This window comes from Spirochaetota bacterium, from assembly GCA_004297825.1.
Classification (GTDB): Bacteria; Spirochaetota; UBA4802; order UBA4802; family UBA5368; genus FW300-bin19.
Window position 1 is genome coordinate 1 of record SCSX01000012.1, and the last position, 57,671, is coordinate 57,671.

Sequence of the window (57,671 nt, forward strand, 5' to 3'; positions counted from 1 at the left end):
ATCGGTCATGACGGTGCTGCTCATGGCCGCCGGATACATAATCGGTTCGGTGGGCCTGCTCAGGGCGGGGGGGATCATGGCGGGGGTGCTCGTGGTGGGGGCGTACCTGGCGGGCCAGAGGTATCCCCAGTTCATGCAATTCCTGGCGATCCAGGCGAAGAGGAGGCGGTATGAGCGCTCGCTGCTCGACGGCATGGATTTCGAGGCGGTAAGCGCGCGCCTTTCGGGACTCATGGAAGAGGGAAGGCTCTATACCCGCGAAGACCTCACGCTCAAGGCGCTTTCCGACTCGCTTGCAATCACGCCGCACCAGCTTTCACAGCTGCTGAACGAACGCTTCAAAATGAATTTCAAATCCTACGTGAACTCCTACAGGGTAAACGACGCCCGTCGCATCCTCGTGGAAGAACCGGAAAGCTCCGTTATCTCGGTCGCCTACGTGGTAGGATTCAATTCCAAGTCGTCCTTTTACCGCGCTTTTTTGCGCGAGACGGGCACGACACCGCATGAGTATCGCGCCGCCGCGCTCGACGCCCTCCCGCACAAGGATAGTCCCGGATTATAGTCCGGTACTCCGGACCGCACGCGCGGGCGTATTCCTTGTTGACAATATTACAATATTAACATCATAATGTGCAGTGTTGTTGAATAGACCAGAGGCCGGTGCGCGGATTTTACGGCTTACTTCAGAGGATCGGTGCAGGGTGACATCGGGGACGCCCCCGGGACATGCCGCGAATTATTTGTAAAAGGGTTTTAGTGATCAATTCTCCCTCAAGGCACAAAATATATACCTGAGTCGGTTAAATAAAAAATTTCGGAGGTGATATGAAGTATCCAAACGTCAAGTTTGAACCGTTATTTTCTTGGGTAAACAGACCAAGAATCATGTATGCGCCCGGGCTGCGGTCCGAGCTGGGATTCGAGATGGAGCAGCTGGGCGGCAAAAAGGCCGCGATCTTCACCGACAAAGGACTGGTGGCTGCCGGGGTTGCCGGTATGGTAGCCGACGCGGTGAAGAATTCGGGCCTTGAGCTTGCGGGTATCTTCGATTCCATCATCCAGGACGCGAGGATCGACATCATCAACCAGGGGGCGGCCTTTTACCGTCAATCCGGCGCCGATTGCATGGTCGCCGTCGGGGGCGGAAGCGTCATGGATACCGCCAAGGCTATCAATATCATGATTGGCGGGGGGAATGACGATTTTCAACCGCTGGCGGACCAGGCCGGACTCTGGGAGGGCGCCAAGCCCCTTCCCCCGCATATCGCTTTCCCCACCACGGCCGGGACGGGATGCGAGGTAACGAGTGCCATGGTGGTGATGGACTCCAAAGCCCATGCCAAGCTGCAGGTCACCCATCCATACTGCAACGCCGACCTTGCCATGCTGGATCCGGAACTGACGGCGAAGCTGCCTGCGAAGATCACCGCGTTTACCGGAATGGATGCCCTGACCCATGCTATCGAAGGAATGACCTCCACCGGGGCAGAGCCCATTTCCGACGCGCTGGGGCTGCATGCCATACGTCTCATCTTCAAGTATCTTCCTGTCGCCGTCAAAAGCCCGGAAGACATTGATGCAAGGGGACACATGCTCATCGCGAGTACCCTGGCGGGGATGTGCTTTGGAAATACCATGACCGGCGGGGTCCATGCGACGGCGCACGCCCTGGGCGCGCTTTACGGAATTCCACACGGGCTCGCCAATTCAATAATGCTTCCCATCGTGATGGATTTTAACGTGCCGGAGGCGGCGGATCGATACATGATGATAGCGGACGCCATGGGGCTCGACGTGACCGGTAAGAAGCCGGCCGAAGCGGCGAAAATGGCGGTTAAGGCCGTTGTGGCTCTCAAGAAGAAGATCGGGCTTACAGAAACGCTCAAGGATTTCAAGGTTCCCAAAGACCAGGAGAAGCTGATGCCGTTGGTCGAACTGGCAGGCGCGGACGGCCAGGTCAGTTATAATCCGCGCTACCTCGAAGAAGCGGATATCTTAAAGCTTTATTTGAAAGCAATTTAAATAAAATTAATAGGAGAATAATATGGAATTCTGGAAAGACTCGCAGGAAGCCGTAACCGCGATTAAGAAGATGTGGGAAGAAATTGGCAATGATGCAGAACTCCGCGCGGCTGCGGGAAAGGTTAATCAGCTTATTGTATTCGATTATACCGAAAGCGGACCCGGCTGTGCCGTATGGGTGGACTGCCGCAATGGCGGTTTTACTGTTGGAGCCGGGATACCCGAAGGCAATCCCGACCTGACCATGAGCCTTTCCGCCGACGATGCGCACCGCTCCTGGTCGGATAAGCTCAATCCGGTCATGGCCATAACGCGCAAGAAGATACGCGTTAAGGGTTCTGCAACAGGGCTCCTCAAGCTGGTTCCAAAACTTAAAAAAGTTGCGGTTATTTACAGGCAGGTGCTCACCGATCTGGGGATGGCCGATAAAATTATGAAATAGTACCACTAAAGCCACCCGTTCTAAGAATAATTCTGACCGGCGCTGAACACCGGGGAAAGCAGCCGGAATTCGTCTCGTGTGAATTTGGCAGGGAAAACCCTGCTCAGACAAACGGAGTTTTAATCAAAACAAAAATCATGGAGGAAAGAATCCATTGAAAAGGGTAACATTAAAAATTAATTCAGTTCAGAACGAATTCATTGTCGATGAAAAGCTTGTTCTCATCGATTTGCTCCGCAGGGACCTTCACCTGACCGGAACGAAACAATCCTGCGATCGAAAAGGACAATGCGGCGCCTGTACCGTGATCGTGAACGGGAAAACCGCTCATTCCTGTTTGAAAAAGGTCGTGGACCTGGAAGGCGCCGATGTCATTACGGTGGAAGGGTTGGGAACGCCGGACAACCCTCATCTGATACAGGAAGCCTTCGTTCTTGCGGGAGGAATCCAGTGCGGATATTGTACGCCCGGAATGATAATGGCCGCCAAGGCGCTGCTGGACGTGAATAAGAATCCGAGCGCGGATGACATCAAGAAAGCCCTGCGCCGCAACCTGTGCAGGTGCACGGGCTATAAAAGCATTATCGAGGCCATCCAGCTTGCCGGCCGCTTCCTGAGGGGCGAGACAACGCCCGATAAGGTGAGGCCCGCAGCTTCTGCAAAGGCACTCGGGGTATCTCACCCGCGTCCCTGGTCCATGATGAAGGCATGCGGCGTCACCAAGTACAGTGATGATATCGTCGTTCCGGGTGCGCTCGAGGCCGCGGCCGTAAGAAGTCCGCACCACAATGCGAGAATCAAGTCTATCGACTTTTCGGAAGCAGAGAAAATGCCCGGCGTAATCGGTGTCATGACCGCGGAGGATATCAAGGGATCGAACAGCGTCGCCATTATCACCCCGGATGAGCCCATCCTGTGCGCCGAATTCGCAACGGTCATGGGATCGCCGGTTGCAGCCGTGGTAGCCCTGACCAGGGAACAGGCCCGGGCCGCGGCAGCAGTGGTACGAGTTGACTATGAAGTGCTCCCGCGGGTAGCCACTGCGGCGGAAGCCCTTGCAGAGGGGGCGCCCAAGGTTAACCCGGATCCCGATTATCCCAATGAGGTCTATACGGTTGCGCAGATTAAAGGGGACGTGAAAAAGGCCATTTCCTCCTCAAAACACGTTATCAAAGAAAAATTCTCAACACAACTGGTCCATCAGGCCTGTCTGGAGCCCGAAGCGGCGGTTGCTTATATGGATGGCGAAGGGGATGACGCGCAACTGGTGGTCATCGGCCGTTCCATCAGCATTCATATGCACGCGGGGGTTATCTCGACCGCTCTTGGCTGGGACAATGTGCGCTACATTGAGGCTTTTGCCGGGGGACAGTTCGGGATAAAGATGGATATTACCACGGAGGCCATTGCGGCTGCTGCCGCCCTTCATTTCAAGCGGCCGGTACGCTACGCAGCCACCCTGGAAGAATCCATGATGATGACCACGAAGAGACACCCATACAGCATGGACGTGCAGTTAGGGGCCGATGCGGAGGGAAAGATCACGGGATTCGAAATCGATTTTACCGTCGAGAACGGAGCCCATACATCGATTGGTATAGTGATCATGGACCGATCCATAGAAATGCTGAGTGGCGCCTATAACCTGCCACATGTAAAGGCGGATGGAAGACTCGTCTACACCAATGATGCCTGGGGCGGCGCGGCCCGGGGCGCTGGTCCACCGCAGATAAATTTTGCCCTGGAATCGGCCGTTGATATGATGGCCTCGAAACTGAAGATGGATCCCTGGGAATTCCGGATGAAGAATTCTCTTCACCCGGGGGAGCCTACTTCCTCCGGACATGTGGTCGATGAATGGGCTTTCCTTGGCTGTATGGAGCGCATGAAGCCTTTATACGAGGCGGCGTGCAAGAAGGCTAAAGGCGAAACCAAAGGGGACACCGTCAGGGGTGTTGGCCTGGCGGGATCCAGCTTTGGGGTTGGGTCGGCCGGCGACGTATCCTATGTGGCAATCGAGCTGGACGCCGACGACGGTCTGACCGTCTATGGATCGGTTGAGGACCCGGGCGAAGGCAATGACGCCATGCTGAGCCAGATCGCCGCGCATTGCATGGGGGTGCCGCTCAATAAAGTCAGGCTGGTGACCCGCGACACCGATCTTACACCCGACTCGGGCGTATCGGCGTCGTCGCGGCAGACCTATATGTCGGGGGGCGCACTGGTTAAGGCATGTGATGAGCTCAAGGCCGCCATGAAGGAGGCGGGGGCAAAGACGCATGCCGACCTGGTCAAGGCGGGTAAACCCACCAAGTACATGGGAAGAAATATTCTTACCGATGTGGACGGCCTTAACAAGGAAACCGGTCAAGGCCAGGCATGGTCTTCCTTCATACATGGGGCCCAGATGGCCGAGGTTGAGGTCAATACCAAAACCGGCGAAGTGAAGGTCCTGAAAATGACCACCGTGGTCGACCCCGGCACAATCATCAATCCGCAGGCAGTCACCGGCCAGGTTGAAGGCGGGGCGGATATGGGCGCGGGGTATGCACTCAGGGAACACTTTGTTCTTGGGAAATCAAAGGACTGGATGACCTACAAATTTCCCACCATCGGGATGTCATTTGACCAGGAGACGGTTCTGCTGGAGTCTCCACGGGCCAAGGGGCCGTTAGGTGCTACCGGTATAGGTGAGTTTACCCTGATGGCCACGCATCCGGCGATCGCCAATGCGGTATACAACGCTACCGGCACGCGTATCTGCGATCTGCCCATCACTCCGGATAAGGTAGTGGCGGCCCTGGGGAAGAAATAAAAGGGCCGGCAGGATTTTTAATGAGTGAAGACGGATCAACAACGATCAGGCGGCCGCATACCCGCACGATCGCCGGTGTTGATATTTTGTTCAACGGGGAGGGGTTTTTTATATACCCCTCCCAGTGGACAGAAGAGGTGTTCGAGGTTCTGGCGCATGAAGCGGGCGTGGTGGAGATAAGCGATACGCAGCGCACGGTCGTTCGCTTTATTCATAAATTTTACGACGAACAAGGCAAATCCCCCCTTAACCATCACCTGAAAGTCGGGACTACTATGAGCATGGCGGAACTCGAAGCGTTGTTCCCCGGCGGCATCAAGTACGGGCTGCGCCGGCTGGCAGGGCTGCCGGACCCCAAGGGTTGCAGGAAAGCCGTAGGATGGAACGTAAAGAACGATGATATACCTGGATAACGCCGCTACCGTCTTTCCAAAGCCCGAAGCTGTTTTAAAAAAAATGATGGATACCTACCAGGCCGTAGGCGTTTCACCCGGCCGCGGCGATTACGACCTGGCGATGACGGCCTCGGATCTTGTCATGGACATAAGGGGGCATCTCTGCCGGTTTTTCGGGGGCGATGATCCCGAACGCGTGGTATTCGCTTCGAATGCGTCGGATGCGCTCAATTTAATTATCCAGGGAATGATTGAGCCGGGATGTCACGTAGTGAGCTCACGGCTGGAACACAATTCGGTGCTCCGACCCCTGCATCATTTCCAGAAGCAGGGAATCATTACCTATGACCTGGTAGAATTTGACGGACAAGGGCGTATCGATCCCGAGGACATCGCCCGTGCCATAAAGCCGGCAACCAGAATGGTGATCATCAACCACGCGTCCAATATCATCGGAACGATTCAGAATGTGGAAGCGATCGGACGGGTCTGCCAAAATCATGATGTGCCTTTCATCCTCGATGCAGCTCAAAGCGCGGGGCTGGCGCCGATACGCATGCGGGAGTGGGGGATAAGCGCATTGGCCTTCACAGGACACAAGTCGCTGATGGGACCGTCGGGAATCGGCGGGCTTGTGTTTGCCGGTGATGTCGATATCCGGACGACCCGGTTTGGCGGCACCGGTATCGATTCTGAAAGCCTGGAGCACACGCAGACATATCCCCACCGTCTGGAGACCGGGACGCCCAACCTTCTGGGAATCATCGGCCTGGGAGCCGGTTTGGAATTCGTGGAACAGGCCGGCATCGATACCACCCGGATCCGGGAAGCCGCTCTGGCGCAAAGATTGGCCCAGGGTCTATCGGAAATCCCCGCCGTCCGAATACACGGTCCCTCCGGGTGGGACGACCGGTTGGGGGTGCTCATGATAAATGTCAACAGGATGGTGCCTGAGGATGTGGGCGCCATTCTTGACGGCGACTACGGCATTGCCGTCCGGACCGGGCTGCAATGCGCACCATTGGTGCATCGGGACCTGAATACATTCCCGTATGGAGGGGTCCGGTTTAGCGTAGGTCCGTTCAATACAGTCAGCGATATTGATGCAGCCATTTCTGCATTAGCCGAAATCGGCAAGAACAAATAGGCGCAGGTATTCTCATCCTGCCGTGGCTGACTTTACCGGCGATCGGAAAAATACTATTGCCTCGTGTGAAGCCGCTCATTTGATACTAGTGGGAGCCGTACGTTACTAATGAAAGATCTATTCCTGGCATGTGCGAATTTATTGGAGGCAGGGGAAGATGTTGTTATGATCACGATAATAGATCGTGAAGGGTCGGGGCCGCGTACCGCCGGAAGTAAAATGCTGGTGCGCCGCGACGGCGCCATAGTCGGCACTATCGGAGGAGGCATTTTTGAAGCCCAGGCGACCCGAATGGCGCAGGAAGTTTTCCAGAGCGGACAGGCGATGACGCGGGAGTTTCGGTTTTCAGGCAGTGAGATAAGCGGCATGGACATGGTTTGCGGGGGCAGGGCCGAGATATTTGTCGACGTGCTGCGGTCCTGTTGCCCCGAGAATGCTGCGGTATGCAGGGCGATTGGCGAATTGACGTGCAATGATTTGAATGCCTGCCTGATCACCAGAATCGTTACGGGTTCGGGAAGCGAGGACTGTGTAAAACTGGCTTTCATTGCCGGGAATGAAAAACCCGTGGGAATGTCGCTGACCGAAGCGGACCGGGAAGCGCTCGAGCCTGCGTGTAAAGGACGTTTTCCCCTGCGGGTGAAGCGGGAAGAAGCATCGTATCTGATCGAGCCCGTTCGCCTTCCCGGAACGGTCTATATATTTGGGGCAGGGCACGTATCACAAAAGCTTGCGTATCTGACCCCTTTCCTTGATTTTCAAACGGTTATAGTGGATGATCGGAAGGAATACGCCAACGAGAAGCGTTTTCCGCGCGCGGATCGAATTGTCGTTCCCGAGACCATGGAAAATTGTATGAAGGACCTGCGCATTTCCAGGAACAGCTACCTTGTCATTGTAACCCGCGGACATGCGTATGATGCGGCTGTTCTTGCCCAGGCCCTTGAGACCGACGCCGGTTATATCGGAATGATCGGCAGCAAGAGAAAACGCGAGACCATATATAATCACCTGCGCCGGTCGGGAGTACAGGAAGCTGCGCTGGCAAGGGTCCATTCCCCGATCGGGATCGATATCGAAGCGGAAACCCCGGAAGAAATTGCGGTCAGCATTGCGGGAGAATTAATTCAGAAAAGGGCGGGACTGATCGATGGCCGGGTTTGACGATCATGTGGCTGCGATCGTTCTCGCGGCAGGATACTCGAGCAGGATGGGAGGAGCCTTCAAGCCGTTATTGAAGCTCGGTGATTATACGGTCGTAGAGCGTGCTGTCATGGCGCACCTCGATGCGGGTATCCGGGACGTCAGGGTAGTAACGGGTTATCGGGCGGATGAAGTCGCAGCGGCGGTTAAACACCTGGATATCGGCGTAGTAGTTAATCGCAATTTTGAAAAGGGAATGTTTTCGTCCATACAGGCAGGTGTTGCGACCCTGGCATCCACGGTACAGGCTTTTTTTATCATGCCGGTTGATATCCCCTTTATCGAACCGGCTACAATTCGAACTATTCTTGATGCCCATGAAAAGCATGGCTGCGGCATCACCGTTCCGATATACAGGGAGAGGAAGGGGCATCCGCCGCTAATCGCCGGCAGATACGCAGCAGAAATAATGAAATCTTCGGCACCGGATGGTTTAAGGGGAATACTAAACAGCCATGAAACCGAGGCACGAAACGTTGAAGTGGACGATGAGGCAATACTTTTAGATATTGACACCCCGGAAGACTATCGACGGCTCGCGGGTTTCAGGGAAAGGAGGAATATTCAAAATGAAGAAGAGTTGAAAGAATCATTGGGTCCAATCTGGAAGAAATACCCTCGATGAAATTGATCGATACATCGGCCGGCGTATCTGACCCCGGGTAATGTAAGAATTTGTCAATAATTAGCAGTATCGGTAATATTTAAACTGTTTTTTCCTTGGGTCCGACTATGATATTTTGACTTCAACAATAAACAGCGCGGAGTAAATCCGAAATAACAAATATGTTGTAATACATATTAAATAAAAATTGACAGGAGCCCAAGTATTTCCATTACATTTATTAATACGTAACGACCGCAGGGAGGCAAGCTCCTGCATTGTGAAGTAGTTATCGTTGCGGCTTCGCATCCGGATAAATATTTCCGCTGTTTCGAAGGGGATGATTCTGTGAGGGTTCACCTAAACGAGGTATATTAAAGACGATTCGCGCCGGAAGTGATTCATCAAAGGATATAATAGACCCGTTTAACGCGGATAAGATATTGAAATTAAAATAACGCACCGAGGGATATCATGAAAGCAAATACGGGAAAAATAATAAGGGCGGACCTCACCTCCGGAAAAGTAACAATAGAAACGCTGCCGGAAGACTATTACCTGAAATTTATCGGCGGAAGCGGGCTCGCGGCGAAGTATTTCTGGGAAAAAGGGGACTTCAAGGCGGACGCCCTTTCCTCGGAGGCGATGCTTATTTTTATGAACGGGCCCTTCGCGGGGCTCAAGCTCTCCGGTGCCAGCAGGAACAGCGTCGCGGGCCGCTCGCCCCTTACGGGGCACTGGGCGGATTCCTCCTGCGGCGGGTATTTCGCGCCGGAGCTCCGCTTCGCGGGTTATGACGGTCTCGTCATTACCGGCAAGGCCTCCACGCCCTCGATCCTTCTCATCGAGGACGATACAATATCGATACTGGACGGCTCCGCCTACTGGGGCAAGGGAATCGATCAGGTCAACAGGGATTTGAAGGAAAAATACGGAAAGACCTACCGGACGCTGGTAATAGGTCCCGCGGGCGAGAACCTTGTCAAATACGCCGCCATCCTGAACGAGGGTCACCATGCCTTTGGACGGGCCGGTTTTGGCGCCCTCATGGGCTCCAAGAATCTCAAGGCGATCGTGCTTAAGGCCTCGAAGAAGGAGATGAGCATCGCCGACCCGGAAAAATACGAAGCGCTCCGGAAGGAGCTCAACCCGAAGTTGAAGGAGGCCCTCGCGGCGAGCGTGCTGGGCGAGAACGGCACCGCCGCCAACCTCGAGGGGGGAATGTATGCAGGCGATGTGCCGATCAAAAACTGGACCTCGAACTTCTGGGAGGAGATGGGAGACGCCCTGGGCGGCCCCACGCTTTCCGAGAAGTACCTGACGAAGCATGGGGCGTGCGCGTTCTGCGCGATCGCGTGTAAGCGCGTCGTCGAGGTGAAGGAAGGACCGTACGCGGTCGACGAGGGACCCGGACCCGAGTATGAAACGATCGTTGCATACGGCGCGCTCATGGGCTCCATGGACCTCGCGGCCACGTGCAAGGCGAACAGGGTGTGCAACGACCTGGGAATGGACACCATCTCCTCGGGTGTGACGATCGCGTGGGCGATGGAAGCGTTCGAGAAGGGTGACCTGACAAAGGATGACTGCGACGGGATCGAACTGAAATGGGGCGACCTTGCGACCGTTATCGACAAGGTGCTTCCGGCCCTGGCGAAAAGGGAGGGAAAACTCGGCGCGCTTCTTGCCGAGGGAAGCGTGGCGGCGGCGGAGAAAACGGGCAAGGGCTCCATCGATTATACGACGCAGAGCAAGGGCATGGAGGCGCCCATGCATGATCCCCGAGGGGGCGGGCACGGGATGGCGCTTACCTACGCCGTGGGCGCGCGCGGGGCGTGCCACGTGGCAGATCCCATGCTCTTCGTGGAGATGGGGGCCTGTTACTGGCCCGAGATCGGCTTCGAGTTCAACCTGGAACCCAAGACCGATGAAAACAAGCCGGAGTCCGCGGTTATATCGATCGCGATGGGGGCGCTGGAAAACAGCGCGTGCTTCTGCCAGTTCGCGGACAGGGAGATGTCGATCGGTGACTGGCTAGACCTCTTTAACCTCGTACCGGGCTACAATTGGGAAATTGCGGATATGATGTCGGCGGGGCGCAGGATTTATTACCTGAAAAGGCTCCTGAACTTCAAGTTCGGGCTCACGGCCGCGGACGACGCATTGACGCCCAGGATGCTCGAACCCGCGCGGGACGGAGAGCCCGAAGGGATAGAGATGAATTTCACGGGCATGAAGGAGAAATTCTACGCGCTCATGGATATGGACCCTGAGAAGGGAATACCCTCCAGGTCGGCGCTCGAGGAATATGGACTGAACGAAGAGGCAGCCGGGGTCTGGTAGGGATGCGCGCATGAGGATCAGGGTGAAGCCTGTCGGGGTTATCAGGCAGTTCGTGACCGCCCAGGAACTGGAGGCGGTGGAAGGCCTGACCTCCGAGAGGCTCATTCATGATCTGAAGATTCCGAAAAAGCTGAAGATGGTTTCGTTCGTCAACGGCAAGAGCATCTCCCTGGGGGAGAAGCTGAAGGACGGAGACGAGGTCATCCTGGCGACACTCCTGGGCGGGGGATAGTACTCACCCGGTTATATTTTTGATAAAGTATGTGTTCCGATACACCCGTATTTAATGGCAGCGCCTGACAGTACAACCTGCATGTCATTTCCCCCAACGGAAGTGCCAGTTTATAATCCGGAACTGCGCAGTAAGACCGTTCCCCGATTCAGCGTTGACATTAGTGCTATAGTATAGAAGAAATGTGCTTCGCTGCCGTCTGTCGCTGCGGAGTATGCGCGGATAAAATCCTTCGACCCCGGGGAGTGCATGAGACGGGAAATCAACATTACGATAAAGTACTATTCCGGAATTGCCCGCGAGCTTGGTCTCGAGGGATACGATTCGGCGAAGGGAGTCGTGCTCACCGTGCGCGCGGGAACCAGGTTAAGGACGGTGCTCCGGCGCGCGGGACTGCGGCGGCTCGCACGCTATAGTTATTTCCGCGGGGGCGAGCGTATCAGCGCCTGGCGGGTTTTGAAAGACCGGGACGAGGTGAGCTGCCTCAAGCCGTCGGGCGGGGGCTGACACCGGCAGGGAATTCAAGGGCGGGGCGGAAGCACGTTCCGCCGGCCGTTAATATCGGTACATAAAAAACAGGGGTGAAGAATATGCAGGAGATCACGGGAACGAGCAACAGGCTTCTGGAGGTGGACCTCACGGCGGGAAAATTCCAGGTATCGGAGATTTCCACCGGGGACCGGGAGATGTACCTGGGCGGCAAGGGCCTGGGACTCAAGCTCCTGTACGACAGGATGCCCGCGGGAATCGATCCGCTGGGCGGCGACAACATGATCGCGTTCATGACGGGGGTGCTCATGGGAACGGGGGCTCCCTGCTCGGGAAGGTTCGAGGCGGTGACCAAGTCCCCGCTCACCGGCGTCATGGTGACGGCGTCGTGCGGGGGGCCGTTCGGGATGGCGCTCAAGTCGAGCGGCTGGGACGGGCTCATCGTGAAGGGCATGTCCGCGAAACCGGTCTATCTCGTGATCGATTCCAAAGGCGCCCATTTCAAGGACGCCGCGAAGCTGTGGGGAACGGACACGCACGCGGCGCAGGAAGCCGTGAAGGCGGACGGAACGGGCAGCGTCGTGATAGGGCCGGCGGGGGAAAATCTTGTGCGCTACGCCAACGTCTGTTCGGGGCACCGCTTCCTGGGGCGCGGCGGCATAGGCGCGGTCATGGGCTCCAAGAATCTGAAGGCGGTCGTCGCGAAGGGCGGCGAGTTCAAGGTCGTGCCGAAAAACCCGGCGAAGTTCGAAAAGGCCAGGAAGAAGCTCAACAGGCAGATCAACGCGAACAAGGTAACCGCGGGCTCCTACCGTAGCTTTGGGACCAACGCGAACGTGAACCTGTGCAACGCGGCGGGACTCCTGCCCGTGCGGAATTTCACGCTGGGCGCGCACGGCGAGGCGCACAAGATTTCGGGCGAGACCATGGACGAGCGCTTCGCCTACAAGTACAACACCTGCAAGCCCTGTTCCATTCTCTGCGGGCACAAGGGCACGATTGGCGGGAAGGAGCGCCCGATACCGGAATACGAAACGATCGGCCTCATGGGATCGAACCTCGAAATATTCGATCCCGTGCAGATCGCCGAGTGGAACGACATTTGCAGTCTCATGGGAATGGACACGATATCGGCCGGTGGGACGATCGCGTGGGTCATGGAGGCCGCCGAGAAGGGCCTGTACACGTCGAGCCTCAAGTTCGGGAATCCCGCGGGCGTTGCCGAGGCGCTCAACGAAATCGCGCGCATGCGCGGCGCGGGAAAGGAGCTTGCAATGGGTTCGCGCTGGCTTTCGGAAAAATACGGGGGAAAGGAATTCGCCATCCACGTGAAGGGCATGGAGATGGCGGCGTACGATCCGCGCGGGGCGTTTGGTCACGGCCTTTCGTACGCGGTCGCCAACCGCGGCGCGTGCCACCTCTCGACCTCGCTGTTTACGATCGAGGCGTTTTTCGGCATGGCCAGCCCCAAGGCGGCGCGGGGGAAGGCGACCATGGTGAAATTTTTCGAGAACGCGTATTCGGCGATGAACTCGCTGCATATCTGCCACTTCACCGCCTTCGCGGTGTTCCTGGAGCCCCCGCTCATCAAGTACACGCCCGTCCCCGCGCTCAAGCTCATGACGCAGAACCTCACGCCCATCGCGCTGGCGGTCATGGATATCCGCGTGTGGCCGGCGCTCTGGTCCTCCATCACGGGAATCAGGAAGGGACAGCAGGGCTTCAAGAAGTGCGGGGAGCGGATACACGTTCTGGAGCGCTACATGAACACGCGCGAGGGAATATCGAAAAAGGACGACACCCTGCCCGGGCGTTTCCTGCACGAGGGAAGGAAGTGCGATCCCCGCGGCCGTACGGTGCCGCTGGAAAAGATGCTCAAGAGGTACTACAAGACGCGCGGCTACGACAAAAACGGCATTCCTACGGACCGTACGCTCAGGCGCCTGGGGATCGAGAAGAAACAGGAGGCGCTCATTAAATGAGAAGGACAAGAGCCGGGGCAACGACCGGGGGGGGCGCAGATATTTACAAGTTCCTGGGACACACCAAGTTCATCTCGGGCGCGCGCGCGATGGAGCACATACCCTACGAGCTCGCGGGTTTCGACGCCGGAAGGCCGCTTGTGATCGCGGAGCCGGGCATCGCGAAGAAGGGGCTTGCGAAGAAGTTTCTCTCCGCGCTCGCCGATTCGAACATGACCGTGGGCGCGCTCTTCGACGATGCGCCCCCCTATGCGAGCGTCGCCGTTATCGGGGACCTCGGCGCGCTCTTCCGTGACCGGGGCTGCGATTCGCTTGTGGCGCTGGGGGACGGGCCCGCGGTCGATATCGCGAAGGGCGTGAACATGCTCGTCACCACGGGCGTCGATTCTATCATGGAATTTGAAGGGGAGAACCTGCTTTCGAAACGGCTGAAACCGTCGGTCGTTGTTCCCGCATGCGGCGCGACGGGCCTCGAGGCGGCCAACCGCGCAACGATCGAGGGGAGGACTTTCGTATCGGATTTCCTCTTTCCCGACCTGGTGTGCATCGATGCGCGGATGGTGAAATCGGCTTCCCCCGAAGCGATCGCCGGGGCGTCCCTGGCCGCATTCGCGCACTGTGTGGAGGCCGCCGCATTTCCGCACAACAATCCCATGACGGACATGTACGCGCACGCGGCCATCCAGTTCCTCTACGAGCACATGAGAAGGCTTCCGCGGTCCCCGGGAACGAAGGGATGCGTCGCCCTCGCAAACGCGTTCGCGATGGCGGGCGTGGTCTTTTCGAACGCCCCCGCGGGCATCGTGCACCTTCTCGCCACGGCGCTCGCGGACGAGACCGGCGTTCCCGCCGGGATCGCCATGGGAATACTGCTGCCCTGTTATCTTGATTATAAGACCGGCGTCATGAAGGAGGATGTTCGCGAGGAACTCCTGCTCGCGATGGCGGGTATCGACGAGTACTGCGCAACGCCCGAGAAGGAGCGCGCACTAAAGTCGATTGCGCTGCTCAAGGGACTACTTCGGGGGATGAAGGAAAGCCTTCCGCGAACCCTCGCGGATTTACGCATTCCCCCGTACAAGCTCAAGGCGGCGGCAGAGCTCGCCGCCGCGCGCGGCGACGGCCGCGTGGACCTGAAAAGCTGTACCGCGATACTCGATCGCGCCTGCAGCGCGGCGTCGACAGGACAGGAGGGGTTCCCGCAATGATATCGTATAACGATTACCCCGAGATGAAGCCGGGGAAGAAGCTCGTAAAGAAAATTTACGTCTGGATCATCATGCTCGTGTTCGGAAGGGCCTTCCAAGCGGCCTCCCGCGTGGACAAGGGCGCGAAGGCGGAATTCGACGCGATGCCGAAGGATTTCATGCTGGATTTCTACGTGATGCCGAACGGCCCGCACATGATCGTAGGCAAGGACGAGAAGGGGCGCATCAGGTATTACGGATGGAACCCGGCTGGGAAGAAGATCACGCTCTACATGGGGATCAAGCACCTGGAGGCGGGCATCAAGATGTTCACCTTCCAGGAGTCGTCCTGCACGGCGACCGCCCGCGACCGGATCGAGGTGGACGGCGACCTTCCGGTGGCGTGCGGTGTTTTAAGAATAATGGACCTTCTCGAGGTGCTCCTGCTTCCGAAGATCGTGGCGAAGCTGGGCGTGAAGCGTTATCCCAAGTGGTCGCAGATGTCGCCCCTGCGCAAGTGGACGAGTCGCCTGCTCGTCTATGTCCGCCTGACGACGGGCTGAGGCGAAGTGCGCGCGTCAATGAAAACGACCACAAGGAGATAATTCCATGCATTTACCCGGATATTATGAATTCTGCTGCCGCGTGAAAACGATTTCGGGGCACAGCGCCCTGGAGAAAATCCCCGGGGCGCTCGAGACGCTGGGGGCGAAAAAGCCCATGATCATCACCGACAAGGGGGTCCAGGGTGCCGGCCTCATCAAGGTGCTGAACGGCGCGATGAAGGGCTCCAGGGTTAAGGTGGGCGCGGTCTACGACAGCGTCCCGCCCGATTCCGACATCAAGGTGGTGCATACCCTCGCGAAGCTCTACCGCGACAAGGGCTGCGACGCCCTGATCGCGGTCGGGGGCGGCTCGGTGCTCGACACGGCCAAGGGAACGAACATCCTGGTTTCCCTGGGCGGGGACGACCTCATGCACTACGCGGGAGCCGGCGCCGTTAAGCGCAAGCTCAAGCCGATGATCGCGGTTCCCACGACGTCGGGCACCGGTTCCGAGATGACGCTCGTCGCCGTGATCGCGGACTACGAGCGCAACCTCAAGCTCCCCTTCGTATCGTACTTCCTGCTTCCCGATATCGCGATACTCGATCCGCGCATGACGAAGACGCTCCCGCCCGCGATCACGGCGTTCACCGCGATGGACGCGATGACGCACGCGATCGAGGCGTATACCTGCCTCGCGAAGAACCCGCTCTCGGACTCGGCGGCGCTCATCGCCATCCAGCTTATCAGCCAGAACGTGCTGAACGTGATCAAAAACCCCGGCGACATGGAGGGAAGGCTCGCGCTCGCGAACGCATCGGCGCTCGGGGGAATCGCGTTTTCGAACTCGATGGTGGGCATGGTGCACGCGATAGGCCACGCGACCGGCGGGGCCTGCCACGTGCCGCACGGCGTGTGCATGAGCATCTACCTTCCCTACGGGCTCGAGTACAACATGCACCGCAACGGTCACCTCACCGCTGAGTTACTCTACCCGCTCGCCGGGGCGCGCGTGTACCAGGCGACGCCGCGGCGCGAGCGCGCGGAAAAGGCCGTGGCGATAATCCGCCGGCTCAACCAGGACCTGCACGACGCGACGAACAAGCGTCACGCCCGCAGTCTCAAGGAGGTCTTCGACCGCGACGGGAAGCAGATGGTCACGAAGGATAAGCTTCCGCTCATCGCGGAGAAGGCCACGGGGGACGCCTCGCAGTTCTACAACCCGGAGGACCTGGACTTCAAGGACTTCATGTTTGTGCTCGAGGCGGCCTACGAGGGCGTGCCCCTGGACCGGCGCAAGGTGAAGAAGGGATAAATGATGCAAACACGAATAATTGCAGTATCAATTTTCTTTATGCTTGGGGCAGCTTTTACTGGTTGTTCAACTCTTGAGGAAGTCCTTCAGGCAGTGGATGATAACGCACACAAGAACGCTTTTACCAGTGAAAAGCAATCAAGCGAGGAAGTGTTCTCATATGAAACCCCGAACATGAAGACACGACGGGCGAACTGGATGATCTTCCGCTCGCTTAACATCCGTAAATAAAATCCATCCAATCACATAAACTGGCTGCCCACTCCCGGTTATGACACGGGAGACCACTTCGTGAGCATCGTCTCCGGCCTCAAGGGAAGGGCTGTAGAAGAGGTACATGCCACATCACCGAAAGCCCCCCTGCTTTTTCCGGGGGAGGCTTTGGGGGGATTAATTATTCTTCGACGATCTGGGTCGTCTCGTGCAACTCGCGCACCATGGAGTCCAGATCGTGAGATTTTACTGACAGCGTCCTGCCTCCCTCGGAGTAAACCTGCGTTATCTCATTCAGGCTTGTGATGGACTTCACAATTTCGTTCATAAACGTTTTCTGATCCTGCATTGAAAGCTGTATCTCATCTGTCTTTAACATGACCGAGCCGGCCTTGACGTTGACTGTGTGGTTGATCTTTTTCTGGTCCTCCATTGCGCTCGACACATCGTCTATGCCCGCGCTGATGGTATTCACTCCCTGGATGATTCGCATGATCGTGGTCACCGTGGTCTCAATGTTGACCATGCCGTAGTTGATCTCCTCTACATTGGCTTTTATAAGCCCTTCAATTTCTTTGATACTCGTGGCGGTCTGGTCGGCCAGCTTGGATATTTCGTCCGCAACCACCGCAAAACCGCGACCTGCCCCGCCCGCGCGGGCCGCCTCGATTGCCGCATTCAACGAAAGAAGATGCGTCTTGTCCGAAATATCGACAATCATCCCAACAATACCGGTCATCTTGCGTGAGCTTTCCTTGACCATGGTGAAGCTGCTGCTCAGGGAATCGAGGATTTCTCCGCCGCGGCTCGCCACTTCGGAAACCTCGACCGCCATGGAACGAGTGCTCTGTATTCGGTTTGCCACTCGCTCGATCGATCCCGACAATGCATTTATGTCTTCCATGAGGGACCGCATGCTGTCGTACTGGTTCGTAACGTTGTCCGTAGCCAAATCCATGCCGCTGGAGATCTCCTCTACGGTGGCGGCTATCTCCTCAACGGCCGACACCTGGCTCTGGGATTGGAGCGAATAGGTTTCCGATTCCCTGAAAAGCTCGTTTGAGTGACCGGTCAACTTTCCCGACACTTTCTTGATAGAGTCATACAGGCCCTTGATGACGATATACTGCGACTCGTTTTTCCTTGCCTCATCCTCGGATCGATCGAGGGCGATCCTGTTGATCCTGAATATATGGAAACACATGATTCCGACGAAAACTATACCGATACCGGAATCCATCAGGTAATCGACAAAGGCAGCCTCGCCCAGATTAAACCCGTCCGATTTTAAAAGGAGGAATAAAACGAATATGAACAGGTTAGCCGCAGTGTAGAGGAGAATGGCCGATTTTTTTCTGGTCGTTACTATAGGCGTCAGAGCCATGAGACCCGGTATGAGCACGATGGTATCCAGAACAGCTATCGTATTTTTGCTATCATCGAAAAACATCGTCATCCATACGGCGAGCAGCGAAATGATCTGGATCATATGCGCCGCGACGCTGAACCTGCCAGATTTAAGAAACTTGACTGCAATAATAATACTGATTATGAAAATAATAATGATGTGAGGTATGTAGCTCCCCGGGGTCAATAGACCAGCGACAGGCAATGTCACCATGAAAACAAGTCCTATGATGAAAAGGACAATACAGATATTCAGAATTATTCTGGATTTCTGCCGCATGATATATCCCTGATCTTTATATGCGCCAAGAATGTAACCGGTAACCCGCGCGAACATACGCCCTCCCTTTAAAACAACGCTAATGATTTAGGCGGCGACGAGTATTACGAAGTTGTCCCATTTTCCCATCGAAACATATCCCGCGTATTCATTCACTACTCCCTTCACCCTCCAGTGACGATCGAAAAGAAAAGTACGCTATCGCTTTGGGTAAGCTTCGCCCTTGTAAAATCTTTGGGGGGAAGCACTTCGCCGTTACGCTGCATGACGAACCATTTTCTATTATGATGTATCTGCGTATACAGCGAAGGGGAGATAATCCCCGCGTCGCGTGACGAGCACAACAGGGCGGCGGGGCTGTCGCCCTCGGCCATTGTAACCCTTGTCACGACGCTCACGTATTCTCCCGCGATAAAGCCGATGATCTTCATCTCGACCTCGATTTCAGCGGGCGGGTCCTTGTGCCGAAGATTCATCGCGAACCGATCTCGTCGGCGATCTCATGAAGCCCCAGCTCGCGGAGTTTCCTCCCGCTGGGAGCGCCGGTTTCCCTATCCCAGCCCATTTCACGGAGAAATCCGTCCTGGAGCGTCCCGACGTCGAGCGTGATTCCCTTCATGGGACCCGCGTCCAGTGGCGGATTCCCGGCGGCTCGGGCGGGCAGGGCGAAATCCCGACGCGGAACGATCCCGTGCTTTACGTTGAACGCCTGACGTATGTTCTGGATGCGTTCCCCGATCGAGAGGTACTCCTCGGGAGAAAACGACCACCCGGTCGCGGCGTTCGCGTACGCGGGGATGTCCAGTTTTCCCCCCATCTGTACGCCGAAGAGACATATGCCTGCACCGTTGATGAACTGCATATAGCTGCTTCCCGCGGCCAGAAGCACGTCCTTGTCTTTTGTATTTCTGTACTTGCTTTTCACTGTGAAGAGCGTGGGCGTCTTCGGGAGCTTTTTAAATATGCGGTGAAGCGCGAACATTTCTATCCATTGATAGCCGTGATTCGTATGCCTGCCCGGCGTGGGTTCCAGCGAATAGGACACCGCGAAACCCGGGTCAAACCGGGTATCGTGCATGGGCAGTTCCTGTCCGCCCGAATGAATCGCGAAACGTTCGCTTCCCCTGCCGATGCGCTCCGCCGCCTTCCGTGCCCCGTCCGCCAGCACGTCGCCGATCCCTTCACGCCGCGCCATCTTCTCGAGAAGGGCGAGCGCCGCCCCGGCGTTGCCCCACGTGAGATCTAACCCCTCCGTATCCGCCTTCGTGAGAATGCCGTGCTCGTAGCATTCCATCGCAAAGGCTATCGTGCCGCCGGCGGAGATAGTATCGAAGCCCACCCGATTGCAAAATTCGTTCAGCCGATAAATGGCGTTCATGTCGCTGTTCAGCTGGAGCGCGCCGAAAGCGCAGCAGGTTTCGTATTCGGGCTTGTGGGTCTCGGGAAGTCCTGCTTCATCCACGCGCAGGATGCTGCCGCACCCCAGCGGGCAATTGTAGCAATGGTATTTCTTCACCTGGTGGTCGATGATTCGCTGCGGATTAAGCATATTTGCGTGAGTGGCAATGGGGAAGTCCCGAAACCCGGCCCCTCTCCAGTTCATGACCGGCGAGTCTCCGTTTTCGGAGGAGAGTACGTTGGCGGAGATGGTACCAAAGCGCCCCATGGCCATCTTAATGAGATCGCCGCTCTGCGCCATGGCGATCGGCGACACCCGCATGAATCTCCCCATGAAACTCAGCCCTCCGGATGAAATGATATTGGGGCCGCTCTTGAGCCATTTCAAAAACCTGGTGTTCAGGTCCTTTACGCGCTCAGGGTCATGTACTTCGATCTTCATTTTCCCGGCCACGGCGACCGCCTTGAGGTTCTTCGATCCCATGACCGCCCCGAGACCGGAACGGGCAGCATATCGCCCACGATCGTTCGATATGCCGGTGATGAGCGATTTCTTTTCGGCCGCCGGGCCGATAACGGCGACGCGAACACCCGGAACGGCCAATTCCGCCGTAATTTTCTTTTCAGCTTCGATGGCGTCAGCTCCCCAAAGGTGGGACGCGTCCCTGAGCTCCGCCTTACCGTCAATGACGGTCAGATAGACCGGACCGGGCGAGATGCCGCGTATAAGAATCCCGTCATAACCGCAGCGCTTGATCGCGGGGGAGAAGGTGCCGCCGCAGTTGGCGTCGCCCCATCCTCCCGTGAGCGGGGATTTTCCCGCGACCATCCATCGGCCGCTGAACCATGTGCCCGTCCCGGTGAGCATACCCGACATGAACGCCAGTATATTGTCCGGTCCCAGAGGGTCCGCCCCCGCGGGAATGCGCCGGTAGAGTAACCACGCTGCGAGACCGATCCCGGAGGTTACGCTACGGTACACCTCGTCCGGAATAATTTCTTCGTCGATTGAACCATTAGTTAGATCAACGTTCAGTATTTTTCCCATGTATGCCTTTTTCATATATTCCATCATATCCTTTTATTTTGTATCTTCGTACTCCGAGACTCGCAAGTACCAGTCAATTTCCGTCCCGATATAAAATGGAGCAAACATAGTACGAATGCATCATTATTTCAATATTGTTCCTCCTCGACCGGGACCATCCAAAATTCCGTTTTTCAGGACCTGTATGCCGTTCATAAATACCGCTTCAATGCCTGTCGGCTTCACGTTGCCGCGTTCTCTGGTGTTGTTGTCCCTGATTTTTGACGGATCGAACACCACGATGTCTGCGGCCTTTTTTTCCTGAAGTACGCCCCTGTCATGCAACCGCATGCGTTTGGCCGCAGCGCCGGTCATTTTGCAAACCGCCTCTTCAATGGAGATGCATTTTTCCTCCCTGGCAATCTGCAGAAAGCGGGGAAAGCACCCATATGCGGCCGAGTTCTGATGCTCGGCCGGTTCTACCCAAGCATCTGTCATAAAAAGCGAGGCTCGGTGTTTCATCAGCTTCTTTATTATCTCATGCGTGCTGTATTTGTGGACAATCATGGCGGCCCTGCCGCCGCTTTTTTCCGAAAAGTCAATAAAGTTATCGATCTCGCTCATGCCCCGTTCGCGGGCGATGTCGTTCATGAACATGCCGTTGAAGCGATCCAGGTCCTCGTTATTCGAGCGGATCACCTGCATGTCCTCGAAGCCGATGCCCAATATCGTCTTGAGTATTTTCAGCTCGAACTTGAGGCGCATCAAAGCCTTCCGGCTACGATAGTTTTTTTCCGTGTTCGAAATAAACCACGACGGCATGAAGCTATTGATTAATGGCGCACCATGGCTATATGCAAAGGTATCGAATTGCACATCGATGCCGTCGTCTATTGCACGGTCTATCATTTCCAGGGCGTCGTCGCAGGAGGACCATGTCTTCGTGCCCACGAAAATAAGGTGGGATAACTGCAAGCGGACTCCCGTGCGCCGTGCCAGCCTGAGAATCTCCTTCAGTGCGATGAGATTATGAGGCGTTCCGAACGGTATCAAGGGATACGCTGCGGACACGGCTGAGTATGCACGGCTATGCACTGCCAGCATCTTGTCGTGCTTTTTCACAAGCTTCGCAACATTCTCCAGTTCATCACTGGGTGCAAACTGCCCCGGCTCGTATTGAAGTCCGAGAGAGACGCCCTTCGCTCCCTCGTCCATCGCTGCTTCCATAAGAGACAGCATCATTTTTTTTTCATCTGATGAGAGAGGAGAAGGATCCAGACCCTTTATAGACGCGCGTATGCTGCCATGGCCGGCGAACATGGCAAGATTGTGGGATATCCCCGCGCTCGAAAGCGATTGAAAAAACTCCGCCATCGATCGCCACGGAAGTCTATCGATCCCCCTGAAGCCTTCCTTGAAGAGGTTGTCGACCACGGCCTTTTCGTTCGAGGTGCTCATTTCTTTGTTAAGGGCCGCAGGTGAAAAACCGCAGTTGCCGCCCACAAAAGAAGTGATTCCCTGTTCAATGAAAGGGCTGGTGAAACGCTCTCCGTTTTTCATTGCCACGAACCAGTCAAGATGGGAATGGCAGTCAATGAATCCCGGCGCAATGGCAAGCCCGCTGCAGTCGATCACGCGCCCTTTGTCGTTGGTTATTCCATAAATTACCTTTTCGATTGATGGTCCGTTTACGAGCACGCTCCCCCTCACTCCCCTGTTTCCGAGACCATCGATAATGATTCCGTCCTTTAACAACGTATACTCACCTTTTTTAGCCGATTTCATTATTAACTCCTTGTCTCATATGAGTTGTTCAAACACTTAAATATGCATTTACATGCTTCCACGACTGCGGGCGGCAACCATTCTCGCAAGGGACTATCTTCCATAAATCTATCGGAAATCCCGAGGGAAAAACATTTCTCATGCCAGGTGGGATTATTAGGCAGTAGCCGGATTTCCTTTACCTGATAGGACTTGAGGAAACGAGCGATTGCAGCGAGGTTCTCCTCCGTATCCGTAATGCCGGGAATGAGGGGCGTTCGTGGTACTATCTCGAAGCCGCCCTGGATGGAAAGCTCATGGAGCCTAATGAAATTTTCCAGGATGACCGCGTTGTCGACGCCGCAGTAGCGCTTATGCTGCTTCGGGTTAAAGAGCTTGATGTCCATGTATATCATGTTAATATGAGGGAGAACGGCTTCCCTGAACTCATCGAAATTAAAATAACCGCATGTTTCTATAAGCGTATGAACGCCGGAATTTTTCAATGCCATGGCAAGCCCCGAGAGAAAATCCATGTGCAACGTGGGCTCCCCCCCTGAGAACGTAACTCCTCCTCCCGATGAATCTAAAAACGGCTTGTCTTTGAGCACTTTTTCGATTATCTCCTCCCGCGACATTTCGCTTCCAATCCGGCTGAGTGCGACGGCCGGGCACTCCCCAACACAGGCGAAGCAGCGCGTACATCTGTTCCTGTCGACAAAAAAGGGGTTATCCCGGGAAAGAGCGCCGGATGGGCACTTCTCGATGCAGCTATCGCAGGCGATGCATTTCTGCCGATCAAAAGATATCTCGCCAAAGGGACGTTTGCTCTCCGGATTGTGACACCACGCACAGGAGAGGGGGCACCCCTTGAAGAAGACAACAGACCGGATACCCGGTCCGTCGTCCAGTGAATTTCCCTTGATGTCGATGATCAGCGGAGTTCTCATAATGCTTATATCCTGTATTCGGCCCGACGGATGACTTCAAGCTGGAGATCACGCTGGAGCTTGGTGAAATAGGCCACATACCCCGAGATTCTCACCATGAGATCCTGATATAATTCGGGATTTGCCAGTGCGTCTTTCAGCGTATCCGTCGTGACCACGTTGAACTGCGTCTGCATGCCCCCCATATCGAAATACGCCTTCGCGTAATGCGACATGGTATCGACTATCTGCTCGTGAGTGTCCGAAGATCCGGGAACAAGCTTTACGTTGAAGGCTATATTGTTGTCCAGGTTCCTGGGGTCCAACCGCGCCACATCGCGCAGGTTGTCCAGCAGGTTGACCGAAGCGCTCGGATGCGGCGTAAGCCCCGGGGTAAAGGGCTCGCCGGCGAGCCTTCCGGAGGGGAGCGCTCCGGTAACGCGGCCGTATACCGCATGGTTCGCCATAGACCACCATCCGCTGGTGTAAATTCCGCCTCGATAATTCCTTTGACTGTTGTAGTAATTGTGCACGAATCCGGTAACCCGGTTGGCCATCTCTACGGCCTCATCACTACCTGAACCAAACCGCGGGACTCTTGATTTCACAATCGCGTGCAATTTCCGATTAGAGTTAAAATTATCATCAATTGCCTCTTTCAATTCCTTAAAAGAAACGGAAGTTTCATCGAAAACCAGCTTTTTAATTGACATGAGAGAATCTACAACATCCGCAAGTCCGATCATGGAAACGCCGGTTGAGTTGTATTGTGCACCTCCCCTGGTGACGCCTCTGCCTTTTTGAATGCAGTTATCAACCAGAACCGATAGAAGTGGTGCCGGTTGATGTTTCTGATACACTTCACCGAGCTGGTTGTTTCCGATAACGGACAGATCAAGTAGAAACCTGCATTGTTCAGCAAAGGCGTCCCAAAATTGTTCAAAGGTGCTGAAATCTCCGTTTTCAATCCTGCCTGTTTTTGGCCCAATATCCCAATTCATGAGAGGATGTTTTCCGTTGTTCATTGCCATTTCGAGCGGTGCAACGAGATTGATTTCAAGGCTTGAGGTTGCACTTGAATGCTTTCCGGGTATAGATGGTTCCACACATCCGTTTGCCACCCAGTCCCTTACATCTTCAAGCCGCCAGCCATGATTTACCAGCGCAGTGATAACAGCATCATCTCCATGAATGCACGGCGTCGCGCCGGTGATATAGTTCACGTCGCACGCGCGCTTTAAAAAATGTACGCTGTTCTTATCGTGCTTATACCGGACATGCATGTTGGGATCGTTCAATCCAAGAAGCTCGGTTACCTTAAGAATGACATAGGTCATGTCGTTAACGGCGTCTTCGCCTTCGGCGGTGACGCCACCAAGCGTGATGGTCACATTGGGAGCAGATCCTGAGTTCTGCCAGTTGCCGATATCGGGTATGAGAAGCTGGTGGCTGGCTTCCTTCATAAACAGGCATCCTAAAAGATCGATGACGTGTTTTATGTACTCCTCCCTTTCCTTACCCGTCATGAGCTTTTCGATATCGGATATGAAGTAAGGCTGCAGCATTTGGTCGAGCCTGCCGAACATCGGGCCGTCATCGGAGTTCTCCATATCGAGACAGAGATGCATGATAGCAAGCGACTGAACCGCCTCATCCATGGTCGCGGCGGGATTTTCCGGCACTTTTAAAAGTATTTTTTCCATGTGCTCAAGCTCGGCCTTTCTTTGAGGCTTTTGTTCTGCCATGGCCTCCTGCGCCGCCTGACCGGCGAGGTTACGAGCGTATATATTAGCCGCCTCAAGGCTGATAATCATCGCATTCAAAGTATTTTTCTTTTCATCATCCGCGTCATGATCGCTTTTCAATTCATCCTTGATCATCTTTATCAATCCGCGTGTGCCGTGTTTCAAAATTTTATCGTGCCCAGGCGTGATTTCCGACATCGATACGGTCTTCCAGTAATAAATGGAAAAAAACCTGTCATGGACGCGGACAGGCAGCGCATTACCTGTCTCCTTTCGCCATAATTCGTGAATGTTCTTTCGCGCCCAGAATGGGAACACGTGCCTGTGTAAAATCCGGATGGTTTCTTCGCTGATGTCATACGGCATGAGTTCGCGGTTTGCGAAGGATCTGAGTTCCCCCCAACTATAAAGCCCCACGGAAAATGGATGGCAGATACAGCCGGATACGGGGTCCGTGGTGAATGTTCCGGCGAGAAGATCACCTTCTCTGATGATAGGCTTTCTTCTTTCGAGAATATATTTCAGGCTCTTCGCCTTACGGAGATTCGGGTCCCAGGGTTTGCCATTATTATCAACTTCATAACCGTGTTTAAGGTGGAAGTCGGTAATGAGTTTTCCGTACTCATGGCAGACCACCGCTTCTTTTTTCCTGTTAAAATACTCGGTGCGAAAACGTTCGAGCCGCGGGAAATCCTCAAGCCCGTAATCAGCCAGGTGCGGATCTTCGAGATGAAGGACCCCGGGATCCACCCTGCTCCCGCGGATACGTGAAATTCTTCTGACGGATCGCTCATTTCTGCAAAGAGTCGAGTCTTTAACGTCCATCCCCGCGATTTTATTCGCTTCCCTGTGTTTATTGATCTGCCTGTCCACTGATTTCTGCTGGTCCTTCCCGATAACCAGATTCACGTAGTAATTAAACAACCCGACAAGCATGAGGTTTCCTTCTGTCCTCACTCTGCCTGTGAGAATCATCCGGTATGCCTCATCAGGGCTCGCGTCCATTTGTTCAATAAGATCCTTTGGGGTGGAAAAAATAAGGGTGCAATCGACATTATCCGGTATGTCGTCAAGAACGCGGACTTTCCCGTCATTGAAAATGATGGCTCCTTTCGCGGAATCATCATCAGCTTTCATTCCGATGGAAAGGTTTATCCATCCCCGGGTCCCCATCATCTCACACCGCAGAGCGGAATTCGTGTTAAACATTGACGCGATGTATCCGAGAAAGCCGCTAAGAATCATCTGCTGTTTATGAAGCAGTTTCCCGGTGAGAAATCGTGATGAGCTCGTCAGAAGATTAGCGTATCCGCGTACTCGATCATGTAGTGAAGATTGAACTTGCATGATTACCCCCCATAATGCATTAATAAACATACAGAGGCAATAATCGTGCCAATTTGAATCATTGCACAATTATTGTTCGAATTAAGTGATTAAACAGCCAACAATTCTCATTGTAGTTAATGGGAATAGTCCAAGGTGAGAGAATAAAGTAAATAGGGACTTGACAATTCAAGCAATAATAGCTAATGATTCAACATAATTGCAACATTGTTGAAACATAATAAGTGATATATTTGACTTAAACACAGAAAATTAAAAGGGATACCCTTGAAACTTGATAACGAAATCATAAATCTGTTGAACACGCTGAACATTGGCTTTATCCATTTGGACATGGATTTCGGCATACTTGAGGTAAACGAAAAAATAATCGAATGGTATGGCGGCACACGCAGAGATTTAGTGGGACATAACTGCAGGGAGTTCTTCACTCCTGAAGACTTTAACCGTTTGAGGACTATTGATCTTGAATACCTCCATAAAGGATTTCAACACTATCAATACGAATTCGAACTTCCCACAAGCAAAGGAGGGCGCACCCCGTTTCTCATCAATCTGTCGGTGAACAAGGACGCGGGAGGAGCCCCTGACTCAACCAATGTTTTATTAACGGACATCAGCGAACAGAAACGCATGCAGGAGGAGCTGACGAGGACAAATATCGCGCTGGCCGCAAGTCAAGAAGCGCTGGGAAACGAGAAGAAAATGATCGAAGCGATTCTTTTCGGCATTGGCGACTGTGTTACCATTTTCGATCATGAGGGAAACCTTCTACTGAGCAACCCGATGGGAAAGGAAATCAGGGGGGACCGTATCACGCCACTCATTGACCTTGATTCGACTATTGAAAAGATCATTAACTTTGAAATTTCCGGAGAGCACCGCCAGTTCGCGGGACGAATAGAGAATATCCATGACAATTTTGGGCGGGTAAAAGCCTATGCAGAGATACTCAAAGAAATAACCGACCAGATCAAGCTGGAAGAGCGGGAAAACGAACTTCGACTAATCAAGCGTAGGATGCAGCGGGGCGAGATCGAATCAGAAATGATTGGGGTAAGCCCTGCAATGGGGAAAGTGTTCGATCTTATCCTGCGGTGCGCCGAAGTGGATTCATCCATTTTGATCTTAGGTGAAACGGGAGTGGGGAAAGAGCTCGCCGCCCGGGCAATGCATACCCGCAGCAAGCGAAAGGGAAGCAAGTTTGTTGCCGTAAACTGCGGCTCAATACCGGAGGCCCTACTGGAGTCAGAGCTTTTCGGCCATGAGAAAGGAGCGTTCACGGGCGCGGTGACTTCTCGAATTGGCCTGTTCAGGGAGGCCGATGGAGGAACGCTGTTTCTTGACGAGGTCGGGGACCTTAACGTCGCACTACAGGTAAAACTCCTGAGGGCTCTTCAGGAAAAGGAAATACGGCCGGTTGGCGGCAACCGCACGTTTCCGATAAACGTACGCATTATTTCCGCCACAAATCGTAACCTGACGGATCTTATTTCCAGGGGACTTTTCCGCGAGGACCTGTATTACCGTATCGCGGTGATTCCCATTGTCATTCCGCCCCTAAGGGAGCGCCGCGAGGATATTCTATATCTTGCCGATCACTTCATAAAAAAGCACTGTAAGAAGGACGAAAAAACGTGTAAGCGGCTTGAAGCCGATGCCCGACAGCTCCTGTTGAGCCATCAGTGGCCGGGCAATATCCGCGAACTGGAAAATGCGATTGAGTACGCCATCGCGATGAGCGCCGATACCATTATTAAACCGAATGACTTTCCGCTCCAGATTATCGCAAGCCGGACTTTACCGGAAAGCTCCAATGGGACTATTCAAACTGCTCTAACACCACTTCATCAAGCGCCCTCTCTGGATCGATTTGAAATAGCACATCTCAGATCTTGGGAACAGGATGATCGGAGGCTAATTGCAGAGACACTGGAAAATTGTAGGGGAAACAGGAAAGAGGCGGCCGAAAAGCTGTCAATATCCCGGAGCACACTCTGGAGAAAGATAAAGACGTATCATATTACATGATGGATTACGACGCCTCATCGCCTATAGCCTGATCGAGGGAGACAGGACCGAACTGGTGCTCAAGGCGCGGGCAGAGACGCCGGACGGTTGGAATAATCGAACACGTTGAAAACATCCAGGCATTAGCTCTTAATGCGTCAGCCGGGATAAAATTGTAAAGCCCGTGCAGGACAAACGAAAGTTTCTTGACATATATGTTTAGAAGCTAAACATTGTTCATATGAACACGCGCGAAGGTAAAATCGCCGAAACGATCGGGCGCTTTTTCAGGATCATCAACAAGGTCAACAGCCGGGACCGTATCCCCACGGACTTCGGGACGGGGGAGCTCCTTTGTATGGGGGAGATCCACATGATCGAGGCGATCGGGAGTAAGCCGGGCGCAAACGTCACCGCGGTCGCCCAGGGGCTGGGCGTGACGAAGGGGGCTGTCTCGCAGATGGTGTCCCGGCTCGCAAAGAAAGGCTATGTGCGCGGCGAAACAATGAGGGGGGGAGGGAACGAGGTTTCCCTGGGTCTCACGGCAAAGGGAAAAACGGTGTACGCGGGTCACGCGAAGTACCATGCCGTAATGTATGCGAGTGTATTCAAGGGCATGACCGACGAAGAACTTGCAGTGTTGGACAAGGTGCTCGGAAAAACCGAATTCCAGCTCGACGCGACAAACCCCCGGGCGGGAAGAAAACGGGCCGGGGTGTGAATTTTTTTACCGCGGTGTTTAGTTGCTAAACTAAGTCGCATGAAGCGAGGCGGCGCACGGGGCGCCGCACCATCAACTAAAAGGAGGAGGATCATGACTCTTAAGAAAAAGGTTTTATGGGGAGCGTGCGTAGCGGCGGTTATCGTGTTTCTTTACATGCTGCTTGCGCCGGCAGGGACGGGGACGTCGCGCTTCTATGCGGACCAGCCGTACCATTTCCAGGTAATGCGCGCCATGGGGGACATTCCCTTCGGGGCGGGCGAGGCGGGGGAGATTCTTTCGACGATCAAGAACATTCCTGAGGGGGATGACGAAGCCTGGTTCCGGGAATGGGATAAGACGGCCGTGCGCGTGGAAAAGGCGGCGCGCGGTTATCGTAACGCGACGAGCAAGGGTTACGGGCTGCTGCGCGCGCACAGCTATTATCGAACGGCTGAGTTTTTCATGGGTCCCGGCGACGACAGGAGGCTCGCGTCCTTCGACAGGAACAGGAGGGCGTTCTATGATGGACTGGACGCGCTCGGTGTGCGGTATACGGTCGTATCGGTCCCCTATGGAAATAATACCCTGAAGGCGATCTATTATCCGGGGGACGCACGCGCCGTGGGAAAGCCGCTCATCCTCATGTGCGGGGGCTACGATTCCACGCTCGAGGAGCTCTATTTCATGCTTGCACGCGGGGCGCTCGATCGCGGGTATTCATGCCTCACCTTCGAAGGCCCGGGGCAGGGTTCGATTATCCGCGAGCAGGGACTGCAGTTCACGCACGAATGGGAGAAACCCACCGGCGCGGTTCTTGACGCATTCCTTGCACGGTATCCGAAGCCTCCAAAAATCGTATATGTAGGTGGAAGCCTGGGAGGGTACCTCGCTCCGCGCGCGGCCGCGTTCGATGCGAGGATCGACGGGGTCGTCGCATTCGACGTGTGTTACGATTTCCAGGAGGCCGCGCTCCGGCAGGTGCCGTGGGTCATACGCTCGATGTACGGGATGGGCATGACGGGCCTGGTGAACGGCCTGATAAAATTGAAGATGAAAAACACCCCGGGTGTACGCTGGGGAGTGCAGAACGCGCAATGGACGATGGGGGCGAAAGACCCGGTCGACCTGCTTTCCATTTTTTCAAAGTATTCCCTGAAGGATGTCTCCGATAAAATTCGCGGCGACGTGCTCATCCTCGCGGGCGAGAAGGATCACTTTTTCCCTGTCACGCAAGTGGAAGAATTCAGGAAGGCGCTCGTCAACGCCCGCAGCGTCACCACGCGTGTGTTCACCGAGCAGGAGGGCGGGCACGAGCACTGCCAGCTGGGCGCGCTGAGCCTCATGCACGCGGTGCTTTTTGAATGGGTGGAGGAGAAGTTCGGAAGGTAGAAGGGACCATAGCGCTGAATAAATCCGGATGGATTCTTTCAGACGGGTCGATTGGTGAGGTGAAAATGATTCATCGATGAATCACAGTTTTCTGACATCCGGATTTCCAATGAAATGAAACGGCTTATGAAAATGTCTTGACAATATAATAGAGTGCTTGTACATGCAATCCTATGGAATGTGAATCTATTTATGATGGCTGTATGTACTTTACCGCAACAAAGCTTTCAAGGATTGTCACGGAGATGGCCGAAGAGGCTTTTATGCCATCTGGATTATCCCCATCCCATGCTTTTCTGATGATGACGATATATTCCTGCCCGCAAATAACTCCTATGGAGCTCGGTCAAAGAATGCACCTGGCTCCTTCAACGGTTACCAGACTCGCGGATAAACTTGAGCTGAAGGGTTACATTAAACGTAAATCGAACGGGCGTAACTCCAACATAAGTGCCACTGAAAAGGGAATAAAAATTCATGAGGAAATTCAAAAATGCTGGAATGACCTCTATCTCGCACTTAATAGAAAACTTGGGAAAAATAAAAACGATGTTTTTACAAAAGAATTATTCAGCATAAGCCGGATTCTGGAACAATAATTTTTTTTAATTCCATATATGCATGTACAAACAAAAAAGGAGAACTTGATGAAAATTGAAGTGAGAGAAAGAAACGCGCTCTATCCGTTACCAATAGCATTGATAGGGACGGAAATTGACGGGAAAGCGAACTTTATCACAATTGCCCATCTTGGAATAGGCGCGATAGATATGGTTACGCTGGGTATGGGAAAGGCGCATTATTCCAACAAGGGAATAATTGCGAACAGGGAATTCAGTATAAATATACCTTCAGATGATATGGTAATTGAAACCGATTACATCGGCATGGTGAGCGGTTCAAAGATCGATAAAAGCGCTATTTTAAAAGTATTCAGGGGTTTATTGAAACACGCGCCCATGATTGAACAAGCCCCTGTTACAATGGAATGTACCCTGGTAGATCATTATGATTATATCACCCATGACCTGTTTGTGGGGAGGGTTGAAAAAATCTATGCTGAAGAGAATATCCTTACCAATGGCACTATTGATGTCGCAAAAGTAAAACCGATGCTATTTGACATGCATCAGCGCAAATATTGGAAAATCGGGGAACCCTTTGCCGATGCATGGAGTGTCGGAAAGAATTTTAACAAATAATTAAAATTCCACAAGAGAGAAAATATGAAAGTGTTACTCATAACCAATATAAATCGGTTCCCCATGGTTTATATTTATAACTCCTGGTATATCCAGGAGTTATAAATCTTCAATGTGGAAAACCAATTTCGAATGGGTATATTTGACAAATATGTACGTTGCGCACAACCTCTTCACAACGAAAAAAGAACTCAGGGCCAGTCCTTATCGCCAGACCCGACAAGTTCGCCGGGGAATGGCTCCCAGCCTTGCGCTGTAGCACAACGCGCAAGGGGAATAGGGGACTGATGCTTTTACCGTATCACCATCCCCGCCCTTATCTTCGGAAGCGCCTTCCCCCTTTTCACGACGACCTCCCCGTTCATGACGACCGTCTCGATCCCGGTTGGCCGCGCGCCCGATGCCTCGGGGGTCGTGTTGTCCCGTATCGTGTGCGGATCGAACACGGTGATGTCCGCGGCATACCCTTTTTTCAAGAGGCCCCGGTCTTTGATCTTCATGCGCGCGGCGTTCTTCCCGGTCATGCGGTGCACCGTGTCCTCGATCGTGAGGATGTTTTCGTCGCGGGCGAGCTCCAGGAAACGCGGGAAGCACCCGAACGCAGCGGGGTTCTGGAGTCCCGACGGCTCGACCCAGGCGTCGGTCATGAAGTGCGAGGCGCGATGCTTCATGAGCGCGCGGACGATGTGCGGGTTGCTGTACTTGTAGATGAGCATCCGTGCGGTGCTGTCGCTCCTGTGCGCGATGTCGATGTAGTTTTCGAAGTCGGTCATTGTGCGCGCGCGGGCGATGTCGCGCAGGAACATGCCGTTGTATCGGTCCAGATCCGGGTGGTTCGCCGATGCAAGCTGCATGTCGGCCATGTTGAAGCCCAGGAGCGCGAAAGAGATCTTCATGAGGAGCTTCGTCTTCTTTAAAAGCTTCTTGTCCGTGTAGGCCGCGGGAACCTGCGCCATGAACCATTCGGGGAGGATCCCCGTGATGACCGTCGCGCCACAGTGGTGCGCGTAGGTGTCGAAACACACGTCAACCCCGTCGTCGATCGCGCGGTCGATGAGGGCGAGCGCCTTGTCGAGCGTCTTCCAGGTGCGCGCGCCCACGAAGATGAGATGCGAAATCTGGAGGCGCACGCCCGTCCTGCGCGCGAGGTCCAGGAATTCCCTGAGCGCGATGAGGTTGTGCGCCTCGCCGAAGGGCTTCAGGGGATAGGCCCCGGAGACCGAGGAGAACGCGCGCACGTGTACCGTGACGATGCCGTCGCGCTTCTTCACGAGTTTGGCAACCTCCTCCTGTTCGGACGCGGTCGAGAAGATGTCGGGCGCGTAACCCATTCCGAACGATACGCCCCGCGCCCCCTGTTCCATGGATTCCTCCGCGAGCCGGAGGAGCTGTTTCATCTCGTCTCCCGTCATGTGTGAGGGATCGTAGCCTTTTATGGAGGCGCGCGTGGTCCCGTGCCCGCACAGGTTCACCAGGTTCGCGGACATTCCCTTTTTTGTGAGGTGCGCGTAGTACTGCGCGAGCGAATCCCATTTCAATCCGGAGTGCCCTCCCTTGAACAGGTTGTTCTCGAGGAGCGCGCGGTGCGCGGTGTTTTTCTTGAATACCGCGGCGCCGAAACCGCAGTTCCCTCCCACGAAGGTGGTGATGCCCTGTTCCAGGAACGGCGTGATGTATTCGGGTTTTTCGGGCGAGGCGAGGAACCAGTCGTTGTGCGAGTGGAGGTCGATGAAGCCGGGCGCGACCGCTTTGCCCGCGCAGTCGATCGTCTCGCATTTCGCCTGTATCGCGCCCGGCGAAAGCTCCGCGATTTTTCCGCCCTTGATGAGGACACTTCCGGGGAATCCCTTCTTCCCGCTGCCGTCGATTATCAGTCCGTTCTTGAGGAGGAGCATGGGGTACCTCGCACGTGGGTTTGGTCTGCCTGCGGTGAGGGAAGCCGCATGGCATTTGTTTATTGATGAGCGTACGCTCGTTTTTAGCAAGCGATTTTAGGGGATCTGGCGCGGGCGCCGATACGCGTATCGGCGAACGAAGGAAAGCGTGGACCGGTCAATACTCTATGCCGCGCCGTCCCTGGACACCCGCGGCGTAATAGTGCTTCACTTCCTTCATTTCGGTGACCAGGTCGCAGGCGTCGATAAGCTCCTGCGGCGCGCCGCGTCCCGTGAGGACGAGCTCCTTCCCGGTGGGCCGGGTGTGTACGAGTTCCAGAATCTCGCCCAGCGTCACGAGCTTGAAGAGGCAGGCCGTGACGATCTCGTCGAGCACGAGTATATCGATCGTGCCGTAGTGTATCGCCTCGCGCGCACGGGCGATCGCGTTGCGCGCGTGGAGGTAGTGCTCCTTCGCGTCCTGTCCTTCGGTCACGCAGAACTCCGCGCTCCCGTGCTGTTCGATCGTGACGAGCCCGCCGAGCATCTTCGCCGCATCGAGCTCCCCGTAGTGCTGGCCCTTCATGAACTGGATGAAGTGCGTGCGCAGTCCCGATCCCGCCGCCCGCATCGCCAGGCCGAGCGCCGCCGTGGTCTTCCCCTTCCCGTGCCCGGTGTAAAGATGCACGAATCCCTTTTCAAGTGTATCGGCGCCCATGCGGCCTCTCTCCCCGTTTGATATCGTCCGAGACTAGCACAGCACCGCGCAATGTCAAGAATTGTCCACGGGGCGCACGGGATCGAAAATTTTTGTTTCGATTCCCGTACGGTTATGTATGGTGGACCGGATTTCGAGCGGGAGAAGCGGCGGGATGAACGTGGTGGTGAAATTCCTGGTATTCCAGGTGATAATTATCGGTCCCTTTATCGCCGGGTATGCGCTGAAACGGCGGTTCGATGACCCCGCGCGCTTTTCCCGGACACTCATCCGCGCGAATCTTGCTACCATCGAGCCGGCGATCGTGTTCTGGAGCGTCTGGGGACTCGATCTTTCCCGCGGGCTTATGCTGCTGCCGGTCGCGGGACTCGCGCTGTGCGCGGCGGGACTGGTACTGGGCCTCCCGGCATCGCGCGCGCTCGGTCTCGGGGGGGCGCGCGGGCACATGTTCCGCATCAGCGCGATGCTGGCCAATCACGGGTTTACGCTCGGGGGATTCGCCTGTTACCTTATCCTGGGGGAACAGGGGCTCGCCTACTCGTTCATTTTCGTATCGTACTTCATGCCCTTTGTGTTCCTCGCGGTGTTTCCCTATGCGGCGCATGTTTCGAAGACAGCCGCGCCCGCCACGGAGCGAATGCCGATAATCCTCGGGCTTCACAACATGCCGCTCGCCGCGATTGCGGGCGCGCTGGGATTGCGCGCACTCGGGATCGACAGGCCGGCGATATGGTTTCCGTCGGAGGCGCTCCTTCTCGCTTCAATAAGCGTCTACTACCTCACGCTGGGCATGAACTTCACGCAGGGGGACGTGCGTTCCTCGTGGAAAGAAATTTCCGCGATGAGCGCGATCAAGTTTCTCCTGGTACCGGCGGCCGCCTGGATCATCACGGGACTCGCCGGTTTCGAGGGGACCGTGCGCGCGGTGGTGATCGTACAGTCCTTCATGCCCGCGGCGATCTACTCGGTGGTCGTATCGGTCCTTTACGGCCTGGACGCGCGCCTGGCCTCGGGGCTCTTCGTGGGGACATCGGTCATTTTCCTTGTGCTCGTGTTCCCCCTGATGCTCCTGGGGGCGCGCCTGCTGGGTGTCGGGATTTAGGACCGGGAGCACGGGGACTTTAAGCCTCCGGCAAATACGGACAGGCTGCGCGTTCCAGCTGAAGAAAGAATGGCGGGGGGTTGATGCAGGAAGTGGTGCGGTTAAGGTACGGGTTTCACTGGTTTGGTGCTTTTCCAGATTAAATTCCAGATCACCATGCCGTCAGTGACGTTCCGGCGCACTGCATGCCGATCATATGGTGCATAGTTATGTACGCTTCTTTCTCCATCGCGCATAAGGTCATCCAGATATCGTTCAACGCCAATCGCCACGAGATATGAAACAGTGAATTTACTCAGCCTCCTCAGGTCCGCCCAGAACTCGAACTCTTCCGCTTTAAACCGCACCCCAAAACAATGCCACCTCCCTTCCGGATCGTCCGGCTGATACTTAACCGTTTCAAACCGGGTGTTATAACGAGGCAAGTCACGCATCACGGTCTTGAGGAGCCGAACCACTATATCCCTTCGCGAAGTTTGTAATTGAAGCGCCGCCTGCGCGAGTTTGCGCATAATATCCGTGTGAACATTTATTGAGGTCCTGGCCATATCCTTCTCCCCAGAGCGAGTGGTGAAGCACTTTCTCTCCATACGTTCCTCTCGCGGAAAATATTAAATATTTTTGGGAAAGCTTCAAAATCCGATACGGCTGCAGGGGAAATCAAAGCAGGACGTGTGCCCGAACAAAAATCGCCCCTCGAATCTGATTTTTTTCAGATTCCGCGGACCGGATTCGTAATAGGGGCGTACATGCGTGCGGGAGGTGGAGATGAAATTTAATTCGGCGTTCATGGTGCTGGTATTCCTGGCTGTTTCATGCGCGGGCCGGGGAAGGCTCGACACGCGTCCCTCCGCCGAGAGGGCGGCCGTGCGGATCGGCGTGCCCGACGGAATCGCGCGCGAAGAATGCAACTGCGCCCACGCGGACCTCGGGAAAGGGGTTCGGGCGCCGATTCGCAGGGTTGCGCTCAGGTTCGCCCCTTCACCCGGAAACGAAGGCCGCGAAACGCCCGAGGCGGCGTTGTGGCGCGCGCACCTGGAAAAGGAGCTCCTGAGAAAAGGCTTCGTGGTGTACGAGGAACCCAGGCGCGACACGCTCAGCATCGAGGAGGAGACGCGCCCCGCCCAGAATATCGACGCCTTCGTAATGGTGGACGCCGCCGCGACAAGGCCCCTGGGCTCGCGGGGGGAGGTCCGGTTCGACGATGGCCCCGACGGGCTCGTCGGCTACGAGTACCGCTACCATGTCGCGGAGATACGGGGCCGTTTCATGCTCTCGGGCAATGACATTGTCGCGAGCTGTGGTACGTCGCTCTCGAGTTTTGACCTCGCAACCGGCGGCGCCGAATCGGGGATCGAGCTTGCCGGTGTGTGCGAATACCGGCACTCGGGGAAGCTCGACGCGTGGGTGAAGGACCGCTGGAAGGTGGAATCGGCACGCATCCTCCCGGCCGGGACCGCGCGCGACGAGGAAGCGGCAAAGGCGGAACTGATCAAGGCGGCCTCGTCGCGCTTCCTTGAGGGGCTCCTTAAATGAAATTCACTGCAATGCTGGCGCTCGTCCTTGCCGGAATCTCATGCGCGCAACCCGCATCGGTGGGAGACGAGTATTACCGCAGGGGCGTGGAGCTGTATCTGAAAAAGGATCTCGCGGGCGCCCGCGAGTATTTTTCGCGGAGCCTGGAATGCCGCGGTTCGCGCCCCGGGGCGCGTGTATTTCTCGCGAAGATAAGTTATTTCCAGGGCGAGGACGCGGAGTTCGAGTCCCAGGCGGAGCGATGCCTCGAAAACGAGGAAACGAAAAGCGAGGGACTCAGACTCAAGGCCCGGTGGCACCTTCGGCGGGGAGAATATGCCGCGGCGAAGGAAACGGTCACGAAGCTTCTTGCACGATCGGGGGAGGATACCGTGGGTCTCTATATAGCAGGCTCCGCATCCCTGGGAGAAGGTGACCACGAAGAAGCGATCATCGCATTCACCAGGGCGACCAGCGCGTACCCGTATCTGCAGCAATCTCACCGGAAACTGGAAGAAATCTACACGAAGCTGGGGCTCGCGGCGCGCGCGCGAAAAAACCGCGCCATGGCCGCGGCCATCACGGAATGGGAGAAGGAGGAAAAATGAAACATAAAGCCTGGGCCGCGGCCGTCCTGACCGCGCTGTGCGCATGCGGCGGGATGAGCGCGGAATTCGTGCACACGGGGAAAAAATCGGCGCCCCTGGACGTTATCTACGTCACGCATTCGGCGCGTCACGGGGAAACGCCTGACGAGGGAACCGGGGAGCTCGCCGAATCGCTCGTGTTTGCCCTGGCGAAGCGCGGTTTCAAGGCGGCGTCGTTCAACGATCGCGGGGAGCGGGCCGAGGGCTATCGCCATCACGCGGTACTCTCGGTCTTTCAAAATCTCCCAGAGGATATCCTCGGGCGGCGGGGATCGCTGACCGTACACGTACGCATCATCGATGCGCGCAGCGGGGAGACGGTATCGATGATACGCATGCAGTGCGACGGGTGCGCGCTTCGCGACGGCGGAAGCACAATGCGTGTCGCGGAAAGGCTCGCGGCGGGGATCGACGAGGCGTCAAGGAAATGAAGTCGATGGCGATCATGGCGCTCGCCTTCGCGCTTCTCGCGACACGGGGTTCGTCCCGGGCGGGAGAGCCCGCGGAGCGCGTCGATGAATCGACTGCGGTCCGGCTTGCCTGCGCACACAGCCGGGAGCTCGCCGCGGCGCGCGCGCGTATGACGTCCGCCCGCATGGCGATCGGTGAACGATGGCGGGAATTCCTTCCCGCGGCCTCGGTGCAGTATTCGGAAGACGATACGGTAAGCGCCGGGGGGCCCGATACGCGGAACCGGCAGGTGATGATGTCCCTCTCGTACGACCTGCACACGGGCGGCGCGACGGTCGACGCGTACGCAATCGCGCAGATCGAGCACCTGGCGGCGCTCGAAAATTACAGGATGGAACGCGCGGCCCTTTCGCTGGGCGTGAGGAAGGAATACTACGGGCTCCAGGGCGCGGAGGGCGAGGTCTCGATACAACGGGACCTTTTAGAGAGCCTCCTGGTACAGAGGAAAATCATAGACGAGGAGTCGCGGCAGGGGATGGCGACCGAGCTCCAGCGCGTTCAGGCCGACGCGCGCATCGCCGAGGTGGAGTACGAGCTCCTTCGGGCCGAGAACGCGTTTCGTACCGGGACGAAAAATTTTCGTCTGCTGATCGGCGCATCGCGGGAGGTTCGAATCGTCCCGGTAACCGCCGGCGAATCGGATTCGCCGGCGCGTGAAGCGCGCGGGGGAAAGTCCGGGGCTGTCGCCGGGGCGCTCCTTCGCAGGCCCGAGATGCGCATGGCCGGCCTCGCGGTGCGGAAGGCCCGTGCCGGGGTGCGGCTGGCGCGGGATTACAGTTTGCCCGTTATCCGGTTTACCGGAAGCTACGGCTACCGGGGCGAGCGGTACCCGCTCGACGACCGTTTTTGGAACGTGGGGATCACCCTGAGCGCATCCCTTTTTGGAAACGGGGTGAGCAGCGGCATGAGTTACGGCGAAGCCGGGTATGGAAAAGAGAAGAGCGTCGCGCACAACGCCCAGGCGGACATCTTGGACGATCCATCCGGCGCCAGGCGTACCGCGGAGGCAGAGTTTGCGCTGCGGGACGCCATGGCGGAAATGGAACGTACGCGTATGAAAATCATCGTCGATGTTGAGCGCGCGTGCGACCGCATGGGTGAAACGGCGGAGCTGGTCCGCCTCGCGCGGCTGAACGTGTCCCTGCTTGAGCGCCAGGCGGCCGCGGAGGACGCCCGCGCGCGCGTGGGGGATATCGCGCGCTACGAGGTGCTCCGCACCTATGTCGACCTGGCGAAGGCGCGCCTGAGACTCCAGGCCGCGGTGGGAGAGCGCCGCGTGTCCTTCGCGGAGCTCGATGCTGCGCTCGGGGAAGACGGCGGCAGCGAAACGCCGGTGGGCGGCGAATTATAAAGGGAGAGGAGGACTGTCGCATGGAAATATCCATTATGGGGATTATGAAGGTGCATCGGCGGAAGGTCGCGCTCGTGCTCTTGGTTGCGGGCGTGTGCGGCGCAACGGCCGTGTGTTTCCGCGAGGAGGTGCGCGTGTACCTGGGGAACGGCGCCGGACCGCGCGATGGCGTATCAGCGCCCGAAATCGAGATTATCAAAGCAGAACGCAAGGATGTGACGCTGGAGATCGAGCTCCTGGGGACGGTGAGTTACCGCGACAAGGCGAGCGTCTCTTCCAGGATCACGGGTCGTGTAGAGGAAATTTTCGCCGAGCAGGGGGACCGGGTCGAGAAGGGACAGGAGCTTGCGCGCATTGAGCTGCTGCCGCTCGAGCTGGAGCTCAAGAGCGCGACGGCGGAGCTGAAATCGTCGGAGGCGGCCTTGCGTCTCGCGCGGGAAAAGGAGGAGCGTGCGGCGCGCGAGGTGGAACGGCATCTCCGGGCGATCAGTCGCGCGCGGGTCGACCTGAACGACAAGTTCGTGAGCTGGAAAAACGCGGACTCCGTCGTCAGGAAGAAAGGGGAGCTCTTCCGCGCGGGAGCCGTTACCGAAATGGAGCTCGATGCGCTCAAGGCGGGATGGACCACCGCCCAGGCGAAGTACCTCGCGGCGAAAAAGGAATACGAAATTCTTTCCGTAGGATACCGGGACGAGGATGTCCGGAAGGCGGGATACGAGATCCCGGGAGACGAGCGCGCGAGGACCGCGCTGCTTACAAAGCTCAACACGCGGCTCGAGGCCGCCGAGACGGACGCGGCGCAGAGCGCGATGAACCGCGCCGAAACCGGGGTGGAGATAATCTCCGTCCATATAAACGAGGCGCATATCCGCGCCCCCATCGCGGGCGTCGTGGCGGTGCGCGCCGTCGAAAAGGGGGAACGGGTGAGGGACGATACGCCGCTGTTTGTCGTCATGAACCTTGCGGAGACGTATGTCATCGCCGGCGTGGGGGAGAAAGAGGCGGGTAAGATAACGAAGGGACTGGAAGCGCGATTTACCGTGGACGCCCTTCCCGGGGAAAAATTCCGCGGGGAGGTCAGGCTGGTGAGCCCGGTTCTGGACGCGGGTTCGCGCACCGTCGAGGTGCGCCTGCTCGCGGACAATGCGCGCGGCATGCTCAAGCCCGGCATGTTCGCCCGGGTGACGGTCGCGGCCGAGCGGGCCCGGGACGTGCTCCTGCTTCCCCGCGAGGCGTTAGGCGACATGCGTGACGGAGCCTGCGAGGCGTACCTGTTCCGGGAGGGCTCGCTTCACCGGGTCACGGTGAAAACGGGAAGGGAGTTCGGCGACGAGATCGAGGTGCTCTCGGGGGTAGACGAGGGCGACCTCGTGGCGCGCGGCGGAAGCCGGCGCTATTCGGACGGTATGAAGGCGCGCGTCGCGAGGGAGGGATGATATGGAAAAAGCCCCTGCGCTGATACTCATGGCGAAAATTTCAATGCTGCTCCTTGCGGCCGCATGCCTCGGAGCGCTCTTTTCATGTGAGCTTACGACCCGGCCCCCGTCGGTGGAATGGGTACGTCCCTCCGAGGGGGTGTACGCCTCGCCCGCGGATTTCGTGGAGATACGCTTTTCCGAGAACATGGAACGGGAAAGCGTCGAACGCCTTTTCGGGCTCGCCTGCGAGGGAGCGGAGACGGAGGGATCCTTTTCGTGGCCGCAGGGCGCGCGGCTCCTGCGCTTTTCTCCTCATAAAGAAATGGAACGCGGAATGTGCATCGTCACCCTGGCCGCGGGGGCGCGCGACAGGCAGGGCAGTGAAACGCGCCGTGCGTACACCTCGCGCTTTTTCACTTCGAACGATCTTGCCGCGCCCGTGGTGGCGGAGGTCTTCCCGTCGGATTCGATCGCGGGGGTCCGGCCGGATACGCGCATACGCATAAGGTTTTCGGAACCCATGGACGCGCGGAGCGTCGAGCGGGGGCTCAGGATGTACCCTTCCGCGGAGGGGGCTTTTTCCTGGAACGAGGCGGGTGATACGGTCGAGTTCGCCCCGTTTCTGACGCTCGCGTTTCTTACGGAGTACACCGTATCGATCGGGGCCGAGTGTGCGGACCGGGCGGGCAATCGTATCGGCGCGCAGCGCGATTTCCGTTTCCGTGCGGGGGAAGAGTTCGTGCGGCCGGTGCTCGTAGAGACGACCAGCCCCTCAACCGCGGAGAACTGGGTCTCGGCGGGGATGTATTCGGAGCATCACGGCCTTGAGACCGATTCCGTGCTGGAGCTCGCGTTCAGCGAGCGGATGGACCGGTCAAGCCTCACGGAAGGGTTCGCGCTTACCCCCGCAGCCGCGGCGGTCATGACCTGGGAATCCGATACGCGGGCGGTGATACGCTTTCCCGCCGGGCTCGAAAACGAAACCCGTTACGAAATGCGCATAACGGAATCGGTGAAGGACGCCGCCGGGAACCCGCTCGAGTCCGCGTTCACCGCGTACTTCCACACAGACGGGGAGGATTCCCGCGCGCCCGCGGTGAGCGCGGCATCCATCGCGCATGACGGCGGGCCGACAGGACTTATCCACATGGGGCTTGCCCTGCCCGACGGGAACATCCTCGTCGATTCCACGGCCGTCTTCGATCTGGTCTTCTGCACCGACATGCGGCGCGCGAGCGTACCCGAGAACGTATCGATTGTGTACGTTAACGGCGCGGACCCCAATTTCAGCGGCGCAATCAGGCGCTACGAGTGGAGCGGCCGCACGCTCCGGCTGACCGTGGGCTCGCTGCGGCGCGACAACCTGTACGAGCTGCGCCTGCGCGGCGGCGCCGACGGCATCACGAGCGCAACGGGCGCGACCCGGAGCGGGGACATCCGGTATTTTTTCAGGTTCGGGGAGTGACGGAATGAAAATGAATGATTGCGGCCGCTGTGTGCGCGCGGCGGGTTTGCTAATCACGCTTGTCCTGGTGTGTGCCGGATGCGACCGGCTTCCGGATATGGGCCAGCCGCGCGTGGTGGATATTTTCCCGGCGAACGGGGCCCGGGACGTCCCGGCTGGTACTCGAATAGTCGTGAGCTTTTCCGAGGAGATGGACAGGGCCTCCGCGGCGAACGCGGTGCGCGTAAGTTCGGGAGACAGGACCGTGGAATGCGCACCCCGATGGGAGGGCCGCGTGCTTCACCTGGAACCGCGTACGACCCTGACACATGGTCAATATCGCATAACGGTGAGCAGCGGCGCCGAGGACGCGCACGGCAACGACCTCGAATGCGCGGTCGTATCGGAATTTTTCGCGGGGAACGATTTCGTCTCTCCGCGCGTCGTGTCCGTGAGCCCGGCGGACGGCCACCAGGGGACACCGGATGCGATCGTAATCAGCTTTTCGGAACCGGTCCGGGATGAAAGCGTAGCGGCGGGGGTGACCCTGTCCCCCGGGACGGCGCTTCTCAGGGAGTATTCGCCGGATGGGACCGTGCTCACACTGCGCCCGTATTACGGGTTCGAACCGGGGACGCGTTACACGCTGCGCGTTTCTCGCGAGGTATGCGATCTGAAGGGAAATCCCCTTATCGATGAATGGACAAGCGGGTTTGTGGCCGGTTCGGATATCGAGCCTCCCTGTCTGGAGTGCGTATCGGATCCCGGGCCGGGCATCTATGCGGTAAGGGAGGGGACGCGCGCCCGCCTGAGCCCGGACAACTCCGTGATGGGGCTCATGGAAAAGGACGCGGATCTTGAAATATTTTTTTCCGAGCCCATGGATCGGGATGGAACGGCGGACGCTATAAGCATCAGTCCGTCTATGGGAACAGTCGCAACATGGAGCACGGACGGGCGCGGGGTGACACTCGGACGCGCGCACGGCGAGTTTTACGAACCCATGACCTGGTATACGCTCGTGGTACGGTCAGGCGCATCGGACCCCGCCGGAAATCCGCTCGGGACCGATCACACCTACCGGTTCCTGATCGACGGTCCGCGCTCGATTCCGCTTGCGCTTAACGGGAGCCCCGTATTTCAAATCCCTGCGGACGGGGGAGCGCCGCGTGCGCTCCTCGAGGACGCGTGCATCCGGCTGGACGACGCGTACGCGACGGAGAAAACGATCGGCGGGCTGGGCGAACGGGTGATCGTGTTTCGCGTCGTGTTCCGCAGGGAGGACGGATCGGCGCCGGTTGCGGGAATAGACCCGGTCGCGGCGGCCTGCGCGGTGTCGTTCGAAAGCGAGACCTACTTCGGGGAATCCGGGAGCGGGATCACGCCGCGCACATGGAAGATTATACCGGTAAAAAGTGCGCCGGCCGCACCCGTGGACGACGCGATCGACATCCATCTCTACAGGCTGGAGGCGGGACATTACTACCGGCTCCGCGTACGGGGCTCGCGCGAGGGAGTCCGCGACGGCGCGGGGAATTTCCTCCGCGCGGATTTTACCGTCTACTTCAACAGCTGAACATGCATATCCAGGAATTTTTCGTCCGCAGGCCGATTACGGTGATCATGATTTCGCTCGCCGCGATGCTTTTCGGCGCGATCGCGCTCTCCGGCATGGAACTGGAACTCCTGCCCTCCATGCGCCGGCCCGAGATATCCGTCATCACCCTGTACCGCGGTGCCCCGCCGGCGGAAATCGAGACGCTGGTTTCCAGGCCCATCGAGGAGGCGCTCTCGAGCGTGCCGGGCGTGAAGCGCGTCAGGTCCGAGTCGATCGAGGGGGCGAGCATGGTCGTCGCCGCGTTCGAGTGGGGGACGGACCTGGACTTCGCGGCGATGCGCGTGCGCGAGAAGGCGGACCTCGTGAAGGGGGCGCTTCCGGAGGACGCGGAAAAATCCGTGATCGCCCGCTTCGATCCGGACTCGCTTCCCGTCATGGGGATCGCCGTCACCGCGCAGGGGGGCTCCCTGGACGGCCTGCGCGAGGAGGTGGAACAGCACGTGAAGCCCCGGTTCGAGCGTATCGACGGCGTGGGCAACGCGCGGATAAGCGGGGGGAAAACGAGGGAGATCCAGGTGCAGGTGGACGGCGCGCGCCTCTTCGCGCATAAGCTCTCGATCTTCGAGGTCGCGGAAAAGGTGCGGCTTTCGAACCAGAATTTTCCCGCCGGGACCGCGCGGCGCGGGGCGCGCGAATACCTGGTGCGCGCCCTGGGCGAGTTCAGGGAGGCGCGCGATATCGGGAACGTGCTCGTGCGATCGGACGAAAAGGGAAGGCCCGTGTACGTGAGGGACGTCGCGAAGGTTGAGGACGGGTTCAGGGAGAGCACGAGCTTCTCCTGTTTCGACGGCCGGGAAAGCCTCGCGATCTCGCTCGTGAAGGAGGCCGGGAGGAACACGGTCGCCGTCTGCGCGGAGGCGCGCCGAATCGTGGATGAGCTGAACGAGCGCTATCGCGGACGGATGGAGCTATCCGTGAGCTACGATTCGTCGGTCTATATCAGGAGTGCGGTCAACAACGTGGTGTGTTCGGCCGTGCTGGGCGCGCTCATCACCTTCGCGCTCGTCTTCGTGTTCCTGGGACAGCTTCGCGTCTCGTTCATCATCATCGCGGTCATGCCGGTGTCGGTGATGGCGACGCTCTTCCTCATGTACCTCAAGGGCGTGTCCCTGAATATGATGTCCCTGGGCGGGCTCGCGCTCGGAATAGGCGAGGTGCTGGACAAGGGCATCGTGGTGGCGGACGCGATCGAGGCGCGCAGGACGGCGGGCGATTCCGTCGCACAGGCGTGCGTGCGCGGCGCCGGGGAGATCGCGGGCGCGCAGCTCGCGTCAACGCTCACGAGCGTGGTGGTGTTCGCCCCCATCATCTTCCTGCGCGGCATCGCCGGCGAGGTGTTCGGCGATCTTGCATTTACGGTGGCGGCGTCGCTCCTCGTTTCGTACTGCGCATCGGTGAGCATGGTGCCCGCGCTCTACGCGGTTACGGAGCGGTCGATGGGGGGCATCGTAAATAAAAAAAGCGCGGGCGCCGATTCGCGATTCGGCCTTCAAAGGATTTTAGCGCGCGCAGACACGCTGCTTGGGCGTCTCGATGGAATATACGCCGCGTATATAGGAAGCAACCTCGAACGCTTCGGGAAATGCCTGGCGGTGTCGATGGGTTCCGTGTGTGTCGGCGCCCTAGTCTTTTATTCCATAGATTACTCCCTCCTTCCCGCGACCGATAGCGGGGTCCTTACCCTAAGGGTGACCGGGCGCAAGGGAGCGCCCTTGGAGGAAACGCGCGAACACATGCTGAAACTCGACGCGGCCGCCGCGGCGAAACCCTACACCGCGCACCGCCTTGCGGACGTGGGATTCAACCCGGCCGAGGTCGCGGAATATTTCGGTAGGGAGCGGAACCGCTCGACGGGCGAGCTCCTCGTGACGCTGCGCGATGACCGGTCGCTCGAAACGCGGGAGGCCGTCGCGGACCTGGCGCGCGCGATCGAACTGCCCGGCGGCGCGAAGCTCGAGGCCTGTACCGACGAGCGCGAATTTTCCGGTTTAATGGGAATGACCGGGGGCGGGCTCGCACTGGACGTGACCGGGGACGATTTCACCGCGCTGGAGCGCGGTGCCGATGAAGTGATCGCCCGCATGCGCGGCGAGCATGCGCTCGCCAACCCGCGCGCCGTTTCCGAGCGCGAGACGCCCGAGGTCAGGGTGAGCTTCGACCGCGTGCGCCTCGCGGCGTTCGGGATCACCATGTCCCAGGCGGCCGAACAGGTGCGCGCCTCGGTCATGGGCGAACACGCGGGGGCCCTGTACCAGGGCGATACGCAGGCCGATATCACCGTGCGCCTGCGCGAAGCGGACCGGCGGGAGGTGAGGGACCTTCCGCGAATCAACCTGCGCGCCCGGGAGGAGATCGTTCCCCTCGAGGCCGTCGCATCGGCGGCCGTTCACCGCGGCTTCGACAGGATCGTGCGGAAAAACCAGCGGCGCTGCATCACCGTCGCCGCGGAGGCCGCGCCGGGCGCGAGCGTCTCCTCCGCGGGGGAGGCGCTCGCGCGCGCGGCCGCGCGCGCGACCCTTCCGGCGGGCGTGAGCGCGGAAATCCCGCCCGAGACGGGGGAGATCCGCGCGTCGCTCGACGAGCTTTTCGGCTCGCTCGCGCTCTCGGTGCTTCTCATCTACATGATCCTCGCCGCGCAGATGGAATCGCTCGCGCGTCCCCTTCTCGTCATGCTGTCGGTGCCCCTCGCGGTGTCGGGCGTCGCGCTCGCGCTTTTCGTCACGGGCAACTCCGTGAACATCATCTCGGTAATCGGGATGGTGATGCTCTCGGGCACGGTCGTGAGCGGCGCGATCCTCCTGCTCGAGTATATCACCATTTACCGCGAATCGGGCGTCCCCGCGCGCGAGGCCGCGGTACGCGCGTGCCGGGAGAGGCTTCGCCCTATACTCATGACCGCGCTCACCACGATCCTGGGGCTCGCGCCGCTCGCCCTGGGCGTCGACCGGGGCTCCGAGATGCAGTCGCCGCTCGCGGTCACGATGATCGGCGGGATGCTCGCCTCGACGGCGCTCACCCTGGCCGCGGTACCCGTGTTCCACTATAAATTTTTCCGGGACGGGCCCTGAACAATGCCGGGTAACGTTATACCGCGTGCGCGGCGAATAGCGCCCCTCATGCTCTGCGCGGCGCTCATCATGGGCGGGTCGATATCGGCCCTGCGCCTTCCTGTGGGACTCCTGCCGGAACGCGTGCGCGACTCCCTCACCATCGCGGTGCGCTACCCGGGCCAGCCCCCCTGGCGCGTCGAGCGGGTGATCACGCGGCCCGTGGAGGAGGCGATCTGCGCGGTGGGAGGGATCGTCGAGCTCCTCTCGTCGTCCCGCGAGGGAGAGGCGAAGATATACGTGCGCTTCGCGCGCGGCGCGCCCATGAAAAACAAGACGCTCGAGCTGCGCGAGCGGATCGACCCCGTGCGCGCCCGCTTCCCCCGTGAAGTCGAGGAGCCCGAGATATACGGCAGCGCCGGCGCGGCGCGCCCCTTCATGGTGCTCTCCCTTGCCGGGGGCGATCCCGCCGGGCTCAGGGATCTCGCCGAAAACCGGATCAAAAAAAGAATCGAGCGTGTCGAGGGGGTGTCCGAGATCGCCGTAGGCGGAGGGGTGCGCAGGGAAATCGAGGTCGCGGTGCGCGGGGATCGCCTCGTATCGCACGGCCTTCGGATCGAGCAGGTCATGGAACGAATCCAGGGCGACAACCGTACGATGCCGCTCGGCCGGACGGGGGTCCGCACAGGGTATACGGTATCGACGGACGGAAGGTTTCGCTCGCTCGCCGACTTGCGCGCGCTTCCACTGTTCGCGACGGCGCACGGATCGCCGGTTCTGCTGGGCGACATCGCGCGCGTGCGCATGCGGGATACGATTCCGGAGGAGATCGCCAGCCGCGGGGGAAAAGAAACAGTATCGATATATGTGTTCAAATCGGGAACCGGGGCGCCCCTCGCTGTGTCGCGTGCGCTCGCTGCAATAGCGTGCGAAGAAAGCGGCGTAATCAGGGTCAGCGTGGACTATGACGAGGCGGAGCGCGTGATGAACGCAATGGCGCGTTTCGGATGCGGTCTTGCCGCGGGACTTGGCGCAGCGATGCTCGTAATCGTCCTATCGGCCGGGGGCGTGCGCGCCGGGGCGGGGGCGCTCGCGCGAGCGGGCGTGTCGGCCATGCCCGCGCTCCTGTTCATGTTCGCGCGGGGAATCGGCCTGAACCTTGTCTCGCTCCTGGCGCTTGTGACGGGCGTGGTCCTTGCGCTGGCGGAAGCGATTCTTTTCATGCACGTTGCCCGGGGCCGGCGCGCGGGGGACGGCCCGGGACCCGCATGCGCCAGGGACGCCGCATACAGGATGGGCGCGGCGTTTTCGATCCCGGTGATCGCGGCGTGTCTTGGCATACTCATCACCGGCGGCGGACCGGACGGCATGTTCGGGGATTTCGCCGTCGTGCTCCTGATAGCGCGCGTGTCCTCGATTCCGTTGATGCGTTTCATTCCCGGGCGGACCGGCAGCGCGGGGAGTCCGGTTTTGGAACCCGCTGCCGTTGGAAATTTATTTCGTACGATCGAAAGGACGGCGGAATCGCGCCTTCCTGCATCGCTGGTGCGCAGAGGGCAGAGCTTCCGTGAAAGGTTCGCTTCGATCGCCCCCACGCGGCTCGCGAGCGCCTGTGCGCTCCTCCTGGTTGCCGGCGCGGTCCTGATCGCGCCCACGATGTACGGGGGGCCGGCCGGTCCCGATGCGGACGATGAGCTGCAGTGCGCGATCGAGCTCCCGGAAGGGACCACGCTCGATGACACCGCGCGCGCGGTCGCGAGGGCGGAACGGGCGATCCTCGAAAGCGGACTTGTCCGGGACAACCGTGCGCGCATCAGCGCGTCCCACGCGGACCTCACCATTCAGCCGGCCGAGGGCGCCGATCCTTTCGATACCAGGGAGAGGCTCCGGGCGCTGATGCGCCTGCAGCCGGGAATCCAGGCCTTCTTCGACGACGGTTCCGGTACGGGGGGGATCGATATCGAGGTCCGGGGGAGGGAGCTTACGGCTATCCGCGCCTGTGCGCACGCGCTTGCGGAAAAAATCGCCATCCTCCCCCAGGCCGCTGATGCGGTGCTCCGCTTCCGCGAGGGAAGGCCGGAGCTCCAGGTGATCATCGACACCCGCAAGGCGCATGCATGCGGCATCCCGCCGGGAGACGCGACCCACGCGGTCCGGTGCGCCCTGTACGGGCCCGTGGCGGCGAAATTTCTGGACCGGGGCGAGGTCGATATCCGCTGCAGGCAGGACGGTCCCGATATCCCCTCGTTCGACGACGTGGAAAGGCTGCGAATCGTCAGGGAGGACGGGAAGGCCGTTCCCCTCGCCGAGATCGCGGATTTCCGGGTCGGGACCGGTGTGACCACAATCTGGCGGCGCGACAAGGAGCGCTTCGAGACCGTAACCGCGATGCCGCGCAGCGGAGAATCAGGGGCGCTGGAACGCGCCGTCGACGGAATCCTGCGCGGGGAGAAAATGCCGTCGGGAATCACGGCGACGCGTGCCGAACGGGGAGGGGATATCGGCTCCGGCGGCCGGGGGGCGCTTTGGATGGCGGGAAGCGTATTTCTGCTCATATTCATGGCGTGCGCCGCAGTGTTTGAATCGCCCCGGATCGCTTTGCGCGTATGCGCGGGTAGCGCGGTCGCCTGCGCGTGCGGCCTCTGGACGCTCAAGCTCTGCGGCTGCCCGCTCGGTGCTCCCGGGATCGCGGGGCTCGCCGTATCGGCCGGGATCGCGGCGGGGGGACTCTGCGCCCGGGAATTTATCCCGGGCGGGGGAAGCCGGCGAGCGATGATTCCTGCCCTCATGACGGTCGCGATCTGCGCACTCACCCTGGCCGTCACCGGCGTACCCGTGGTTGCCGAGTTCGCCCTCGCAGCGCTGGGGACCATTGCCGGGGCCGCGGTATCAGGAGGGCTTGTGCTGATACACAATTTATCAATTGACAGGGGCGTGCCTATCTGCTCCCCTTTGCCGCACGAGGCACGAGCTTTTTCCCCTGAGAACATGCATGAATGAATTCGTAAAAGACCTGTTACTTTCTTTTATTCCGATCTTCGTGGCAGTGGACGCGTTCGGCGTGCTTCCCGTGTACATATCGCTGGCCGGCTCCCTTGACCACGCGGTGCAGAAAAAAATAATCGTCCAGTCGATGATCACGGCCCTCTGCCTCGCGCTCGGATTCATCTTCGTGGGACAGGCAATTTTCAGGTTCCTGGGGATCACGGTGGGGGATTTCATGGTCGCGGGGGGCGTGGTGCTTTTCAGCATCGCGATCATGGACATCGTGAATCCCCGGCAGAGGAAGAAAATCCCGCACGAGGAAATGGGTGTCGTTCCGCTGGGAACGCCCCTGATCGCGGGGCCGGCGGTGCTCACCACCACGCTCCTGTGCGTAAGCGAGTTCGGGATGCTGCCGACGATCATATCGGTCATCGTGAACATCGCGATCGCGGGAATCGTGTTCGGGGGGAGCCGCTGGCTCGGACGCATACTGGGAGATCCGGGTTCGAAGGCCCTTTCGAAGGTGACGAGCCTTTTCCTCGCCGCGATCGCCGTCATGATGGTGCGCAAGGGCCTCGTATTCCTGATTTCCATTAATCACTGATTACTCTTGTGCGGAATAATTCCTTGGAATTTGCCGAATCGGATATAAACAGAAAGAGCCTTCGCTTTTCATTCCTTGACGGGGTCTTCGCGAGCGTGATGATCGGCATCACGCAGGATTACTTCACGCCGTTCCTCCTTTTTCTCGGTGGAACCTCCTTCCAGGTGGGGCTTCTCTCCGCGTTTCCCAACATGGTCGCCTCGCTTGCACAGCTCCGGACCGCCGAATTCATACGTATGCTTCGTTCCCGGAAGAGAACCATCACCTCCTTCGTGTTCTTACAGGCGCTCATGATCGGCGCCATCGCGTTCGTCGCACTGGGGGGCTGGAGCTCGGTGACGATCTTCATCTCGCTCGCGGTACTGTTCACCACGTTCGGCGCGATCGCGACCCCGGCATGGGGAAGCCTCATGTCGGATATAGTCGCGGGGGACCGCCGGGGGGCCTATTTCGGATGGAGGAACAGCCTGCTCGGTTGCATCGTCGTGATGGCGTCGTTCGGGGCGGGAATCCTTCTCCACTGGATCGAGCCCGGCCGGCTGCGGGAGGGTTTCTTCGCGCTGTTCGCGGCGGCGTGCGTCACGCGGGTGGCGTCGTGGTATTTTCTCACCCGCATGCACGATCCGGAACCGGCCCACCACCGGGGGGCGCGGTTCGACCCGTTGACATTTTTCGAGAAGCTGCGCTCCAGCAATTTCGCCCGCTTCGTGATGTTCGTGTCGCTCATGAGCTTTTCGGTGTCCATGGCCGCGCCGTTTTTCGCGGTGCTCATGATACGCGACCTCCGCTTCAACTACCTTGAGTACTCGGTGATCACCGCGACCGCGCCGCTCGTCATGTACCTCATGATGGGAAGGTGGGGAAGGCTCGCCGACAGGATCGGCAACGTGCGGGTGCTCAAGTTCACGGCGCCCATCATCGCCGGGGTGCCGCTCCTCTGGATCGCGGGGAGGCACCCGGTGTACCTCTTCTTCGCGCAGGTGATCTCGGGCTTCGCGTGGTCGGGCTTCCAGCTCGCTGCGTCGAATTTCATCTTCGACGCGGTGGCCCCCGACAGGCGCGTGAAATATATTTCCTATTTCAACGTGCTGAACGGCGTGCTCCTGAGCCTGGGAGCCCTCCTGGGCGGCTCGTTGCTTTCGTGGCTCCCGGGCCTCCTGGGCCTTCCCATCCTGACGCTCTTCGCGATTTCCTCGGGGCTCAGGATCGTGGTTTCCACGGCGCTTCCCGTGGGGCTTAAGGAGGTGCGCGCCGTGGACGCGATCCGCGGCAACGAGCTTATCTTCAGTCTTATCGGTATGAGGCCTATGGGGATCGAGCGAAAGAACAACGGCGGAAAAGGGCAGGGGGGCTGATACGATTGTCGGTCGCCGCAATGCCTGTGGGAGCTATTCGGAAAGACCCCCTTCACTCCTTCGCCCCCGCCTCCTTGAGCACCTTAATAATCTCTGCATATTGATTTTCTGTCGCGTAGGCGAGTGCGGTTTTGCCGTAGTTGTCCTTTGCCGCGATATCGGCCTTGAGTGCGAGGAGGGCGGTCACGTTTCCCGTTTGACCGGCGAGGGCCGCCGCCATGAGGCAGGTGAGGCCGTACACGCTTCGATCGTTTACGTTCCCGCCCGCCACGGAGAGGAGCGTTATCAGCCCCGCGCGGTCCTCGTAGGCCTGTGACGCATAGAGCATCGGGGTCATGCCCGTGCCGTCCCTCTCGTCGATGCGCGCCCGGGCGTTCAGCAACTGCCGTGCGTTTTCCTCCCCGCCGAACGACGCCGCGGCCATGAGCGCCGTATAGCCGTTATCGTCCTTCTGGTTCACGAACGCGCCCGCGCCCAGCAAGAGCTTGAGCACGGCGCTGCGGTCAACGGGTGTCTCGACCGCGTAGATGAGGGCCGGCTTCCCGCCAATATCCTTTTCGTTTACCGGCGCCTTCGCGTTCAGGAGCGCCTGCACGATCCGGGCGTTGCCGGAAAACGAGGCTGCCATGAGCGGGGTGTAGCCCGCCTCGTTGCGATCCCCGGAGCGTGCCTTGTTTTCAAGAAGGAGATCCACGATGGCGGAATCGTCGCCCTCGGCCTGGCACGCGTAGAGGAGCGCGCTTGTCCCCTGTTCGTCCTCATCATTGACCGGCACGCCGGCGGCCAGGAGGAGCTTCGCGGCCGGCAGGCTTTTATTCGAGGACGCGGCCATGAGCCCGTTGAACCCGAGATTGTTTTTGGCAGCGGCGCGCGCGCCCGCGTCCAGGAGCATCTTCACCATCTCGGCGCCGTTGTCGGCGTGCTGGGCGGCGACGATGAGGGCGGTCATGCCGGTGTCGTCCTGAACATTCGTATCGGCCTTCGCGAGGATGAGCGCTTTCATCATATCGACGTTGCCGGCCCCGGCGGCTGCCATGAGCGCGGTCGTCCCGTCGTCGTCGCACGCGTTCACGTCCGCCCCCGCGTCCAGGAAAAGCTTTACTGGCGCGGGCTTTTCCGCCGTTGTTCCCGCGAGCATGATGAGGGGGGTCGCGCCCCGTGTGTCCCGCGCGTTGATATCGGCCCCCTTGTCTAGGAGCAGCTTCACAATATCGGCGCTCCCGTAGGAGGCGGCGAGCATGAGCGCGGACTGGCCGTCGTCGTTGCGCGCGTCCACGATGGACTTCGCGTCGACAAGGAGCTTCACCATGTCGGGATGCCCGGCGGTCGCCGCTTCCATAAGCGCGGTCGTCCCGAAATTATTCCTGTCGTTGACCCGGGCGCCCGCGGCAAGGAGTACCCCGGCTATCTCGATCGCGCCCGCGGACGCGGCCGCCATGAGCGCGGAATGGCCGTCCCGCGTCCTCTGGTTCACGTCGGCCTTCCGGTCGACCAGGAGCTTCACGATCGCCGGCGCGCCCGAGTACACCGCGGCCATGAGCGCGGTCTGGCCGTCGTTCGCCTGCTCGTTCACGCCGATATTGGCGTCGAGCAAAAGCTTCACGATGCCGGCATCCGCTCCCTGCGATCCGCACACGGCGATGAGTGCGTTGTAGCCGTCCGCGTCACGGTCGTTGACCGCGGCTTTTTTCCCGAGTAAGAACCGGATGAGCTCGGCGTTGCCGGAGAGCGCGGCCTCGAGAAAGGCGGTGCGGCCCGATACGCTCCTGTCGAAAAGCGGCGCGCCCGCGGCGATGAGCAGCTTCGCTGCCTCAAGGTTCCCGTACGCCGCGGCGATCATGAGCGCGGTCTTCCCCTCCTGGTTTTTCTCTCCCGGGCGCGCGCCGGCGTTCAATAGAAGCTTGATGATCTCGGTTCTTCCCTCCCCGGACTCGCAGGCCATCATGAGCGCCGTGTAGCCGTACTGGTTCGTCTCGTCCACCTTCGCCTGCATGCCAATGAGCATGCGTACGATCGCGGTGTTTCCCGCCATGCACGCGCCCATCAGGGCGGTGCGGCCGTCTTCCGATTTTTCACCGGTCTTGGCTCCCGCCGCGAGAAGGATCTTCACGAGATCGGCGGGATCCCCCGCACGCTCGCTCGCGATCATGAGCGGCGTATACCCCTGCTCGTCCCGGGCGTTCACCTGCGCGCCGCTTTTAAGCGCGGCCTTGACCGCATCGGTGTTTCCGGAGCGGACAATGTCGAAGAAGCTCTCGCTTTTAGCGTAAAGCGAAAAGGCGAGCGTGAAAAGGAATACGAGGCTGAATAGTTTTTTCATGACATACCTTTTTCCGAGATTTCGACTTGTAGGGGAACCGCGGGAACCGGGCGGCTTGAAATCTTCATCGCGCGGACAGCCCCGATCTATTTCGGGGCGGAGCCCACCTGGAAGCTCATCTGTTCGGTGGCGAGGTATATATTAGGGAGCTTGCTTTTCATCAGGTTCCGGTGGCCAACCGCATCCCTGTAAATCCGTGCCAGCTTCGCGTCCTGGTAGGCGGGCTCATGGTGCGTGAGCACCAGGTTTTTCACCTTCCAGCGTATGCCGCAATTGACGGCCATGGTGTAGCTCGTGTGTCCCCAGTCGAACTTCGAAAAGGATTCGTCCAGCGTGTACTGCGAGTCGAGCACGACCAGGTCGGCACCGTCGAAAAACCCGGTCTGCGCCTCGACCGTTTCCAGGTAATCGCCGGTGAACTCGGCGTCGGTCGCGAATACGAAGGTGCTGCCATTCTCACGGAAGCGGTAGGCAAAGCTCCCCCCGGGGTGTTTCAGCGGATAGCAGTCGATCTCCATTCCGTCGTCGAATCGGAGCGCGGTCCCCGGCTTGATCAAGTGGAATTCCTTGGTGGAAGCCATCGCCTCGAGCGGCGCGGGGAAAAAGCGTGCCTCCTGCTGGTAGCGGAATCGGTCCTGGAGGTCGGAGAGCGGGGAATAAAACTGGATGACGTTTCCCGGGACGTACGCGGGTTTAAAAAAGGGAAAGCCCTGAATGTGGTCCCAGTGCGTATGGGTGATGAATATGCGCATCGTCACCCCGCCCTTCCCGGCGCTTCCCTTCAGGAGTTCCTCGCCAAGCCCCCGTATCCCCGTACCGCAGTCGAGAATGTAGAGGTTTCCCGCGGCGGACGTTACGGCCGCGCAGGTGGTGTTGCCCCCATGCACGTTCTGCAACTGGATGGGCAGGGCGTCGATAAACGGTTTTATTTCAGAAGCGGCCGAAAGGCCCTCCTTGAGCGCTCGTTTGAGTATCTCTTGCAGCTTCGCGCGATACTCGGTATTGACCATCGGCGCGGGAAGCGAACCTCTCACCCCCCAGAGTTTGATCTGCATGGGACTGGTCTCCTGCCACTGAAAAGGTACCCTAATTTCTTGCCGGTCGCACCGAGGATTGCAATCATTTTTTCCGGGAAGGGACCGATTCGCATGTCCCGGCAGGCAGCCGTGTTTCGGGAGTGTTCGGTTGTGTAACAATCGGGGCTGCCTGCGCCCTGACTCATCGACGGAGAGGAAAAGGCAAGGGGGAGATTGTGATGGTGAAGGAAAAAAGGGCAATAGTTATCGGTGCTAGCTCGGGGATCGGGCGGGAGCTGGCCATGCGCCTGTCGCGCGATGGATGGGTGGTGGGACTCGCGGCCAGACGGCGAACCATGCTCGAGGATATTCAGCGGGAGCTTCCCCTGTCTTCTTTCGTCCAGGTCATGGATATCGCGCGCGATGACGAGGTCGAGGATGCATTCAACGACCTGACCGCCCGGATAGGCGGTGCGGACCTCGTGGTTATCAGCGCGGGTACGGGCTACCTGAACCCGGAGCTTGATTGGGAAAAGGAGCGCGCGACCATTGAGGTGAATATAAAAGGCTTCGCCGCCGTGGCGAACGCCGCCATGAAGCATTTCCTGGCCCGTGGCGCGGGCCACCTGGCGGGAATTTCGTCTGTCGCCGGGGTGCGCGGGAACGGGACCGCGCCCGCATACAGCGCCTCCAAGGCATTCGTGTCTAACTACCTTGAAGGACTTCGCTGCGCGGCTAAAAAATCGGGCGCGGATATTACCGTCACCGATATTGTGCCGGGCTACGTGGACACCGAAATGGCCAAGGGAGAAGGCCTCTTCTGGGTCGCCTCCCCCGAGACCGCGGCGCGTCAGATCGTACGTGCGCTCATCAGGAAAAAACCCCGGGTCTACGTTACCCGCCGATGGGCCCTGGTGGCGATGGTGCTCCGGCATCTCCCCGGATGGATGCTTGCGCGGTTCTAGGGACCAGGAAGGGATAACATCCGGAAATTAGCCGAGAGGGTGGATGGAGCGCGAGACCGTGTATGCCCGTGGCGCAGTGGTTTGGTTTTTTGGGGTCCGCGGTGTCCTCCCCAGCAGGACAACCAACAGTGAATTTTCCCCATCGATCCCTGGGCTACTAAGTATTCGCGGTAGCTGTAATAGTTATATATACCCCGTTCATATTCTGTAATCAATCCGGGCAAGTATTCCTTCACCGCGATTGCGACAAATAGTGAGACGCTATTTTTACAAAATTTCCGCAAATCGGTGAAAAACTCGTACTCAACCCCGCTGAACCTGATACAGAACGGGCGCCAGTCCCCGTTCGGATCATCCGCCTGATACTTGACCGTGGTAAACGTGCGTTGATACGATGCAGTCCTCGCCATGACGCGCATGAGGAGATTTACGATAATATCGCGCCGCGATTTTCCCAGGCGTATCGCCGCGCGGTCCACGGCGGTCCTGGTGCGGCGATGCATGTAAATCGAAGTGACGGGCATTCATCCAACCTCGGGCGCGCGTTAAAGGCATCTGAACCTGATACGAATCCGCGGCCCGATTGATGAATATTTTTCTCATGCACGCCGACATTCCGCACCGTATCCGGGCCTGCATCTAAAAAGCGGTTGAGCCGGATATGCTTTGGGGATAGTATGGCGCTGATATTACCGTATTCCCGGGGAGGCTCATCCCATGAACACCACACCGCTTCAGGACAGGCTGCCCAAAGACAGCGGCGGGCGCATCTGCTTCGGGTGCGGCGCCGATAATCATCGGGGCCTGCGCATCAAGAGCCATATGGAAGGGGATGAGTGCGTCTGCCGATTCACGCCGGAGGAACACCACGCGGCTTTCCCGAATATCCTGAACGGCGGGATCATCGCGACCATAATGGACTGTCACGCGATCTGGACATCGGTGGGCGCCCGACATCGGACGCTCGGGTACGACGACACCGGTGAATCGCGTACGATGTTCGTGACGAAAAAGATGACCGTGGAATTTCTAAAGCCCACCCCCATGGGGACGGAGCTCGAGGTCCGCGCGCGGGTCGTCGAA

The 57,671-nt window shown here is 58.2% G+C and carries 45 protein-coding genes (1 of these 45 running past the window's edge); 34 read left to right on the forward strand and 11 right to left on the reverse strand.

Annotated features, from left to right (window positions below; genetic code table 11):
- The 15 genes from EPN93_01795 to EPN93_01865 form a co-directional block, all read left to right on the forward strand.
- Positions 1-565, forward strand: a 565-nt coding sequence (locus tag EPN93_01795; protein ID TAL39294.1) for a helix-turn-helix domain-containing protein, incomplete at its 5' end; no start/stop codon positions are given.
- Between the two features lie 263 nt (positions 566-828).
- Positions 829-2,025, forward strand: coding sequence for an iron-containing alcohol dehydrogenase (locus tag EPN93_01800; protein ID TAL39295.1), 1,197 nt, complete (start codon positions 829-831; stop codon positions 2,023-2,025).
- Between the two features lie 22 nt (positions 2,026-2,047).
- A complete protein-coding gene (locus EPN93_01805; protein ID TAL39296.1) occupies positions 2,048-2,467 on the forward strand; it encodes an SCP2 sterol-binding domain-containing protein in 420 nt (139 codons plus the stop codon).
- A 154-nt stretch (positions 2,468-2,621) separates the two neighbouring features.
- Complete coding sequence (locus EPN93_01810; GenBank protein TAL39297.1) at positions 2,622-5,282, forward strand: aldehyde oxidase; 2,661 nt, start codon at positions 2,622-2,624, stop codon at positions 5,280-5,282.
- Between the two features lie 20 nt (positions 5,283-5,302).
- The gene (locus EPN93_01815) at positions 5,303-5,695 is read left to right on the forward strand and encodes a hypothetical protein (protein ID TAL39298.1); all 393 of its coding nucleotides are present in this window, start codon (positions 5,303-5,305) and stop codon (positions 5,693-5,695) included.
- Entirely contained in the window at positions 5,679-6,824 is a 1,146-nt protein-coding gene (locus EPN93_01820; GenBank protein ID TAL39299.1) for an aminotransferase class V-fold PLP-dependent enzyme, read from the forward strand. Before EPN93_01815 ends, EPN93_01820 begins: the two co-directional genes overlap by 17 nt.
- 108 nt (positions 6,825-6,932) lie before the next feature.
- Entirely contained in the window at positions 6,933-7,988 is a 1,056-nt protein-coding gene (locus EPN93_01825) for an XdhC/CoxI family protein (protein TAL39300.1), read from the forward strand.
- Positions 7,975-8,652 carry a nucleotidyltransferase family protein gene (locus tag EPN93_01830; GenBank protein ID TAL39301.1) on the forward strand — a complete coding sequence of 226 codons (678 nt, stop codon included), beginning with the start codon at positions 7,975-7,977 and terminating at the stop codon, positions 8,650-8,652. Before EPN93_01825 ends, EPN93_01830 begins: the two co-directional genes overlap by 14 nt.
- A gap of 453 nt (positions 8,653-9,105) precedes the next feature.
- Positions 9,106-10,974 carry a hypothetical protein gene (locus EPN93_01835; protein ID TAL39302.1) on the forward strand — a complete coding sequence of 623 codons (1,869 nt, stop codon included), beginning with the start codon at positions 9,106-9,108 and terminating at the stop codon, positions 10,972-10,974.
- 10 nt (positions 10,975-10,984) lie between these two features.
- Entirely contained in the window at positions 10,985-11,206 is a 222-nt protein-coding gene (locus EPN93_01840; GenBank protein TAL39303.1) for a hypothetical protein, read from the forward strand.
- 249 nt (positions 11,207-11,455) lie between these two features.
- Positions 11,456-11,713 carry a hypothetical protein gene (locus EPN93_01845; protein ID TAL39304.1) on the forward strand — a complete coding sequence of 86 codons (258 nt, stop codon included), beginning with the start codon at positions 11,456-11,458 and terminating at the stop codon, positions 11,711-11,713.
- Positions 11,714-11,796: 83 nt separating this feature from the next.
- Entirely contained in the window at positions 11,797-13,677 is a 1,881-nt protein-coding gene (locus tag EPN93_01850; GenBank protein TAL39345.1) for an aldehyde ferredoxin oxidoreductase, read from the forward strand.
- Complete coding sequence (locus EPN93_01855) at positions 13,674-14,885, forward strand: iron-containing alcohol dehydrogenase (GenBank protein ID TAL39305.1); 1,212 nt, start codon at positions 13,674-13,676, stop codon at positions 14,883-14,885. The genes EPN93_01850 and EPN93_01855 overlap by 4 nt, the downstream gene beginning before the upstream one ends.
- Positions 14,882-15,427: a hypothetical protein gene (locus EPN93_01860; protein TAL39306.1), complete on the forward strand. Its 546-nt coding sequence runs from the start codon at positions 14,882-14,884 to the stop codon at positions 15,425-15,427. Before EPN93_01855 ends, EPN93_01860 begins: the two co-directional genes overlap by 4 nt.
- Before the next feature lie 46 nt (positions 15,428-15,473).
- Positions 15,474-16,724 carry an iron-containing alcohol dehydrogenase gene (locus tag EPN93_01865; protein TAL39307.1) on the forward strand — a complete coding sequence of 417 codons (1,251 nt, stop codon included), beginning with the start codon at positions 15,474-15,476 and terminating at the stop codon, positions 16,722-16,724.
- 394 nt (positions 16,725-17,118) lie between these two features.
- Here the strand turns inward: EPN93_01865 and EPN93_01870 are convergent, their stop codons facing one another.
- From EPN93_01870 to EPN93_01895, 6 genes are all read right to left on the reverse strand, one after another.
- A complete protein-coding gene (locus tag EPN93_01870; protein ID TAL39308.1) occupies positions 17,119-18,681 on the reverse strand; it encodes a hypothetical protein in 1,563 nt (520 codons plus the stop codon).
- Positions 18,682-18,788: 107 nt separating this feature from the next.
- Complete coding sequence (locus EPN93_01875; protein TAL39309.1) at positions 18,789-19,100, reverse strand: hypothetical protein; 312 nt, start codon at positions 19,098-19,100, stop codon at positions 18,789-18,791.
- A complete protein-coding gene (locus tag EPN93_01880; protein ID TAL39310.1) occupies positions 19,097-21,097 on the reverse strand; it encodes an aldehyde ferredoxin oxidoreductase in 2,001 nt (666 codons plus the stop codon). The genes EPN93_01875 and EPN93_01880 overlap by 4 nt, the downstream gene beginning before the upstream one ends.
- 96 nt (positions 21,098-21,193) lie before the next feature.
- Entirely contained in the window at positions 21,194-22,834 is a 1,641-nt protein-coding gene (locus tag EPN93_01885) for a hypothetical protein (protein ID TAL39311.1), read from the reverse strand.
- A gap of 2 nt (positions 22,835-22,836) precedes the next feature.
- Positions 22,837-23,763, reverse strand: a complete 927-nt coding sequence (locus tag EPN93_01890) for a glycyl-radical enzyme activating protein (GenBank protein TAL39312.1) — start codon at positions 23,761-23,763, stop codon at positions 22,837-22,839.
- 5 nt (positions 23,764-23,768) lie between these two features.
- Positions 23,769-26,864 carry a formate acetyltransferase gene (locus tag EPN93_01895; protein ID TAL39313.1) on the reverse strand — a complete coding sequence of 1,032 codons (3,096 nt, stop codon included), beginning with the start codon at positions 26,862-26,864 and terminating at the stop codon, positions 23,769-23,771.
- Between the two features lie 237 nt (positions 26,865-27,101).
- Between EPN93_01895 and EPN93_01900 the strand changes: the two genes are divergently transcribed.
- The 5 genes from EPN93_01900 (at position 27,102) to EPN93_01920 (ending at position 32,138) form a co-directional block, all read left to right on the forward strand.
- Positions 27,102-28,865: a PAS domain S-box protein gene (locus tag EPN93_01900; GenBank protein ID TAL39314.1), complete on the forward strand. Its 1,764-nt coding sequence runs from the start codon at positions 27,102-27,104 to the stop codon at positions 28,863-28,865.
- Between the two features lie 220 nt (positions 28,866-29,085).
- Complete coding sequence (locus EPN93_01905; GenBank protein ID TAL39315.1) at positions 29,086-29,565, forward strand: MarR family transcriptional regulator; 480 nt, start codon at positions 29,086-29,088, stop codon at positions 29,563-29,565.
- Between the two features lie 39 nt (positions 29,566-29,604).
- Entirely contained in the window at positions 29,605-30,936 is a 1,332-nt protein-coding gene (locus EPN93_01910; GenBank protein TAL39316.1) for a dipeptidyl aminopeptidase, read from the forward strand.
- A 173-nt stretch (positions 30,937-31,109) separates the two neighbouring features.
- A complete protein-coding gene (locus EPN93_01915; protein TAL39317.1) occupies positions 31,110-31,535 on the forward strand; it encodes a MarR family transcriptional regulator in 426 nt (141 codons plus the stop codon).
- Between the two features lie 48 nt (positions 31,536-31,583).
- Positions 31,584-32,138 (forward strand): flavin reductase family protein, encoded by a 555-nt coding sequence (locus EPN93_01920; protein TAL39318.1) that lies wholly within the window; start codon positions 31,584-31,586, stop codon positions 32,136-32,138.
- A 293-nt stretch (positions 32,139-32,431) separates the two neighbouring features.
- On the opposite strand, the gene EPN93_01925 is transcribed toward EPN93_01920, so the two are convergent.
- Together EPN93_01925 and EPN93_01930 are read right to left on the reverse strand one after the other, a co-directional pair.
- The gene (locus EPN93_01925; protein ID TAL39319.1) at positions 32,432-34,033 is read right to left on the reverse strand and encodes a hypothetical protein; all 1,602 of its coding nucleotides are present in this window, start codon (positions 34,031-34,033) and stop codon (positions 32,432-32,434) included.
- A 157-nt stretch (positions 34,034-34,190) separates the two neighbouring features.
- On the reverse strand, positions 34,191-34,730 hold the full coding sequence (locus EPN93_01930) for a cob(I)yrinic acid a,c-diamide adenosyltransferase (GenBank protein ID TAL39320.1): 540 nt from the start codon (positions 34,728-34,730) through the stop codon (positions 34,191-34,193).
- A 118-nt stretch (positions 34,731-34,848) separates the two neighbouring features.
- Between EPN93_01930 and EPN93_01935 the strand changes: the two genes are divergently transcribed.
- Entirely contained in the window at positions 34,849-35,832 is a 984-nt protein-coding gene (locus EPN93_01935; GenBank protein TAL39321.1) for a hypothetical protein, read from the forward strand.
- 101 nt (positions 35,833-35,933) lie between these two features.
- Here the strand turns inward: EPN93_01935 and EPN93_01940 are convergent, their stop codons facing one another.
- The gene (locus EPN93_01940; GenBank protein TAL39322.1) at positions 35,934-36,380 is read right to left on the reverse strand and encodes a hypothetical protein; all 447 of its coding nucleotides are present in this window, start codon (positions 36,378-36,380) and stop codon (positions 35,934-35,936) included.
- Positions 36,381-36,600: 220 nt separating this feature from the next.
- Between EPN93_01940 and EPN93_01945 the strand changes: the two genes are divergently transcribed.
- Genes EPN93_01945 through EPN93_01995 form a run of 11 tightly spaced genes read left to right on the forward strand, consistent with a single transcriptional unit; the run spans position 36,601 to position 52,287 of the window.
- Positions 36,601-37,368, forward strand: coding sequence for a hypothetical protein (locus tag EPN93_01945; GenBank protein TAL39323.1), 768 nt, complete (start codon positions 36,601-36,603; stop codon positions 37,366-37,368).
- Entirely contained in the window at positions 37,365-37,955 is a 591-nt protein-coding gene (locus EPN93_01950) for a hypothetical protein (GenBank protein TAL39324.1), read from the forward strand. The genes EPN93_01945 and EPN93_01950 overlap by 4 nt, the downstream gene beginning before the upstream one ends.
- Positions 37,952-38,425: a hypothetical protein gene (locus EPN93_01955; GenBank protein TAL39325.1), complete on the forward strand. Its 474-nt coding sequence runs from the start codon at positions 37,952-37,954 to the stop codon at positions 38,423-38,425. Before EPN93_01950 ends, EPN93_01955 begins: the two co-directional genes overlap by 4 nt.
- Complete coding sequence (locus EPN93_01960) at positions 38,422-39,816, forward strand: TolC family protein (GenBank protein ID TAL39326.1); 1,395 nt, start codon at positions 38,422-38,424, stop codon at positions 39,814-39,816. The genes EPN93_01955 and EPN93_01960 overlap by 4 nt, the downstream gene beginning before the upstream one ends.
- A gap of 20 nt (positions 39,817-39,836) precedes the next feature.
- The gene (locus EPN93_01965; protein TAL39327.1) at positions 39,837-41,252 is read left to right on the forward strand and encodes an efflux RND transporter periplasmic adaptor subunit; all 1,416 of its coding nucleotides are present in this window, start codon (positions 39,837-39,839) and stop codon (positions 41,250-41,252) included.
- Between the two features lies 1 nt (position 41,253).
- Positions 41,254-42,699, forward strand: a complete 1,446-nt coding sequence (locus tag EPN93_01970; GenBank protein ID TAL39328.1) for a hypothetical protein — start codon at positions 41,254-41,256, stop codon at positions 42,697-42,699.
- Positions 42,700-42,703: 4 nt separating this feature from the next.
- Positions 42,704-44,254, forward strand: coding sequence for a hypothetical protein (locus tag EPN93_01975; GenBank protein TAL39329.1), 1,551 nt, complete (start codon positions 42,704-42,706; stop codon positions 44,252-44,254).
- The gene (locus EPN93_01980; GenBank protein ID TAL39330.1) at positions 44,071-47,364 is read left to right on the forward strand and encodes an efflux RND transporter permease subunit; all 3,294 of its coding nucleotides are present in this window, start codon (positions 44,071-44,073) and stop codon (positions 47,362-47,364) included. The genes EPN93_01975 and EPN93_01980 overlap by 184 nt, the downstream gene beginning before the upstream one ends.
- Positions 47,365-47,367: 3 nt before the next feature.
- Positions 47,368-50,343 carry an efflux RND transporter permease subunit gene (locus tag EPN93_01985; protein ID TAL39331.1) on the forward strand — a complete coding sequence of 992 codons (2,976 nt, stop codon included), beginning with the start codon at positions 47,368-47,370 and terminating at the stop codon, positions 50,341-50,343.
- Positions 50,336-50,932, forward strand: a complete 597-nt coding sequence (locus EPN93_01990) for a MarC family protein (protein ID TAL39332.1) — start codon at positions 50,336-50,338, stop codon at positions 50,930-50,932. The genes EPN93_01985 and EPN93_01990 overlap by 8 nt, the downstream gene beginning before the upstream one ends.
- Positions 50,933-50,955: 23 nt before the next feature.
- The gene (locus tag EPN93_01995; GenBank protein TAL39333.1) at positions 50,956-52,287 is read left to right on the forward strand and encodes an MFS transporter; all 1,332 of its coding nucleotides are present in this window, start codon (positions 50,956-50,958) and stop codon (positions 52,285-52,287) included.
- Positions 52,288-52,339: 52 nt separating this feature from the next.
- On the opposite strand, the gene EPN93_02000 is transcribed toward EPN93_01995, so the two are convergent.
- Positions 52,340-54,607 carry a hypothetical protein gene (locus EPN93_02000; GenBank protein TAL39334.1) on the reverse strand — a complete coding sequence of 756 codons (2,268 nt, stop codon included), beginning with the start codon at positions 54,605-54,607 and terminating at the stop codon, positions 52,340-52,342.
- 86 nt (positions 54,608-54,693) lie between these two features.
- Positions 54,694-55,662: an MBL fold metallo-hydrolase gene (locus EPN93_02005; protein ID TAL39335.1), complete on the reverse strand. Its 969-nt coding sequence runs from the start codon at positions 55,660-55,662 to the stop codon at positions 54,694-54,696.
- A gap of 200 nt (positions 55,663-55,862) precedes the next feature.
- On the opposite strand from EPN93_02005, the gene EPN93_02010 reads away from it, so the two are divergent.
- Positions 55,863-56,588 (forward strand): SDR family NAD(P)-dependent oxidoreductase, encoded by a 726-nt coding sequence (locus EPN93_02010; GenBank protein ID TAL39336.1) that lies wholly within the window; start codon positions 55,863-55,865, stop codon positions 56,586-56,588.
- Positions 56,589-57,305: 717 nt separating this feature from the next.
- Positions 57,306-57,671, forward strand: the 5' portion of a protein-coding gene (locus tag EPN93_02015) for a PaaI family thioesterase (GenBank protein ID TAL39337.1). 96 nt of this gene lie beyond the right edge of the window; only the first 366 of its 462 coding nucleotides appear in the window; it begins with the start codon at positions 57,306-57,308; the stop codon falls past the right edge of the window.

Excerpts from the sequence above, each read along its gene's own strand:
- EPN93_01800 (TAL39295.1), top strand. The coding sequence starts at position 829 with ATGAAGTATCCAAACGTCAAGTTTGAACCGTTATTTTCTTGGGTAAAC.
- EPN93_01805 (TAL39296.1), top strand. The coding sequence starts at position 2,048 with ATGGAATTCTGGAAAGACTCGCAGGAAGCCGTAACCGCGATTAAGAAG.
- EPN93_01815 (TAL39298.1), top strand. The coding sequence starts at position 5,303 with ATGAGTGAAGACGGATCAACAACGATCAGGCGGCCGCATACCCGCACG.
- EPN93_01820 (TAL39299.1), top strand. The coding sequence starts at position 5,679 with ATGATATACCTGGATAACGCCGCTACCGTCTTTCCAAAGCCCGAAGCT.
- EPN93_01825 (TAL39300.1), top strand. The coding sequence starts at position 6,933 with ATGAAAGATCTATTCCTGGCATGTGCGAATTTATTGGAGGCAGGGGAA.
- EPN93_01830 (TAL39301.1), top strand. The coding sequence starts at position 7,975 with ATGGCCGGGTTTGACGATCATGTGGCTGCGATCGTTCTCGCGGCAGGA.
- EPN93_01835 (TAL39302.1), top strand. The coding sequence starts at position 9,106 with ATGAAAGCAAATACGGGAAAAATAATAAGGGCGGACCTCACCTCCGGA.
- EPN93_01840 (TAL39303.1), top strand. The coding sequence starts at position 10,985 with ATGAGGATCAGGGTGAAGCCTGTCGGGGTTATCAGGCAGTTCGTGACC.
- EPN93_01845 (TAL39304.1), top strand. The coding sequence starts at position 11,456 with ATGAGACGGGAAATCAACATTACGATAAAGTACTATTCCGGAATTGCC.
- EPN93_01850 (TAL39345.1), top strand. The coding sequence starts at position 11,797 with ATGCAGGAGATCACGGGAACGAGCAACAGGCTTCTGGAGGTGGACCTC.
- EPN93_01855 (TAL39305.1), top strand. The coding sequence starts at position 13,674 with ATGAGAAGGACAAGAGCCGGGGCAACGACCGGGGGGGGCGCAGATATT.
- EPN93_01860 (TAL39306.1), top strand. The coding sequence starts at position 14,882 with ATGATATCGTATAACGATTACCCCGAGATGAAGCCGGGGAAGAAGCTC.
- EPN93_01865 (TAL39307.1), top strand. The coding sequence starts at position 15,474 with ATGCATTTACCCGGATATTATGAATTCTGCTGCCGCGTGAAAACGATT.
- EPN93_01870 (TAL39308.1), bottom strand. The coding sequence starts at position 18,681 with ATGTTCGCGCGGGTTACCGGTTACATTCTTGGCGCATATAAAGATCAG.
- EPN93_01875 (TAL39309.1), bottom strand. The coding sequence starts at position 19,100 with ATGAATCTTCGGCACAAGGACCCGCCCGCTGAAATCGAGGTCGAGATG.
- EPN93_01880 (TAL39310.1), bottom strand. The coding sequence starts at position 21,097 with ATGATGGAATATATGAAAAAGGCATACATGGGAAAAATACTGAACGTT.
- EPN93_01885 (TAL39311.1), bottom strand. The coding sequence starts at position 22,834 with ATGAAATCGGCTAAAAAAGGTGAGTATACGTTGTTAAAGGACGGAATC.
- EPN93_01890 (TAL39312.1), bottom strand. The coding sequence starts at position 23,763 with ATGAGAACTCCGCTGATCATCGACATCAAGGGAAATTCACTGGACGAC.
- EPN93_01895 (TAL39313.1), bottom strand. The coding sequence starts at position 26,864 with ATGTTTATTAATGCATTATGGGGGGTAATCATGCAAGTTCAATCTTCA.
- EPN93_01905 (TAL39315.1), top strand. The coding sequence starts at position 29,086 with ATGAACACGCGCGAAGGTAAAATCGCCGAAACGATCGGGCGCTTTTTC.
- EPN93_01910 (TAL39316.1), top strand. The coding sequence starts at position 29,605 with ATGAAGCGAGGCGGCGCACGGGGCGCCGCACCATCAACTAAAAGGAGG.
- EPN93_01915 (TAL39317.1), top strand. The coding sequence starts at position 31,110 with ATGGAATGTGAATCTATTTATGATGGCTGTATGTACTTTACCGCAACA.
- EPN93_01920 (TAL39318.1), top strand. The coding sequence starts at position 31,584 with ATGAAAATTGAAGTGAGAGAAAGAAACGCGCTCTATCCGTTACCAATA.
- EPN93_01925 (TAL39319.1), bottom strand. The coding sequence starts at position 34,033 with ATGCTCCTCCTCAAGAACGGACTGATAATCGACGGCAGCGGGAAGAAG.
- EPN93_01930 (TAL39320.1), bottom strand. The coding sequence starts at position 34,730 with ATGGGCGCCGATACACTTGAAAAGGGATTCGTGCATCTTTACACCGGG.
- EPN93_01935 (TAL39321.1), top strand. The coding sequence starts at position 34,849 with ATGGTGGACCGGATTTCGAGCGGGAGAAGCGGCGGGATGAACGTGGTG.
- EPN93_01940 (TAL39322.1), bottom strand. The coding sequence starts at position 36,380 with ATGGCCAGGACCTCAATAAATGTTCACACGGATATTATGCGCAAACTC.
- EPN93_01945 (TAL39323.1), top strand. The coding sequence starts at position 36,601 with ATGAAATTTAATTCGGCGTTCATGGTGCTGGTATTCCTGGCTGTTTCA.
- EPN93_01950 (TAL39324.1), top strand. The coding sequence starts at position 37,365 with ATGAAATTCACTGCAATGCTGGCGCTCGTCCTTGCCGGAATCTCATGC.
- EPN93_01955 (TAL39325.1), top strand. The coding sequence starts at position 37,952 with ATGAAACATAAAGCCTGGGCCGCGGCCGTCCTGACCGCGCTGTGCGCA.
- EPN93_01960 (TAL39326.1), top strand. The coding sequence starts at position 38,422 with ATGAAGTCGATGGCGATCATGGCGCTCGCCTTCGCGCTTCTCGCGACA.
- EPN93_01965 (TAL39327.1), top strand. The coding sequence starts at position 39,837 with ATGGAAATATCCATTATGGGGATTATGAAGGTGCATCGGCGGAAGGTC.
- EPN93_01970 (TAL39328.1), top strand. The coding sequence starts at position 41,254 with ATGGAAAAAGCCCCTGCGCTGATACTCATGGCGAAAATTTCAATGCTG.
- EPN93_01975 (TAL39329.1), top strand. The coding sequence starts at position 42,704 with ATGAAAATGAATGATTGCGGCCGCTGTGTGCGCGCGGCGGGTTTGCTA.
- EPN93_01980 (TAL39330.1), top strand. The coding sequence starts at position 44,071 with ATGGAAGATTATACCGGTAAAAAGTGCGCCGGCCGCACCCGTGGACGA.
- EPN93_01985 (TAL39331.1), top strand. The coding sequence starts at position 47,368 with ATGCCGGGTAACGTTATACCGCGTGCGCGGCGAATAGCGCCCCTCATG.
- EPN93_01990 (TAL39332.1), top strand. The coding sequence starts at position 50,336 with ATGAATGAATTCGTAAAAGACCTGTTACTTTCTTTTATTCCGATCTTC.
- EPN93_02000 (TAL39334.1), bottom strand. The coding sequence starts at position 54,607 with ATGAAAAAACTATTCAGCCTCGTATTCCTTTTCACGCTCGCCTTTTCG.
- EPN93_02005 (TAL39335.1), bottom strand. The coding sequence starts at position 55,662 with ATGCAGATCAAACTCTGGGGGGTGAGAGGTTCGCTTCCCGCGCCGATG.
- EPN93_02010 (TAL39336.1), top strand. The coding sequence starts at position 55,863 with ATGGTGAAGGAAAAAAGGGCAATAGTTATCGGTGCTAGCTCGGGGATC.